We start from the raw sequence: 54,392 nt of genomic DNA, 5'->3' as shown, positions 1-54,392 counted from the left end.
GAGGCGGCGGGGGCGGGATCACCTGCGAGCGCAGATACCAGTTCTCGCCGGCGCCACCCGCGTCCGCGGCATACAGGCGGTATTCGAAAGCGCCCGCATCCACATGGCCGGCGCCGCCAAGTGCGAAGGCGTTCTTGGTGGTCTGGGCCGTGGTCGTCGCACCGTTCAGCGCGGTGATCACCTCGATGCCGTTGCCCGCGGTCTGGCCGCCAAGGCCGCCCAGGTTGGTGATCTGCACGGTGGTGTTGCCGCTGGCGATCGCCGTGGGGCCGTCGAGCACCAGGCGGTCCGAGGGGCCGCTCGTGCCGAGCACGGTGCCCAGCCGCAGCGTGCCGTTGTTGCCCACGTAGGGGCCGGTCACGGTCAAAGTTGTGCCGGCGGCAGCGCCGACCAGAGAGACGGTGCCGCTGTTGTTGAGCGAGGCCATGCTCTGGCTGAAACCGGCCAGGTCGAGGGTGGCGCCCGCGGCCACGCTGTGCGCCGAGGCGGCGCTCAGCGTGTTGGCCGCGCCCGCGCGCAAAGTGCCGCCGGCGACGGTGGTGCTGCCGGTATAGGTGTTGGCGCCGGACAGCGTGAGCGTGCCCGGACCGTCCTTGACCAGCGAACCGGCGCCGGGCGGAGGACCGGCCGAGAAGGAGCCATTCGACATCACGCCGCCGAAGCTGCCCGCCCCCACCGTCAATTGGCTGCCGTTGAGCCCGACGGTGCCATTGCCGTTCAACTGGCCGATGGATTGCGTTCCGTTGACCAGCTCCAGGCCGGACAGCACCTGCCCGGCCACGAGGTTGCCGGTGGAATTGACCGTGACGGTCGCCGTCGGCGAGAAACGGTTGCTGCCGTTCGCAAGCACGCTGCCGCTGCCGCTGACGACGAGGTCGGCCGGCACGTTGCCCGCACCGGCCAGAGTCAGGCTGGCATTGCCCTGCACCGTGGTCGTGCCGCCGTAGTTGTTGGCGGCGTTGTAGGTGTAGCCGCTCCAATTGCCGCCGACGCCGGTGAGCGTGATCCCGCCCGCACCGCCGATGCTGCCCGCAAAGACGATCGACCCCAGGGGCGCGACGTGCGTGAGCGTGGCGTTGGCATTGAGCGTGACCGGGCCGGTCCACGTGGACTGGCCCACAGGCGCGACACTGAAGCTGTTGTTCACGACAACCGGGTTGTTCAGCTGCGCCTGCGTGCCGAACGTGCCGCCGTTGATCGTGACCGGGCCGGCGCCGAGCGCGCCGACCGTCGTGACCGTGAGTCCGCCGGCATTGAGCGTGGTCCCGCCGGTGTAGGCGTTGACCGTGTTGATGGTTGTCGTGCCGGGACCGGCTTGCACCAGCGCGCCGTTGCCGCTGATCGGGTTGGTCAGCACGATGTTGTCCGAGCGGTTGACGATCAGCGAGGCGCCGCTGCCGACGGCGATGTTGCCCACCACGCTGCCCGTGGTGCCGCCGTTGCCCAGCTGCAGCGCGCCACCGCTGATCGTGGTGCCGTTGGTGTAGGTGTTGTCGCCGGTCAGGGTCAGGGTGCCCGCGCCGACCTTGATGACGGCGCCGTTGCCCAGCATCACCGGGTTGATGTAGAAGCCCCCGTTCTGGTCTGCCGAACCCGGCCCCGTGTTCGAGATCACGCCGCTGATGACGTCGTTCTTGCCGAGTGCGCCCACTTGCAGCGTGGCGTTGCCGAGCACGACGTTGCCCGAACCCGACAACGACCCGATCGCCGCCGCCGGCGCGGTGGTGTCGCTGACGTAGACCTCGCCACTGTTGATGACGGTGGCGCCGCTCAGGTCCGCCGTGTTCCCCATCTGGAGCGTGCCGCTGTTGTTGTTGATGGTGGCGGCGCCGCCGGTGCTGGTTTCCTGGAAGATCAGCCGCCCGCCATTGTTGTTGAGGGTCGCCTGCTGCGCACTCGCGCCTCCGCCGCCGAACAGCACGTAGGAACCCGCGCCGTTCGTGGTGATCGTCGCCGTGCCGGCATTCGCGCCGTTCTGGAACTGCAGGCCGCTGTTGCTGCCGTTGATGTTGGTGTTGACGCCGACCGGCACCGTGATGACCAGGTTGCCGGCGCTCGCCGTGGCGTCCTGGAAGCGCAGCTCGGCGTTCTCGAGAATGGTGACCGGGCCGCTGCCGAGTGAACCCGCCGTCGTCGTCCAGACGTTCAGTCGCCCGGCCACGCCGTTGCCCTGCAATACGGTGCCGCCGGTGTAGTTGTTGGCCGCGTTGTCGATGGTCAGGCGCCTCGTCTCGTCGCCCAGCGCATTGACGCCGGTGTTGCGCAGGGTGAGCGTGCCGCCTGTGATTTGACCGGTCAGCTGGTTGCCGGCGGTGCCGGCGACGTCCACCGTGCCGCCGGTCGCGCCCAGCGTGACGGCCCGGCCGCTGGCGAAGTTGTCGGCGCCGATGCGCAGCGTGCCGCCGTCCAGGACGATGCCCCCACCGTTGCCCAGGTTGGCGTCGGTGCTCACCTGCAGCGCGCCGGCATTGATCGCCGTGCTGCCCTGGTACGTGTTGGCGGCCCCCAGGACGATGACGCCCGCGCCGGTCTTGATGATGCCGTTGGGCCCGCTGATCACGCCGCTCTGCGTGGCGGTGCCGGCATCGTTGCTCTGCAGGGTGATGTTCGAAGGCGTCGTGTCGATCGCGCCCGCCAGGTTGTCACCGTTGTTGTAGGTGACCTGCGCGATGCCGGACGGCGCCAGCACGCTGAGGCCCGCCGCGACCACCAGCGTGCCCAGACCGCCCGAGCGCTTGCCGCGCGCCGCCGTGAGCTCCGACACGGCCACCCATGCCCCCGTCGCCTGGTTGAAGACGCTCCTGTAACTCTTGTTCATCTTGCGCTGTCCCTCTCATTGGTGATGCGGCATTGCAGCGCTGAGAATGATTCGCGGCAACGTCTACGAAAGTTTGCATTCTTACACATTGAGAACTTTGTGATTCACTCTCTTACAAAAATCGTTGCTTTTTGCACGCCGCCGGCGCACCGATGCGTCTGAGCCACAGGTCACGGTCGTGACCGCGAAGGCCGAGCGCCCTCGGCAGAATCCCGTCCATGGGAACTCTCTATCTCGTGCGTCACGGCCAGGCCAGCTTCGGCGCGGACGATTACGACCAGCTCAGCGAGCTGGGCCAACGGCAGTCACGTCGGCTGGGCGCGTACTGGCGCGAGCGCGGGATGCAGTTCGACGCGGTCATCACCGGCACGCTGAAGCGCCATCGCCAGACCTGGGAAGGGATCGCCGAGGGCCTGGGCCTCTCTGAGCAGGAGGTGCTGCCCTGGCCGGGGCTCAACGAGTACGACGCCGAGGCGGTGATCGCGACCATCCACCCCGAGAAGCTGCAGAAGCCCGATTCACCCGAGGCCTACCGCCACCATTTCCGGCTGCTGCGCGACGGGCTGGGCGCCTGGATGCAGGGGCGCACCGCGCCCGCGGGCATGCCGAGCTACGTCGACTTCCTGGCGGGAGTGACCACCGCGCTCGACCACGTGCGCGGCAGGCACCACGGGGCACGCGTGCTCGTGGTCTCCAGCGGCGGACCGATCAGCACGGCGGTGGGCCATGTGCTGGGCACCAGCGCCGAGACCACGATCGAGCTCAACCTGCGCATCCGCAACACGGCGGTCACCGAGTTCGCGTTCACGCCCAAGCGGCACATGCTGGTGACCTACAACACTCTGCCGCACCTGGACGGGCCGGCCTACGAAGGCTGGGTGACCTACTCCTGAGACGCTGCCGGCGCGCCGCTGCTGCCCTCGGCCAGCCAGCGCAGGTAGTCCGGCGAGCCGCCGCTGACGGGCACCTGCACGATCTCCGGCGTCTCGTAGCCGTGGCGCTCGCGGATGAATGCTTCCAGCGCCGCGTAGCGCGCAGACAGCGTCTTGATCAGCAGCAGCCATTCGGGCTCATGGTGCAGCGCTTCCTTCCAGACGTAGAAGCTGCGCACGCGCTGCACCTGCACGCAGGCTGCGAGCCGGGACTCGACGATCGCGGCGGCCAGCGCGTCGGCCTCATCCTCGGTGCTGGCGGTGGTCATGACGATGCAGGCGGACGAATCCATGGGTGTCTCCGGGTCAGGCTTGCCACACGCCGTAGCCGGCTTCGCGCAACGCGATGCCGAGCTCGACTTCCATCTCGCGCGCGGCTTCGTAGGGCATCGGGTTGTAGACCGCATAGAGCGCCGGCAGCAGCCGCAGCCCATAGTCCCGCACGAAGGCGTTGGCCTGAATGCCGGCCTTGTGCTTGTCGAAACGTACGTCGGGATCCAGACCCGTCATGCCCACGTAGACGAAGGGCTGGCCCAGCTGGTAATCGGGATTGGCACGGCGGAAGCGGGCGATGTTCCAGACCCGGTCGTCGAGCTCGACGACGTAGACATGGTGGTGCACTCTGGCGCGACGGCCCATCGCCGCCTCCCGTTCCCGCGCCCTACTTGCGCCGGATCAGGCCCCAGATGAAGAGCAGCACGATCGCGCCCACCACCGAGGCGATGAAGCCGGCCCCCTGGCCTGCCGTGTACCAGCCCATGGCCTGGCCCACGTAGGTCGCGATCAGCGAGCCGGCGATGCCGATCAGCGTGGTCACGATGAAACCAGCCGAGTCATCGCCAGGTTTGATGGCGCGCGCCACCAGGCCCGCGACGAAGCCGATCAGAATGGTCCAGACGATGCTCATGCGATTCCTTGAGTGGGTGTGTGACAGGGGACGGGCCGCTACCGCCGGCAGGGCCCGATTCATGATAGCGGAGCACTGTGCCGCTCTCGCGTCCTACACATCGCCCACGGGCCGCGCGCTATACCTGCGTCATGCTCGAAAAGCTTCCGGAAGCCATTGGCCAGGCTTTGCACGGCGTGCGCGCCGGCCTGGATGCGATCGCCTTCAACACCCTGGGCCTGCGCCAAGGCATGGCCTCGATCACGGTCGGCAGCCTGGCCTTCGCCGACCACGCGCCGCTGCCGCCGCGCTACACGGCGGACGGCGAGGGCCTGTCGCCGCCGCTGCAATGGACCGGCGTGCCGGCCGGCGCCGCTTCCTTGGTGTTGATCGTCGAGGATGCGGATTCGCCCACGCCGCATCCGCTGGTGCATGCGATCGCGGTCGGCCTTCCGGGCGAGGACGGCAGCCTGCCCGAGGCAGCCTTCCCCAGTGCCGACAACGAGGGTGCCGGGCTGCATGCCGGACGCAATTCCTATCTGCAGGCGGCCTGGCTGCCGCCGGACCCGCCGCCCGGGCACGGCGTGCATCGCTATGCCTTCCAGCTGTTCGCGCTCGACAGCGTGCCGGCGTTCTCGGACACGCCGGGCCGCGACGAGGTGATGGAACAGCTGCGCGCGCACGCGCTGGCCAGCGGCCTGCTGATCGGGACCTGCGAGCGACCCGACGGTTCGATCAAGATCGAGGACACCGCGCCCGGCGGCCCGGCGATCGCCGGCTGAGGCCTCAGGGCAGCGGGCCCGTGAAAGCGGTCGACAGCGGGAGGCGTGAGAGCTCGGCCAGCATCACGGCCAACTGCCCCGCCGCTTCGTCGACGACGGCCCGGCCCTTCTCGGCGCTGGCCGCAGCCGCATTGCCGGCGGCCCCTGCGGGGTTGTAGTCCTCCATCGCCCAGCCCAGCCTGGCGCTGCGGCCATTGCCCAGCAGCGGGTAGTCGGCCGCGCGCTGGCGGGAGGTCGAGCCGAAGTCGCGCGCGGCGCCCATCTCCACCTGCGACGGCGCCAGGGCCAGCATCATCGAGGTCTCGATCTCGCCCGCATGCACGCCGAAGCGGTGCTCCTCGGCGCTGAACTGCGCGCCGGCCTCGCCCAGCGGCAGGTTGAACCAGCTGGCGCTGTAGACGATGAGCCCGTGCGCCGCGCGCAGCTCGCGCGCCGCGATCTCCATCGCGCCGGTGTGGCCGCCATGGGCATTGAACAGCAGCAGCTTGCGCACGCCCGCCTGCGCCACGCCGGCGCCGATCTCGCGCCAGAGCCGGATCAAGGTCTCGGACGACAGCGTGAGCGTGCCGGGGAAGCGGGCGTGCTCGGGGCTCAGGCCGATCGCCTGGGTGGGCAGAAAAAGCACCGGCAGCTCGGCCGGCAAGAGGGGAAGGGCCGCGGCGACGATCCCGTCGACCAGCGTCGAGTCGACGCCGAGCGGGAGGTGCGGCCCATGCTGCTCGGTCGCGCCCAGCGGCAGCACCGCGACGGTGGCGGCCGGATCGAGGGCGGCGAAGTCGGGCGCCCGGAGCTGGGCCCAGAAGCGGCTGCGGACAGTGGACGGGGCGGTCATGCGGCGATCTTAGTGGCCGCGCCGCCCGCGAGCGGCAAGCACTGCGCAAACTTCGCGGCCAGGAAATCCACCAGCGCCCCCACGCGCGCCGGCACGAAACGGCCGCTCGGCAGCAGGGCATGCAGTGGATAGGACTCGGTGTCCCACTCCGGGAGCAAGCGCACCAGGGCGCCCGAGGCTTCGTCGCTGCGCACGTCGAGCATCGACTTCAGCGTGATGCCCCGTCCCTCGACGGCCCATTGGCGCGCCAGCGAAGCGTCGTCGGCGATGCGGTCGCCGTCCACCCGCACCTCCGTCCACTGGCCGTGCCGGGCGAAGCGCCACAGCCGCTGGCGCCGCCCGCTGCGGTGGAAGGTCAGGCAGTTGTGCTGCAGCAGGTCCTGCGGCACCTGCGGCGCCGGATGCCGCTGCAGGTAGGCCGGCGCAGCGCACAGCACCGGCCTGGAATCGGCGAGCTTGCGGGCCACCAGGCGCGAGTCGGCCAGGGCGCCGTAGCGCAGCGCGACGTCGACCTCGTCGCGCGTGACGTCCAGCGGCCGGTCGCCCACCGACAGCGCGAGCTGCAGGCCCGGATGGGCTTCCAGGAACTCGTCGAACCAGGGCAGCAGCGCGCCGCGCGTGAGGTCCGAGGGCGCAGCCACGCGCAGCATGCCGACCAGCGCACCGCGGTCGGCCGTCACGAGCGACTCGCCTTCCGCCAGCAGCTCGAAGGCCCGGCTCGCGTAGTCGAGCAGGGTTTGGCCCTGGGCGGTGAGGCGCATGGCCCGGGTCGAGCGCTCGAAGAGGCGGGCGCCCAGCTGCGTCTCCAGCCGCTTCAGCGCGGCGCTGGCGGCGGCCGGGGTCAAGCCCAGGCTGCGTGCCGCCGCGGTGAGCGTGCCACCGCGCGCGGTGTGCACCAGCACGAGCAGGTCGGAGATATTTTCAATCTTCATTTGAATGTGATGCAAATCCGGCCGGTATTATCAAATGAAGCACGAGCATCTACAGTGGCTGGCAATCATCGTTCTCCAAGGAACCCGCCCATGAAAGCCGTCGGCTACCGCCAATCTCTCCCCATCGACGATCCCGCTTCGCTCGAGGACCTCGCGCTGCCCGCGCCCACGCCGGCACCGCGCGACCTGCTGGTACGGGTGAAGGCGGTGTCGGTGAACCCGGTCGACACCAAGATCCGCAAGGGCGTCGCGCCGGAGGCCGGCCAGGCCAAGGTGCTGGGCTGGGACGCCGTCGGCACGGTCGAGGCGGTCGGCGCCTCGGTCACCGGCTTCCGGCCCGGCGACCGGGTGTACTACGCGGGCTCGATCATCCGCCCCGGCGCCAACAGCGAGCTCCACGTGGTGGACGAGCGCATCGCAGCCCACGCCCCGCACAGCCTCGACGACGCCCAGGCGGCCGCCCTGCCGCTGACCACCATCACCGCCTACGAGCTGCTGTTCGACCGGCTGCGGGTGCCGAAGAACGGCGGCGCCGGACAGACGCTCCTGATCATCGGCGGGGCCGGCGGGGTCGGCTCCATCCTGATCCAACTGGCGCGCCAGCTCACCCAGTTGCGCGTGATCGCCACCGCCTCGCGCGCCGAGACGCGCGCATGGTGCCTGTCCCTGGGTGCGCACGCGGTGATCGATCACGCAAAGCCGCTGGCCGCCGAGCTGCGCGCCGCGGGCCTTGGCGAAGTGGACATGGTGGCTGCACTGACGGAGACGCCGCGCCACTACGCCCAGATCATCGAAAGCCTGCGCCCGCAGGGCCAGCTGGCGGTGATCGACGACGCCCCGGCGCTCGACGCGATGCCGCTCAAGGGCAAGTCGATCTCGCTGCACTGGGAGATGATGTTCACCCGCTCGAAGTTCGAGACGCCCGACATGGCCCGCCAGGGCGAGCTGCTGGCCGAGGTCGCCGCGCTGGTGGACGCCGGACGCATCCGCACCACGGCCAACGCGAGCTTCGGGACGATCAACGCCGCCAACCTGCGCAAGGCCCATGCGCTGATCGAGAGCGGCAAGGCGCAGGGCAAGGTGGTGCTGGCGGGCTTCTAGGCCTCCAGGCGCGCGGAGCCCCTACTTCGCCCGCGCCACCCGCCAGACGGCATTGCCCACGTCGTCGGCCACCAGCAGGGCGCCGCCCTTGTCCAGCGCCACGCCGACCGGGCGGCCCTGCGCCTTCTCGTCGGCGCTCAGGAATCCGGTCAGGAAGTCCACCGGCGGCCCGCTGGGCCGGCCGCCGATGAAGGGCACGAAAACCACCTTGTAGCCCGCGAGCGGCTTGCGGTTCCACGAGCCATGCTCGCCAATGAAGGCCCCGTTGGCGAACTCCGCCGGCATGCCGCGCGGATGCGAGAACGCCAGGCCCAGCGAGGCGACGTGGGCGCCCAGGGCATAGTCGGGCGCCACCGCCTTGGCGACCATGTCGGGACGCTGCGGCTGCACCCGCACGTCCACGATGCCGCCGTAGTAGCTCCACGGCCAGCCGTAGAAGGCCCCGTCCTTCACCGAGCTGAGGTAGTCGGGCACGAGGTCGCTGCCGATCTCGTCGCGCTCGTTGACCACGGTCCACAGCACGTTGGTGTCGGGCTCCCAGGCCATGCCGTTGGGATTGCGCAGGCCGCCGGCGAAGAGGCGCTTCTCGCCGCTCCTGGCGTCGACCTCCCAGATCGCCGCGCGGCCTTCCTCGGCGGCGAGGCCGTTCTCGCCGACGTTGCTGTTGGAGCCCACCGTCACGTAGAGCTTGGTGCCCTCGCGGTTGGCGATCACGTTCTTGGTCCAGTGGTGGTTGAGGCCGGCGGGCAGGTCGGTCACCTTGACCGGTGCGGCATCGATGCGGGTCTGGCCCTCGGTGTACGGCACCTTCACCAGCGCATCGGCGTTGGCGATGAAGAGCTCGTTGCCCACCAACGCCACGCCGAAGGGCGACATCAGGTTCTGCAGGAACACCTGGCGCACCTCGGCCACGCCGTCCCCGTCGGCATCGCGCAGCAGCGTGATGCGGTTGGCGCTGGGCGCCATGGCACCGGCGCGCTTCTGGACCATGCCCATGATCTTCGAGCGGATCTTCTTGAGCATGCCGTCGTCCGACGATTCGGGCTTGGGCGGCTTGTTGCTCTCGACCACCAGCACGTCGCCGTTGGGCAGCGTATGGACCCAGCGCGGATGGTCCAGCCCGCGGGCCAGGGCCGTGACGGTGAAGCCGGGCGGCGCGGTCGGGCCGGCGGCGTCCGCCCAGCCCACGGCGGGCGCGATGTGAACGGTCGGCATCAGCGTCTTGTTGGGCGCCGGCAGCTGCGGCGTGGGGCCGACGCCCGCCTCGTGCGGCAGCTTGGCTGTCTCGCCGCAGCCGGCCTGGAGCAGCGCGGCGATGCACACGGCGGCGATGGTGAGCAGAGGGATGGATCGTTTCATGGCCATGAAATCCTTGGAAGGCAATCGCTGCCCGCGATGATCCGGGCCCCGGCCCCGAAAAATGTCGGCTGTGGGCGAATTCCGGCGTGGGCACACCCCGTCGCGGCGGCCCCGCTACCATTCAGGCGATGACCGACGACCTGTTCCGCTCCGATGCCTACCTGCGCGCCTGCGAAGCCCGCGTGCTGCGCATCGACGAGACGGGCATCGTGCTGGACCGCACGGTGTTCTACCCGCTGGGCGGCGGACAGGCCGGCGACAGCGGCCACCTGGTGCTGGCGGACGGGCGCGAGCTGGCGATCGCCGACACGCGCAAGGCCAAGGACGCCGAAGGCCGGCCGACGGACGAGATCGTCCACCTGCCGGCCCCCGGCCAGGCCGGCCTGCTGGAAGCGCTGAAGCCGGGCGACGCGGTCACGGCACGCATCGACTGGACGCGCCGCCACAAGCTGATGCGCTTCCACACCGCCACCCACCTGCTGTGCCACCTGGTGCCCCAGCCGGTGGACGGCTGCTCCATCACCCCCGAGTACGCGCGCCTGGACTTCCACATGACCGAGCCACTGGACAAGGAAGCCCTCAGCGCCGGCCTGGCCCGTTTGGTGGCCGCCGGCCATCCGCTGGCCGTCGGCGCCATCACCGACGCCGAGCTCGACGCCAACCCTGCCCTGGTCAAGAGCATGAGCGTGCAGCCGCCGCGCGGCACCGGCACCGTGCGCACCATCCGCATCGGCGAGCCCCAGGCGATCGATTTCCAGCCCTGTGGCGGCACCCACGTGGCGAACACGAGCGAGATCGGCGCGGTGGTCGTGACCAAGATCGAGAAAAAGAGCGCCAACACCCGACGGGTGGTGCTGGGCTGGGCCGCCTGAGCGGGACACCGGAACTTCGCTCCCCGCGCACGCTCCGACCGACCGGCATGGCTTTTCTTCGCTCCCTTCGTCTCGCGGCCTTCCTGGCCTCCACCCTCGCCGTCTGCCTGCCGGCGGCGGCCCAGCTGGCTTCCCGCGTCGGGTCGGTCGTCACCACCCCGCACGTGCGCGCGGAACTGGTCGCCCAGGCACCGCAGGGCGTCACCCCCGGTGCGCCGGTCTGGGTCGGCCTGCAGATCACGCACCAGCCCGAGTGGCACACCTATTGGAAGAACGCCGGCGATTCCGGCCTGCCCACCGAGCTGAACTGGTCGCTGCCGGCGGGCCTCTCGGCCGGCGAGATCGCCTGGCCGGTGCCGAAGAAAATCCCGATCGGCACCCTGGCCAACTACGGCTACGAGGGCACCGTGCTGCTGCCCGTGCCGCTCACGGTGGCGCCGGACTTCAAGCCCCACGCCGCCCTGACCGGCGGTGCCGACACGCTGGACATCAAGCTCAAGGCCTCCTGGCTGGTCTGCCGCAAGGAATGCATTCCGGAGGAGGGCGAGTTCCTGCTCAAGCTGCCGATGCAGGGCTCGACCGCGCTGCACCAGGCCTCCTTCGATGCCACGCAGGCCGCACAGCCCGCCACGCTGGCCAAGGCGGGATCGGTCGCCGTCGAAGGCCAGGCGCTCAAGATCCGGCTGGAGGGCCTGCCGGCTTCCGCGCAGGGCAAGACACTGGAGTTCTTCCCCGAGGTCGGCGAGCTGATCCGCACCGCCGCGGTCCAGGGCAAGGACTGGACGCAGGCCTGGGACGGCAACGCCTGGACCGCCACCGTCCCCCTGGCCGACCAGCGCAGCGCCAGCCCGGAGACGCTGCCGCTGGTGGTCGCCCTGGCCGAGACCGACCGCCAGCCCGGCCAACCGATGGCCTGGCGCGCCGAGGCGCCGGTCAGCGGCAACTGGCCGGCGGTGACGCCCCGTGCCCAGGTCTCACCCGCCCTGCAGGCGGCGCTGGAAGCCAACGCCGCGCCGTCGTCGCCCCGGCCCGCCGGCAGCTTCGCCGCCGCCTTGCTGATGGCCCTGCTCGGCGGGCTGCTGCTCAACCTGATGCCCTGCGTGTTCCCGGTGCTGGCGATCAAGGTGCTGGGCTTCACCCGGCGGGCCGACGACGACCGCGGCCACCGCATGGCGGCGCTGGCGTACACCGCCGGCGTGCTCCTCTCCTTCCTCGCGCTCGGCGGCGCCATGCTGGGCCTGCGCGCAGCCGGCGCCGAGCTGGGCTGGGGCTTCCAGCTCCAGTCGCCGGCAGTGGTGGCGGTGCTGGCGGCGCTGTTCACGCTGATCGGCCTGAACCTGGCCGGCCTGTTCGAGTTCCGCATGCTCGCCCCCTCCTCGGTGTGCAGCGCCGAGATGCAGCATCCGCTGGCCAACGATTTCCTGTCCGGCGTGCTGGCGGTGGTGATCGCCTCGCCCTGCACCGCGCCCTTCATGGGCGCCTCGATGGGCTTCGCGATCGGGCTGCCGGCCTCGCAGGCCCTGCTGACGTTCGCGATGCTCGGTTTCGGCCTGGCGCTGCCCTACCTGGCGGCCGGCTTCGTGCCGGCGGTGGCGCGCCTGCTGCCGCGGCCCGGCCCGTGGATGAACGTCCTGCGCCGCCTGCTGGCCTTCCCGATGTTCGCCACCGTGGCCTGGCTGGTCTGGGTGCTGGGCCAGCAAAGCGGCATCGACGGGGCCGGCGCGCTGCTGGGCCTGCTGGTGTGCCTGGCCGCGATCGTCTGGGCGCTGACGCTGCGCGGCCGCACGCGCCTGGTGCTGGCCAGCCTGCTGGTCGCGGCCACCGCGGTGCTGGCCGGCGCGATCGGCGGGAACGTGGTGCGCAGCGCGCCGCCGGCGGTGGCCGCCGCCACCGGCGATCGCTGGGAGCCCTGGTCGCCCGAACGGGTGAGCGCGCTGGCGGCCGAGGGGCGGCTGGTGTTCGTCGACTTCACCGCCGCCTGGTGCGTCACCTGCCAGTACAACAAGCGCAGCACCCTGTCCGATACCGAGGTGCTGGCCGAGTTCGATGCCAGGAAGGTGGCGATGCTGCGCGCCGACTGGACCCGCCGCGACCCCGAGATCACCGCCGCGCTGACCGCGCTGGGCCGCAGCGGCGTGCCGGCCTACGTGCTGATGGCGCCTGGCAAGCCCCCCCATGTGCTGACCGAGATCCTGAGCAAGGAAGAGCTGCGCGCGGCCTTGGCAAGACTTTGACCCTGCCCCTTCACGGGTTGTCACAAGGGGTTGAGGAAACCGTCCTAAGCTGTCGCGACAGTTGAATATTTGCAATCGGAGCTCAAGCTGACCATGACTTCATCGTCAACCCTCGACTCACGTTCCGTCCGTGCCGCCCGCCGCGCCCGCGCGGCGCTCAGCCGGGCCTCCCGGCGCGCCGTGATGGCCGCCGCCGTGGCCCTCGGCGCCACCTTCCTGGTGGGCGCCAACGCCGTGGCCGCACCCGCCGTGGGCCAGAAGGCCCCCGATTTCGTGGCGGTGGACACCAGCGGCAAGCAGCACCGCCTGTCCGATTTCGCCGGCAAGTTCGTGGTCCTCGAGTGGACCAATCCCGGCTGCCCCTTCGTGCGCAAGCACTACGGCAGCGGCAACATGCCCGCCACCCAGAAGGCCGCGACCGCCAAGGGCGTGGTCTGGCTGTCCGTCAATTCCACCGAGCGCGCCGCCAGCGACTACCTGAAGCCGGCCGCCCTCGACGCCTGGATGAAGGAGCAGTCGGCCGCGCCCACGGCGGTGCTGATGGACGAGGACGGGGTGATCGGCCAGGCCTATGCCGCGCGCACCACGCCGCACCTCTTCATCATCGATCCCAAGGGGACGCTGGTGTACGCCGGCGGCATCGACAGCATTCCCTCGAGCCGCGTGGACGACATCAAGACCGCGACCAACTACGTGAATCAGGCCTTGGGCGAGGCCTTCGGCGGCAAGCCCATCAGCGCCGCGACCACCCGCCCCTACGGCTGCTCCATCAAATACAAGTCAGCCTGAAATAGGCGCGCTCCCGGCTGCACCCAACTCGGGATGCGCCACCCGGGGAACACCGCGGAACCGGCTTTGGCGGGCCGCTGGTGTTGCCCCCACAACATGCACCCCTGCGACAATTCAGGGATGCCTTTCGCCCCCCTGAAGAACGACACCTTCCTGCGCGCCTGCTGGCGCCAGGCCACCGACCACACGCCCGTCTGGCTGATGCGCCAGGCCGGCCGCTACCTGCCCGAGTACGTGGCCACGCGCGCGAAGGCCGGCAGCTTCATGGGGCTGGCGACGAACGTGGACTACGCCACCGAGGTCACGCTGCAGCCGCTGGCGCGCTATCCGCTCGACGCGGCGATCCTGTTCTCCGACATCCTCACCGTGCCCGACGCGATGGGCCTGGGCCTGTCCTTCGAGGCCGGCGAGGGCCCTCGCTTCGCGCGGCCGGTGCGCGACGAGGCCGCCATCGGCGCGCTGCAGGTGCCCGACCTGGAGCGCCTGCGCTACGTGTTCGATGCGGTGGCGTCCATCCGCCGCGCGCTCGATGGCCGCGTGCCCCTGATCGGCTTCTCGGGCAGCCCCTGGACCCTGGCCTGTTACATGGTCGAGGGCGCCGGCTCCAGCGACTACCGGCTGGTCAAGACCCTGCTCTACAGCCGCCCCGACCTCATGCATCGCCTGCTCGCGGTGAATGCCGACGCCGTGGCCGCCTACCTCAACGCCCAGATCGACGCCGGCGCGCAGGCCGTGATGGTCTTCGACAGCTGGGGCGGCGTGCTGGCCGACGGCGTGTTCCAGGACTTCAGCCTGGCCTCCACCGCCCGCGTGCTGGCGCAGCTCAAGCGCCAGGGCGCGGACGGCCAGCCGGTGCCGCGCATCGTGTTCACCAAGGGCGGCGGACTCTGGCTCGACGACATGCGCGCGCTCGACTGCGAGGTGCTGGGCCTGGACTGGACCGTCAACCTGGGGCGCGCCCGCGCCCTGGTGGGCGAAGGCGCGGGCGCGAAGGCGCTGCAGGGGAACATCGACCCCAACGTGCTGTTCGCCGCGCCCGCGCAGATCGAGGCCGAGGTCGCGAAGGTATTGCAGGCCTTCGGCCGCCCTCACGCCGATCCGGCCTCGGCGGGCCCGACCCACATCTTCAATCTGGGCCACGGCATCAGCCAGTTCACGCCACCCGACCACGTCTCGGCGCTGGTGGCCGCCGTCCATGCCCAGTCGCGCGCGCTGCGCCGCGCCTGAGTCGGTTATGCCTTGTAAGCACTTGAGATAGCTTGTCACGCGTTTGTCAAGGGCGCAAATGGTGAGGACGGACTGACTTATGCACAAAACAGCTGTTGCATCGCGCCAAAACATCTGAGTTCTCGGCAGCCCCGCTCCTGTGCCATCGGCAACGCTAAGTTGTTGATTTACATAGGTTTTGAACTTTGCTCTTTTTACGGGCATTCCAGCGGAAGCCTTGATTCTCAAGGCTTGGCGGCCAGTCCGGCCCCGATATCAACAAAGTTATCCACAAGAAATCTGGACGGCCTCCAAAGCGCTGCCAAATCAACGACTTAGGCTACTTTGCTCCAACTTGCTTTAACCTCAGGTTCGAAGGAAAGCGCGCGTTGAACTGGCGTTTCGACGTTGCGGTGCAGACTCCCGCGCACAGCGCATTGGGGGATGTACTGAGCTATGCCAGCCCCCAGCCCGTGGCGCCCGGCACCCTGGTCCGGGTGCCGCTGGGCCGCCGCGAGGTGCTGGGCGTGGTGTGGTCGGTGCAGCCTTCCAGCCCGGACGAGGACGTCGCCGGACTGACGGCGCTCAAGCCCGTCGCCGGCGCGCTGGACGCCCTGGCCCCGCTCAGCGAGTCCTGGCGCGACCTGGTGGCCTTTGCCGCCCGGTATTACCAGCGCTCGCTCGGCGAGATCGCGCTGGCCGCCCTGCCGCCCCAACTGCGCGAGCTGAGCGCGGTGCAGCTCGCGCGGCGCCTCAAGCGCCAGGCGGCGCCCGGCACGGCCGCCACGGAGGCGCCGCGCGGCGGCCCGCCGCCGAGTGCCGAGCAGGCCCAGGCCCTGGCACGCTTCGAGGCCGAGGCGGGTCCCTTCCTGCTGTTCGGCAGCACCGGCAGCGGCAAGACCGAGGTCTATCTGCAGGCGGTGGCGGCGCTGCTCGAACGCGAGCCCGGCGCGCAGGCCCTGGTGATGGTCCCCGAGATCAACCTCACGCCCCAGCTGGAGGCGCGCTTCAAGGACCGTTTCGGCACCGCTGCCGTGGTCTCGCTGCACAGCGGCATGACCAACCCCCAGCGCCTGGCAAGCTGGCTGGCGGCCCACGGCGGCGCGGCGCGCATCGTGCTGGGGACGCGCATGGCGGTGTTCGCCTCGCTGCCCTCGCTGCGGCTGATCGTGGTCGACGAGGAGCACGACCCCAGCTACAAGCAGCAGGAAGGCGCCCGCTACTCGGCCCGCGACCTGGCCGTCTGGCGCGGCCGGCGCGAAGGTGCCAAGGTGCTGCTGGGCTCGGCCACGCCCTCGCTGGAGAGCTGGCACCAGAGCCGCCCGGCCGAGGGCAAGGATGCCGGTGGGCGCTACCTGCGCCTGGAAATGCCCACGCGCATCGGCACGGCGGCGCTGCCGGCGGTGCGGCTGGTCGACATGGGCCGGCAGCCGCCGCGCACCGTGCTGTCGGCCGCGCTGCTGGAGGCCATCGGCCAGCGGGTGGCGCGCGGCGAGCAGAGCATGATCTTCCTCAACCGGCGCGGCTACGCGCCGGTGCTGGCCTGCGGCGATTGCGACTGGAAGAGCGAATGCCCCCACTGCAGCGCCTACCGTGTCTTCCACAAGATCGACCGCACGCTGCGCTGCCACCACTGCGGCTTCACCGAACGCGTGCCGCGTGCCTGCCCCGCCTGCGGCAACCCCGACATCGCGCCGGTGGGCCGCGGCACCGAGCGGCTGGAAGAGCACCTGGGCGAGCTGTTCGCCGACGTGCAACGCCCGGACGGCAGCCCGGTCCGCATCGCCCGGATCGACGCCGACAGCACGCGCCGCCAGGGCGCGCTGGAATCGCAGCTGGCCGCGGTGCACGCCGGCGAGGTGGACGTGCTGGTGGGCACGCAGATGATCGCCAAGGGGCATGACTTCCGGCGCATCACCCTGGTGGCGGCGGCCAACCCGGACGGCGCGCTCTTTTCGAGCGACTTCCGCGCGCCCGAGCGGCTGTTCAGCCTGCTGATGCAGTCAGCCGGCCGGGCGGGACGGGACGCCGCCTATCTTTCGGCGCAGGGCAGCACCGCGGAGATGTGGATCCAGACGCACCACCCGCAGCACGCGCTCTTCGAGGCGCTGCGCCGGCATGACTACCCGGCCTTCGCACGGCGGGAACTGCAGGAGCGGGCGGCCGCCGGGATGCCGCCCTTCGCCTTTCAGGCGCTGCTGCGCGCCGACGCCCGTACGCAGGAGGCGGCGCAGGCCTTTCTCAACGCGGCCAGCGCGGCCGCGCAGGGACTGGAAGGGGCCGATCTCGTGACCCGCTACCCCGCCGTGCCGCACGCGATCCAGCGCGTGGCCAACGTGGAAAGGGCCCAGCTGTTGCTCGAAAGCGCCTCGCGGGCCGCACTCCAGCGCCTGCTGGCGGCCTGGCAGCCGGTACTGCATGGCTTGCGGCGCGAACCGGAAGGTAAAGGGGTGATCCGCTGGCTGGTCGACGTCGACCCCCACAGCATCTGAGGGAAGCCGGGCGCCCTCAGTGCAGCCCGATCGGCTGCTTGCCCATCTCGATGTACCGCAGGGCCGTGCGGCGCCTGCGATGGCCGGGCCAGACGAACAGGAGGAGGCTGCCCCCGCCCGTCGCGAGCGCCGCGCCGGTGCCCAGGGCACCTGCAAGCCAGAGCGAGGCCACGGTGGCCAGACAGACCACCCACAGCACCCAACGCAACCAAGTCATCATGGCGATTTCTCCCGGTTTTCACACCACTTTAACAGTAGCTTTGCAAACAGAAGAATTAGTCAAAAGAAATAGTTAGCACTATCAGCCAATGGTCACATGGGGTTGCAGCGCCTATCCTGGGGCCGGAGCCGACGCCGCCGTGAGCCGGGCGTCGGGCGTGAGGACAGGGCCCTCGGGGGGGCCGAATCCGGAAGGTCGTTGGCGTGAAAAGCTGGTTCTTGGCCCTGGCGGTGCTGGCTGCTGCCGGCGCGCAGGCGGCGGACATCGAGCTGGAAGGCAATCGCCTGGTGGTCAGCGGCATGCTGGACGGCAGTGCCGTCGACCAGTTCATGGAGCACCTGGGCAGCGGCAACGTGCGCACGGTGATGTTCGAGAACTCCCTGGGCGGCACGGCCGAGGTGGCCGGGGCCTATGCCCGCGCGATCCGGGCCAGTGGGGTCAACACGGAAGCCCGCGGCCAGTGCCACGCGGCCTGCGCCTATGCCTTCCTGGCCGGCAAGGAGCACCGCTTCGCGCGTGGCTTCCAGGTCAATGGCCTGCTGATCCCGCTGGCCGCGCGGCCCGATCCCCAGGATCTGGCCACCCGCTGGCGCGGCGACGAGGCGCAGAAGACCCTGGCCGAATTCACCGAGCCGGCCCCCGATTCCGGAGCGGGCGGCCTCAGGGAGCGCTGGCAGCCCACGCAGGGCGTGCTGTTCACCTCCACGCCCACGCTCTTCGGCCGCGTCTACAACACCTTCTACTGCGACGGCACCCAGGGGCGCGACATGTCGCGCTGCGAGGTGCTGTCCGACGCCGACCCCTACAAGCTGGGCGTGCTCACGCCTTAACGAACCCAACCGGCAGCCAGCGGGAAGCTGAAGAAGGCCGCCGCGGTCGTCCAGAGGATGATGCGCGCGATGCGCCCGTTGTCGGCGCCGAAGCGCTCGGCCAGCATGGCGACGTTGCTGGCACTCGGCAGCGCGGCCACCAGCACGATCGCGACCAGCGCCGCCGGCGCCAGCGGCACGCCCAGCGCGATCGCCGCGCGGCCGGCGCCGTACACCAGCAGCGGATGCACCAGCAGCTTGATCGCCGCGACCGACAGCAGGTCGGCCGGCCTGGCCTGCGAGGGCGCCGGTGCCCCGCTGCCCATGGCCGCGGCCACCAGCGCACTGGCGCGGTGCTCGCGCGCCAGCAGGGCCGAGCGGGCGAGCACCGCGCCGATGGTGAACAACGCCACGGGAGAAGCGGCATCGCCCAGCATCGCGATCGTGCGTTCGAGCGGCGCCCACAGCTCGAATCGCATGGCCGAGGCCAGCCCGCCCAGCAGGATGGCCCAGGGCATCGGGTTCTGCACGATGCCGCGCAGCGCCTGGCGCGCCGCCCGCGAGGGGCCGTGCGCATCGACGCCGTCCAGGCGCGACAGGGCGATGCACAGCGAGGACGTCAGCACCAGATCGAAGGCGATGGTGATGATCATCGGCGGGGCCGCCTGCGCGCCCAGGATCGCGATCAGCAGCGGCAGGCCCATGAAGCCGGTGTTGGGAAAGGCGGCCACCAGCGCGCCGAAGGCCGCGTCGTTCCAGCCGATGCCCTGCCGCCGCGCCAGCCCCACCGTGACGCCGACCACCGCCAGGGCGCAGCCCCCCCAGACGAGCGCCACGCCGGCATCCAGCAGTTGCCCGATCGGGGCGCCGGCGCCGAAACGGAACAGCATGCAGGGCAGCGCGAAATAAAGCACGAAGGCGTTCAGCCCTGGAATGGCCGCCAGCGGCAGCGCCCCGGTGCGCGCCGCCGCATAGCCGGCCGCGATTAGCGCGAAGAACGGGAGGGTGACCAGGAGAATCTGCAGCACGCGGGCGATTGTCGTCGCCGCACATGGCGACACAGCTTTCACACAGGCTTGCATCGGGCCACCCCCGTATCATTGCCCGCTTTGCGCCCGTCGCGCGCCCTCCCCGCCTTCCCTTCATGTCCGGTCTCAATCTCGCGCAGCAAGAAGCCGTCAATTACCTCCATGGCCCCTGCCTCGTGCTGGCGGGCGCCGGCTCGGGCAAGACGCGCGTCATCACGCACAAGATCGCGCGGCTGATCCAGTCGGGCCTGGCGCCGCAGCGCATCGCGGCCATCACCTTCACCAACAAGGCCGCCGCCGAGATGCGCGAGCGTGCGAAGGGCCTGATCGGGCGCGACGCGAACAAGGTGGTGGTGTGCACCTTCCACGCCCTGGGCGTGCGCATGATGCGCGAGGACGGCGGCGTGCTGGGCCTGAAGCCGGCCTTCAGCATCCTCGACAGCGACGACGTCACCAAGATCCTGAAGGATGCCGGCGGCACCACCGATGCGGCGACGGCGCGCATCTGGCAGTGGACCATCAGCAAGTGGAAGAACATGGGGCTCAACGCCGCGCAGGCCGAGGCCCAGGCGGCAGACGACAACGAGCGCATCACCGCGCGCATCATGGCGCGCTACGAAGAGCGGCTCACGGCCTACCAGAGCGTGGACTTCGACGACCTGATCGGCATGCCGCTGAAGCTGCTGCGCGAATACGAGGAAGTGCGCACCAAGTGGCAGGCCGCGCTCGGCCACGTGCTGGTGGACGAATACCAGGACACCAACGCCACCCAGTACGAGGTGCTGAAGGCGCTGGTCGGCACGCGCGGCCGCTTCACCGCGGTGGGCGACGACGACCAGTCGATCTACGGCTGGCGCGGCGCCACGCTGGACAACCTGCGCAAGCTGCCGGTGGACTTCCCCACGCTCAAGGTCATCAAGCTGGAGCAGAACTACCGCAGCACCAGCGCCATCCTGCGCGCGGCCAACAACGTGATCGGACCGAATCCCAAGCTCTTCCCCAAGACCCTGTTCAGCGAACTCGGCGAGGGCGAGCCGGTGCGCGTGGTCGATGCCGACCACGAGCAGCACGAGGCCGAGCGCGCGGTGGCGCGCATCGTGAGCCTGCGCAGCAGCGAGTCCGTCACGCAGGGGCCGCAGTTCAAGGAGTTCCGCGACTTCGCCATCCTCTACCGCGCCAACCACCAGGCGCGTGTGTTCGAGCAGGCCTTGCGCCGCGCGCAGATCCCCTACAAGGTCTCCGGCGGCCAGAGCTTCTTCGACCGCGCGGAGATCAAGGACCTGTGCGGCTGGTTCCGCCTCTGGGTCAACAACGACGACGACCCGGCCTTCCTGCGCGCGGTCACCACGCCCAAGCGCGGCATCGGCCACACCACGCTGGCCAGCCTGGGCACCTTCGCCAGCCAGTACAAGCTGAGCCTCTTCGAGGCGCTGTTCTCGCCCTCGCTGCCCAGCGTGATGGCCAAGCGCGCAATGGAGGGGCTGCACGAGTTCGGCCGCTACATCAACGACCTCGAATACCGCGCGCGCCGCACGCTCGGCGCCGAGGACGCGCGCGCCTTCCTGAACGACTGGCTCAAGGAGATCGAGTACGAGAAGCACCTCTACGACGGCGAGGACAGCGAGCAGGCCGCGGCCAGCCGCTGGACCAACGTGATGGAGTTCTGCGACTGGATGGCGCAGCGCTGCGGCGGGCAGGCGAGCGACCCCTCCGGCGCGACCATCGACAGCGAGGTCAAGAGCCTGCTGGAAGTCGCGCAGACCATCTCGCTCCTGTCCACCATCAGCGAGCGCGAGCAGGACCAGAACGTGGTCACGCTCTCCACCCTGCACGCATCGAAGGGCCTGGAATGGCCGCACGTGATGCTGATCGGCGTGAACGAGGGCCTCTTGCCCTTCAAGCTCGACGACGACGGCGGCCGCCAGCAGAAGGTCAGCGACGACACCCTGCAGCGCCTGCAGGAGGAGCGCCGCCTGATGTACGTGGGCATCACGCGCGCCCAGCGCAGCCTGGCCGTGAGCTGGACCAAGCGCCGCAAGCAGGGCCGCGAGATGGTGCCGGCCCAGCCCAGCCGCTTCATCGCCGAGATGGCGCTCGACCAGAAGACCGTCAAGGAAGACCCGCGCGAGAAGCTCAAGGCGCTGCGCGCCGAGTTCGCGCGCAAGGCCCAGGAAAGCGCGGCCGCCGCGGCGGCGGCGCAGCAGGCCGCGCCGGCCTCATGAAGCGGCTCGCCCTGCTGGCCGCGTGCCTCGCCGCTGTCGGCGCGTCGGCCCAGCCCGCCTGCCCCGCGAACGGCCGCGAGCTGCCGGTCGAGGCGCTCTACGGCGCATGGGAAGCGCGCATCGAGGGGCAGCCGGGCATCGCGCAGGTGCGGCTCCAGAAGCACCCCGACTACGCCGGCGTGCGCGGCACCATCAGCCGCACCGGCGGCACGAAAGCTGCATCGGTGGCGCAGCTGGCCGGCGACATCGACGACGAGGGCCTGCTCAACATCGACGAGTCCCTGGACGGCCGCGCCATCAGCGGCAGCTGGCTGGGCGAATTGCAGCCCGGCTCGTGCGGCAGGGAATTCAAGGGAACGTGGCGCAACGCGTCCGACGACAGCACGCATCCCTTCGTGCTGAACAAGACTGGCAGTTGGCAATGAACACACGCATCACCGCGCTCACAGCGCTCCTCGCCGGCCTCGGCTCCGTGCTGGCCCAGGCGCAGGCCCAGCCCGCGCAGACCCCGCCGAGTCCGCTCGCCGAGTCACAGCTGACCTGGCAGCAATGCCAGCGCCTGGCCGCCGACAAGGACGCGCGCCTGGCTTGCTACGACCGCTGGGCCCAACAGCAGACGCTGCCCGCGGCCGCCGTGCCCGCGGCGCCGCCGGTGCTCGCCAGCACCCAGCCGCCGGCGCCGGTGGATGCCGCCGTGCCGGCCACGCGCGTGGTTTCGGTCGGCGCGGAAGGCTGCCGCGACCGCCAGTACTCCGCGCTCTCGCGCTTCTGGGAGCTGGAGAACGGCAGCGACTGCGGCACCTTCGGCTTCCGCGGCTACCGTCCGCTCAACGTCTCCTTCTCGACCTCGAACCACAAGCCCGAGACACCCACCTCGCCCGCCGCCGGCCACACCGGCACCTACATCCCCTACCAGGCCAACGAGATGCGCATCGGGCTGTCGGTGCGCACCAAGCTTGCGCAGGGCATGCTGACGCAGGACGACCCGGCCAAGAAGGATTCGCTGTGGTTCGGCTACACGCAGCAGTCGACCTGGCAGCTCTTCAACGGCGACATCTCGCGGCCCTTCCGCACCACCGACCACGAGCCGGAACTGATGTACGTCTATCCCACAGACGTGCGGCTGCCCGGCGGCTGGCGCTGGCGCTACGCGGGCCTGGGCCTGGTGCACCAGTCGAACGGCCAGAGCCTGCCCTACTCCCGCAGCTGGAACCGGGTCTATCTGATGGGCGGCATGGAGCTGGACGACCGCTTCACCCTCACCGGGCGCATCTGGCAGCGCCTGCACGAGAGCGCGGCGGACGACGACAACCCCGACATCTCCAACTACATCGGCCGCGCCGAGATCTCGGGACGCTGGAACCTCAGCAGCGAGAACACGCTGGGCGTGACGCTGCGCCACAACCTGCGCGACAGTGGCAAGGGCTCCATCCGGCTCGAATGGCTCAAGGCCATCGGCGATTCGGCCAAGAGCAACCTGCGCTTCCACACGCAGCTGTTCCACGGCTACGGCGACACGCTGGTCGACTACAACCGCAAGCGCACGGTGCTGAGCATCGGGCTGAGCCTGGTCGATTTCTAGGGCCGCGCGGCCCCGTCGTCACTCGCGGGCCGCGAGGTGGTCGCGAACGGCCGTCACATGGTCGCCGACCTGGAAGATGGCCTCCCGCAGCGCCTCTTCCGAGCAACGGAGCTGCGCGCACCAGTAGCGCAGCTCCACGGGATCGTCGGCCAGGATGCGACCCGGGTCCAGTGGCTTGAAATGGCTCAGATCGTCGGTCATGCGGACTCCGCGGTGGGCAGGATCGGGTCTTTATAGGCCCCTGCGGACCGATCTGCAAGAAGGCGCCGCGGCCTCGCTCGCCCGCCGTCAGGGCGCGGGGCCGATGGCCCGTCCGTCCATCATCGGGCCGTGCACATACAGCACCTCCAGCGGCTCCGTGCGCCCGCGTACCGCGAGCAGCTCGGCGTCGCCGAACGCATCGGCCATGCCCGCCTGCCGCGCGGCGAACAGCGACAGCACCAGCCGCGCCGAGGCCTGCTTCGAATGGTCCTGCAGGCGGCTCGCCGTGTTCACCACTTCGCCAATGGCGGTGAAGCTGGTGGTCTGGAGGTAGCCCACCTCGCCGACGGCGGCGCGGCCCGCGTGCAGTCCCATGCCGAAATCCAGGCGCTGGCCGAACTGCGCCTCGAAGCCTTTGCTCCAGGCATCCATGCGCTCGCCGATGAGCCGGGCGGCGCGCAGCGCCTGGCGGCAGGCGGTGGCAAGGTCGGTCTCGAGGCCGAAGATCGCCATCACGCTGTCACCGACGAACTGGTTGGGGACGCCCCCGGCATCGCGCACCGCCGCGCCCACGGTCGCGAAATAGCGGTCGAGCACGTAGGCCAGGTCGAAGGGCCACTGCCGCTCCGACAGGCCCGACCAGCGCCGCAGGTCGACGAACAGGATTGCGACGTCGCGCTCGTGCCCGAAGCGGCCCACCGGCGCGGGCCGGCCAGGGTTCGGCGGGTGCGCGAACAGTGGCGTGACCTCGACATCGCCGCGCGGCCGCAACTGGCAGGCCAGGCGCACGTCCTGCGGCGCCCGCACGCGCTCGAGCGTGCGCTGCTCGTCCGTGCCGGGCGCCTCGACATGCGCCGCGGGCCCGATGACGCGCACCCGGCAGGTGGAGCAGCGCGCGCGTCCGCCGCAGGCCGACAGGTGCGCGATGCCGTGCGAGCGGCTCGCCTCCAGCACGCTCCAGCCGCGCGGCACGCGCACCGTACGATCGGGGTAGCGCAGCGCGATCGAGGGCCGGCCCGACCAGCGGTGGTACCAGCCGCGGCCCCAGCGCGCCGCGAGCAGCGCCGCCAGCGCGAGCAGGTAGAAGCGCTTGATGTTCTCCTCGGTCGCGACGAGCGCGCGCGCCTGTTCGGGCGTGGGCCGCTCGAAGGGAGGCAGCCCGGTCCATTCGAATTCGCGGCCCATCGAGAGGAAGCCCAGCGCCGCCAGAAGCGGCAGCACGACGGCCACGACCAGCAGCAGGTGGGAGAAGCGCCGGTACCACGGCTGCACGCGCAGCGCGAAATGCAGGCCCAGGCAGCCGTGCGCCCAGGCCGCGAGCATCAGCCCCAGCTGAGCGCTCGCACCCGGGAGGTCCCACAGCCCCCATACCACGCGCGCATAGGAACCCTCGATGCCATAGGCCAGGTAGGCGCCGCGCATCGCGGTCAGGTGCGAGGCCAGCAGCAGCGGCAGCGCCAGGCCCAGCAGCAGCCGCAGGCCCTCGAGCGGCGGCAAGCGCAGGGTGCGCCGCTCCCACAGCGCGATCACCGCCAGCGCGACGTGCACCGTGGCCGCTCCGTAGAGCAGCAGCGTGCCGGGCAGGCTGTGCCAGAAGACGTGCACGCCATCCAGGGCGGCCTGGGCCCGGGCGAAGGAGGCGATGCCCAGCGCATGGTTGAGCAGGTGCAGCGTGACGTAGGCCATCAGCACCACGCCGCTGGCCCAGCGCAGGTTGCGTCGCGAGGGCGTTCTCAGGGGCGGCGGGGAACGTCTGTCCATGCGGCGGGTCGGAAGGGCACCCGAGCATAATGCGCGCGCCCCTCCCATCCGGCATGGCCTCCACCACCCCTTCTTCCTCCTCCACCTTGTCTCCCCAGCCCGCCCAGGCCGGCACGCGCTCCAGCCTCGCGCTGCGGCGCATCGCGTTGCTGGAAGGGCTCCCGGACAGCCGCCTCGACCAGCTCGCCCAGCAGTGCCTCTGGCACAGCGTGGAGGCCGGCAAGCCCCTGATGCTGCGCGCCGAGTCCCAGGGCGAGGTCTTCCTGCTGGTCTCGGGCCGGGTGCGGGTGACCACCTACTCGGCCAATGGCCGCCAGGTGACCTTCCGCGACTCCGACGCGGGCGAGCATTTCGGCGACATCGCGGCCATCGACGGCGGCCCGCGTTCGGCCGACGTGATCACGCTCGAGCCCTGCGTGGTCGCGAGCCTGGACCGCGCCACCTTCCTCGCGCTGCTGCGCGAGGAGCCGCGGGTGGCCGAGCGGGTCATGCAGCGGCTTGCGGCCCTGGTGCGCCAGCTCAGCGAGCGCGTCATCGACCTCAGCACCCTCGGCGTGCAGAACCGGCTGCATGCCGAATTGCTGCGGCTGGCGCGCAGCGCCGGCTTCGACGGCAACGAGGCCCGGCTCGAGCCGGCGCCGCGCCACGCCGCGCTGGCCAGCCAGATCAGCACCAACCGCGAGCAGGTCACGCGCGAGCTCAACCTGCTGATGCGCAACGGCGTGCTGCGCAAGGACGGGCGTGCACTGGTGGTGGCCGATGCCGGCCGGCTGGAGCGCATGGTGGCGCAGGTGCGCGGCGACGCGAGCTAGGCGCCGCGCCCGCACCTGCCCTCAGTTCCAGCGGCCGCTCGCGCCGCCCACGCTGAAGCGACCGCCGCCCAACAGGCCCACGGCGATCGCACCGCCTAGATACAGGCCCTGCAATTCGAGCGCCCAGCCGCCCTGGCGGGTCATCGCGAACAGGTCGCCCATGTGTACCAGGCCGATGGCAACCAGCATGTTGACGACCACCACGGCGGCGGCGGCGCGCGTCCAGAGGCCGGCGATCAGCAGCAGCGGCGCGATCACCTCGCCGACGTAGACCAGGTACGCGAGGCCGCCCGGCAGGCCGGCCTTGGCGAGCATGCCGCCGATGAAGCCGACGCCAGCCGACAGCTTGAAGACGCCGTGCAGCAGGACGAGCACGCCGATGGCCAGGCGCAGCACGAGCTTTCCGGCGTCGTCGGCGTGGCCGGCCGGGGAGGCGGCGGAGAACGTGGCTGCAAGAGGCGCGGGCGAAGTGGAGACGGCAGGGGTCATGAAGGATCCTTGCTGGATAGGAAAGGGAGGGGAAAGGACTGCGCCTGCGCGCCGGATGCGTGCAGGTCCACATCGAGTTTGCAGGGACGGGCCAGGCCGGTATGTGCGTTTACGCACATTTTTCCGCGGCCCGCCTGATGGAGGCCGTGCGCAAACCCGGCGCCGGCCCGATCCCGTCCCACCCGCAACAATGCGCAGCGCCAGGCGATCCTCGACGCGGTGCGCTGCTCGCAGGCCGAGGGCCTCCTGGGCCGGCGAACGCGCTCAGCGGCCCGCGACGGCGGCCAGCGCCGCGTTGAGCGTAGCGCTCGGGCGCATCACCGCATCGGTCTTGCCCGCGTCCGGCAGGTAGTAGCCGCCGATGTCGGCCGGCTGGCCCTGCACGGCCGCGAGCTCGTCCACGATCTTCTGCTCGTTGCCGGCCAGGGCCTCGGCGAGCGGCTTGAAGCGGGCCGCCAGTTCCTTGTCCTCGGTCTGCTCGGCCAGGGCCTGGGCCCAATAGAGCGCCAGGTAGAAGTGGCTGCCGCGGTTGTCGAGCTGGCCGGTCTTGGGCGAAGGACCCTTGTTGTTGTCCAGCAGCTTGCCGGTGGCGGCGTCGAGCGCCTTGGCGAGCAACTTGGCCTTGGCGTTCCCGGTCTTGATGCCCAGTTCCTCCAGGCTCACGGCCAGCGCGAGGAACTCGCCCAGGGAATCCCAACGCAGGTGGTTTTCCTCCACCAGCTGCTGCACGTGCTTGGGGGCCGAGCCGCCGGCGCCCGTCTCGTACATGCCGCCGCCGGCCATCAGGGGAACGATGGACAGCATCTTGGCCGAGGTGCCCAGCTCCATGATGGGAAACAGGTCGGTCAGGTAGTCGCGCAGGATGTTGCCGGTGGCGCTGATGGTGTCCAGCCCGCGGATCACGCGCTCCAGCGAATAGCGCATGGCACGCACCTGGCTCATGATCTGGATGTCCAGCCCGTTGGTGTCGTGCTCGTGCAGGTACATCCTGACCTTGGTGATCAGCTGCGCTTCGTGCGGGCGGTAGGCGTCGAGCCAGAACACCACCGGCATGCCCGAGTTGCGGGCGCGCGTGACGGCGAGCTTGACCCAGTCGCGGACGGCGGCGTCCTTGGTCTGGCACATGCGCCAGATGTCGCCCTGCTCGACGTCCTGCGTCATCAGCACCTCGCCGGTGTTCAGGTCGGTGATGTTGGCCACGCCGTCCTCCGGGATCTCGAAGGTCTTGTCGTGCGAGCCGTACTCCTCGGCCTGCTGGGCCATCAGGCCGACGTTGGGCACGGTGCCCATGGTCCTGGGGTCGAAGGCGCCGTGCCACTTGCAGAAGTTGATGATCTCCTGATAGATGCGGGCGAAGGTCGACTCGGGCATCACGGCCTTGACGTCCTTCAGGCGGCCGTCGGCACCGTACATCTTGCCGCCGTTGCGGATCATCGCGGGCATCGAGGCATCGACGATGACGTCGTTGGGCGAGTGGAAGTTGGTGATGCCCTTGGCCGAGTCGACCATGGCCAGCTCGGGGCGGTGCTCGTGGCAGGCGTGCAGATCGCGCTTGATCTCGTCCTGCGTGCTCTGGGGCAGCGTCCCGATCTTGTTGTAGAGGTCGACCATGCCGTTGTTGACGTTCACGCCCAGCTCCTCGAAGAGCTTGCCGTGCTTCTCGAAGGCTTCGCGATAGAAGATCTTGACGCAGTGGCCGAACACGATGGGGTGCGAGACCTTCATCATGGTGGCCTTCACGTGCAGGGAGAACATCACGCCGGTCTTGCGCGCGTCCTCGATCTGGCCCTCGTAGAACTCCAGCAGCGCCTTCTTGCTCATGAACATCGAGTCGATCACCTCGCGGTCCAGCAGCGAGACCTTTGGCTTGAGGACGATGGTCTTGCCGCTCCTGGTGATGAGCTCCATCTTCACGTCGCGCGCGCGGTCCAGCGTCATCGACTTCTCACCGTGGTAGAAATCGCCGTGGTGCATGTGCGAGACGTGCGAACGCGAGGCCTGGCTCCACTCGGCCATGCTGTGCGGATTCTTGCGCGCGAATTCCTTCACCGCCTTGGGCGCGCGGCGGTCGGAGTTGCCCTCCCGCAGCACCGGGTTCACGGCGCTGCCGATGCATTTGTTGTAGCGCGCGCGGATGTCCTTCTCCTCGTCCGTCTTCGGGTTCTCGGGGAAGTCGGGAATCTTGTAGCCCTTGTCCTGCAGTTCCTTGATGGCGGCCTTGAGCTGGGCCACCGAGGCGCTGATGTTGGGCAGCTTGATGATGTTGGCTTCGGGCCGCAGCGTCAGCTTGCCCAGCTCCGCCAGGTTGTCCGGCACGCGCTGCGCTTCGGTCAGCGCCTCGGGAAACTGCCCCAGGATGCGGCTGGCGACCGAGATGTCGCTGGTGGCGACCTCGATGCCCGCCGGCGCTGCGAAAGCTTGAACGATGGGCAACAAGGAGGCCGTCGCCAGGCGCGGCGCCTCGTCGGTGAGGGTATAGATGATTCGGGAGTTTTCGGTGGTCATGGCGGCTTTCAGATGCACTGGACGCCAACGCCGGTCACAGGTGGACGGCGTGGTGAACGGGCGCAAACTTTAACAAGTCGAGGCGCGGTGCGCACGGCATTGTGGGGTATTTGGGGGTGACTCGCCGATACCGGGCGGCCGGGAGCAGCGCAAGCTTCATGCCATGCCTGCAGGAGCAGGCACGGATTTTCAGCGTTTCACCGAATGGCTACCATTCGGTGTGACCACTCTGACCCACCTCGCTGTCCTCGACGACGAAGTCGACATCACCGCCTTGCTCGCCCACTATCTGCAAGGACACGGCTTCCGGGTGAGCCAGCTGCACTCCGGTGCGGCCCTCTTCGAGCTCATGGCCAGAGACGCCCCCGCGCTCGTGCTGCTGGACCTGGGATTGCCCGGCGAGGACGGCTTTGCCATCGCGCGCCAGATGCGCGAGCACTGGCGATGCGGCCTCGTGATCGTCACCGGCCGGGGCGATGCCGTGGACAAGGTGGTCGGGCTGGAGGTCGGGGCTGACGACTACGTGACCAAGCCCTTCGACCTTCGCGAGCTGCTGGCGCGCATCAAGGCAGTGCTGCGCCGCCTTGCCCCGCCGGCGGAGGCACAGCCAGCCAAGCCCGACCCCCAGCCGCGCACCCGCATGCGATTCGCCGAATGGGAGCTGGACACGGCGGCGCGCCGCCTGCTGGATCCACGACGCAACGAGGTGCCACTGACCGCCGGCGAGTACGACCTGTTGAACACGCTGGTAGCACATCCGGGCCGCGTACTGTCGCGCGACTTCCTGCTCGAGAGCACGCGAGGGCGCGACGGCGGACCATTCGACCGCACCATCGATGTCCAGATCGGGCGCTTGCGCCGCAAGCTGGAAGATGACCCTGCCAATCCGCAGATCATCAAGTCGGTCCGGGGCGCAGGGTACATCCTGGTGCCCAGGGTCGAGGCAGGCTGAGATGGCCGGGACCCCGATTCCTGGAATCAGCGACGGCGCGGTTTTCCGCTCGCTCTTCACGGCGTATCCGGACTCCCTTCTGCTGGTCGACACCGAAGGCGTGATCCGCCTGGCGAACCCGGCAGCCGTCGAGCTGCTGGGCTATTCCGCCGAAGAGCTCGTCGGCCTTCCGGTCGACGCGCTGGTTCCCGATGCGATACGCCCGCGCCACGCGGCGTATCGCAAAGCCTATGCCGACCAGCCCCGTTCACGGCCGATGGGCACGCAGATGGACCTGGTTGCCAAGCGGCGCGACGGCAGCGAGGTCTTGGTGGAGATCGCGCTGAGTCCCCTGCAAGACCACGGCCTGCCCTACGTGGTCGCCGCCATCCGCAGTGTCAGCGACTACCCGCGCGTCAAGCAGGCATTGCAGCGGGCCCGGTACGCCGAGTGCCTCGCGCAATTCGGCCGCATTGCCGTGGATGCGCGCGAATCCCAGAGGCTGGTCGAACTCGTTCCCGCCATGGCCGCCGAGGCGCTGCAGGTCGATGCCGCAAAGATCCTGCTGCTCGAGCCGAGCGGCCTGGAGTTTCGCGTCGCAGGGGGCGTCGGCCTGCTGCCCGATGAAACGATTGGCGACCGCATCCCCAACGAGATCCAGTCGCCCTCCGGTGTCGTCGTCGCCGAGGGCAAGCCAGTCGTGGTCAGCGATTTCACCCAGGAGCGACGCTTCAACATCCCTTCGCGAGACCTCCTGGCCGGCCTGGCATGCGAGCTTTCCGTGCCGCTCGCAGACCGTGGCCGCATCATCGGCGTCCTGGCCGTGCGCTCGCTTGCGGCGCGTCCGTTCGGCGACGACGAGATCCAGTTCCTGGAATCCCTGTCCAGCATGCTTGCCACGGTGCTGCAGCGCACCAGCAGCGAGGAGGCACTGAACCACGCGCAGCGGCTCGAGACGGTCGGCCAACTGACGGGCGGCGTGGCGCACGACTTCAACAACCTCCTGACGGTGATCTCGGGCAACCTGCAGGTGCTGGAGGACACACCCGCCTATGCGGCCGACCCGTTCATCCAGCAGCTCGTCGGCGCCGCGTCGCGCGCCACGCGGCGCGGCGCGGAACTCACCAGCAAGCTGCTGGCGTTCTCGCGCAGGCAGGTGCTGGAGCCGACCGTCGTGGACACGGCCGCGTTGCTGCATTCCCTGACCGACATGCTGCGGCGCACGCTGGACCAGCGCATCGTGATCACCCTCGACGCCGAGGAAGTCTTCTGCCTGGCCGATCCGGTGCAGCTCGAATCCGCGCTGCTGAACGTGGCGATCAACGCGCGCGACGCCATGCCGCAGGGCGGCACGCTGGCCTTCAGCTGCCGCGCCGTGCCGGTACTGCCGACGGAGCTCGATCTCAAAGGCGACCAGCGCGCGGAGCACGGCTACGTCGCCATCGCCCTGGCTGATACCGGCATCGGAATGTCCGAATTGATCAAGGAGCGCGCCTTCGAACCCTTTTTCACCACAAAGGAAAGCGGCCGCGGGACCGGACTTGGACTTTCCACCGTCTATGGCTTCGCCAGGCAGTCGCAGGGCACGATCCACCTCGAGAGCGAGCCCGGCGTCGGCACCATGGTCACGCTGTACCTTCCACGGGTGGAAATCGATGCCGGCATCGAGGAATTCACCGATGCCGCAGCGCCGCAACGCATTCCTGCCGGGCTCCGCGTGCTGATCGTGGAAGACGACGCCGAGGTCCGGGCGGTGATGGAGAAGTTCCTCGCCGCGATGGGCTGCCAGGTCATTCCGTGCGGCCAAGCCGAGACGGCTCTGGACCTGCTGGCCTCCGAACCGGACGTCGGGCTGTTGCTCACGGACATCCTGCTCGGTGCCGGCATGCGGGGAACGGCACTGGCCGCCGTGGCACATGCCCAGCGCCCGGACCTGCCGATCCTCCTGATGTCGGGTTATTCCAGCGGCCTCCTCGACCAGCCGCAGCCGTGGGTCCTCCTGCGCAAGCCCTGCACGCGCGCCGAGTTGGAACAGGCCATGATCAAGGTGCTCGGCGCGGCTCAGTGAAGCGCCGCAGCCCGCTCCAACGGCGCTGCCGTGTGCTGGATGAAGCGCGTGAGCGCCTCCACCGTCGGTATCTGGATGTCGCGGCGGCCCTTCTCGATGAAGCGGATCACGTCGCCCCGCGCGAGTTTCGTCAGGGCCCGGCTCACCGACTCCAGCGTCATGCCCAGATAGTTTCCGATCTCGGCGCGCGTCATGAAGAGGGTGATCTGGTCATTGCGCAGGCCACGCTGCTCGAGTGCATCGGCCCAGTAACGCAGGAAGCCCGCCACCCGCGCATCGGCGGGCAAGGTGCACAGGGAGAGCAGCGAGTCGTGGTCGCGCACCAGCTCACGACTCATGGCCTCGTGCAGCGCCGTCAAAAGTGCCGGGGTCCGCAGCGCCGCCTGCATGAGGGCGTCGTAACGGACTGACCAGATCTCGCCCGTGTCGATCGCCACGGCGTCGCACCCATAGTGGCCGGCGGCGATGCCGTCCATGCCCAGCCAGTCGCCCTTGAATTGCAGGCCCACCACCTGCTCACGGCCCTCGTTGGAGAGGTTGACCATCTTGAAGAAGCCCGAGTTCACGACGTACAGGCTGCCGAACGACTGACCCACCTGGAAGACCGTATCACCGGCGCGCACGATGCGCCGCTGGATCGGCACCGTGGCCTCGAGCAGCTGCAGCATGTCCGCAATGCGCCGGGTACCGGCAACTTCAGGCTTGGCAGGGCTTGTCGATTTGTTCACTCTTCGTTCCTCTCAAATGGATGCCCAAGCGTAGAAGCACACTGCAACAGGACGGCCAATGCGGCTGCGGCCTGGGTAACAGAGGGTGAACGCACGATGTCCGTTCGGTGTCAACAGCCGGCGAGATGACGAATATTTGATCGAGGTCAAGCTCTCGGCGGCGGCAGGTCATACCTTTGCGGCTGTGAGCTCCGTCTTCTCCAAATCGTCTTCTTCCGCACCCACGCGCGACCCGCTGATCGCCGCAAGCCTTGGCGCAACCATCGCCGCCGCCAGGAGCCTTCGCGCCAACGCGCGTGTTGGCTCGGCCGGCCAGCCGCTGCGTGGGAAGAATCTGGCCGTGCTGCTCGGCGCCACGCCCAACGACGACGTTCAACGCCTGCACCTGGCTGCCCAGGCCCTCGGCGCCAGGGTGGCGGACCTGCGCTTTGCCGAAACCGGCGCGGGACGTGGAGGCATTCGGGCGCTCGGGCGCATGCTCGGGCGCATGTACGACGCGGTCGATTGCGAGGGCATCCCGGACTGCGTCGCGCGCCAGATCGAACAGGAAGCCGGCGTGCCGGTGTATCAGGGCCTGTGCCTGGATGAGCATGCGGCTCGCCTGGCCGCCGACCTCATGACGCTGCAGGAGCAGCACGCGCCATCGAGCGCGCCGCTTGTCTTCCTGGGCGACGGCACGACGGAGCGTGCCCGCCGCTTCGTCGCGGCGGCGCGCGAAGCCGGCTTCCAGGTGCTCCTGAACGAGAACAACCGGCCTGATGTGCATGGCGCCGTCCTGCTGGTCGACGCCACGCATACCGCGCGCTGGACGCTGATCGCGGGCCGGCCGATCGACGAGGCGCAGCGCTCCGAGAACCACCGTTGCGTCATCCAGGCCATGCTCCTGGATGTCCTCGTCAGGGGCTGAATCGTCGATGAGCCGCCCGAGTTCGCCGCCGTCAGCGACACCAAAGCTCGATCTGGCGGCCGAGATCCATCCACAAGGCCCGCGCGGCCATCGCAGCGAGCAACACGCCTGCAAGACGGCTTCCCCAATCCCTGCGAAGCGGGCCGCCATCGGCGCCGAGCCGCTCCAGCAGCCACGGCGCGAGCATCAGCGACAGGCCGCTGCCGGCGGCGAAAAGCGCCATGACCCCGGCCCCCTGGACGGGGCTGTTCGCCAGCCCGGCCAGCATCAGCGCCGAATAGAGCAAGCCGCAGGGCATGCACACCCACAAGGCGCCCGCGGCGAACAGCGTTCGCGCGGAACCTCCCGAGGGCCGCAGGCGCGCCGACAGCGCGCGCCCGGCACGGCGGGCCCAAACCGGCTGCCGCCCGAGCACCGCCAACATGATCCCCCAGCAAAGAATGAACACGTGCAGCAGCGCCCACAACGGGCGCAGGGCGGCAACCTGCACGCTCGCATCGGCCAGGTTCTGAACCGCGGCCGCAGCCAGCGCCCCGCCTGCCGCGTAGCCCGAGATCCGGCCCGCATGGAAGATCCACGATGCGGAGCCCCCCTGCAAGCCGTCCTGCAGTGCCGCACCGCCGCCGCTCGCGGGCGCCCGGACGATGCGAATCACCCCACCGCAGGCGGCTGCGCACATGACCGCACAATGCGGCCCGCTGGCGAGGCCCATCAGGAGCGCGGTGACCGCCAGCGCACCCTGCATGGTCAGACGACGCGCGAGAAGCGGGCGCGGGTGCGATCGGCCTGGAGATAGCGGTCGAACACCATGGCGATGGCACGCACGAAGAACCACCCCTCGGCAGTGACCTCGATGTCGTGGTCGCGAAGCCTCACCAGTCCCTGTGCCGCCAGCGGCGCCAGGGCCACCAGCTCATGCGCGAAATGACGCCGGAAGTCGATCAGGTGGGCTTGCGAGATGGCCTCGAAGTCCAGGCGTCCCTGGCACATCAGGGCCATGATCACCGCCCGCCGCAGCACGTCGTCGCGCGTCAGTGCCAGGCCGCGCACGACAGGCAGCCGGTCCTGGTCCAGGTGGTCGTAGTACTCCTCCAGGGTCTTCGCATTCTGGCTGTAGGTCGCACCCACCCTGCCGATCGCCGACACGCCGAGCGCCACCAGGTCGCAGTCCGGCTGGGTGCTGTAGCCCTGGAAATTGCGGTGCAGGCGGCCTTGCCGCTTGGCGATGGCGAGGGGGTCCTCCGGTAGCGCGAAATGGTCCATGCCGATGTAGACATAGCCGGCAGCGGTCAGTGCCGCGATCGAGCGCGACAGCATCTCGACGCGGGCTTTCGCGTCCGGCAACTCCATGGTGGAAAGGCGCCGCTGCGCCTTGAACCGTTCGGGTAGGTGCGCGTAGGCATACAGCGCGATCCGGTCGGGCCGCAGTTCGTTGACCTGCGCCAGCGTGCGATCGAAGGATTGGGTGGTCTGGCGCGGCAGCCCGTAGATCAGGTCGATGTTGATGGAGTCGAACCCGAGTCCGCGGGCACTGTTCATCAGATCGAAGACCTGCCTGGCGGGCTGGATGCGGTGGATCGCCTTCTGCACATCGGGGTCGAAGTCCTGAACGCCGAAGCTCAGGCGATCGAAGCCCATCTCCGCGAGCCGGGCCAGCCGATGGCCATCCACCGTACGCGGGTCGATCTCGATCGACTGCTCGCGCCCCGCCGCCAGCGTGAAAGCCCCGCTCAGCATCGACATCAGCTCGCGCAGCCCTGCGTCATGCAGGAATGTCGGCGTGCCGCCACCCAGGTGCAGCTGGCTGACCACGGCGCCCCGTCCCAGTTGCGCCGCCTGCAGTTCGATCTCACGGCCCAGGTAGTCGAGGTACTGCCTTCCACGGCTGTGATGGCGGGTGACGACCTTGTTGCAGGCGCAGTAATAGCAGAGCGATTCGCAGAACGGGATGTGGACGTAGACCGACAGCGTCCGGCCGTGCGCGCCGAGTTCGCTGCGCTGGCGAAGCGCGGTCACGTAGTCGTCGGCCGTGAAGGCGTCGACGAAGCGATCCGCGGTCGGATACGAGGTGTAGCGCGGGCCCGGGACATCGAAGCGCCGCAGGATACCTGGCGATGGCGCGGGCTGTGACGGATGGGCGGGGGCGAAGGCCAGACGGGGATTCATCGCGGCAAGGGTGAAGTCGTGGGCTCACTATGCCGGCTTGCCGGCCCGTGGCAGTTGATATGCATCAAGCCTGCGGTGTGTGCCGCCGCCCAGAATGGCCGCAGAACCGCAACACGCCCCATGAAACACGCAAACATCAAAGTCGCCTGTTCCAGCTGTTCCCTGCGCGAACTCTGCATGCCCGCGGCACTGGACGCCGACGATCTCCGCCGCATCGACGAGATCGTCGCGACGCGCAGACGCGTCCGACGGCGCGAGACCCTGTTTCGGACGGGCGATCGCTTCACCTCGCTCTTCGCGATCCGCTCCGGCTTCTTCAAGACCCGCGTGGCCAGCGAGGACGGCCGCGACCAGGTCACCGGCTTCCAGATGGCGGGCGAGATCATCGGCCTCGACGGCATCGTCAACGATGAACACAGCTGCGACGCGGTGGCGCTCGAGGATGCCGAGGTGTGCGTGATGCCATTCCAGCGCATCGAGGCCTTGTCGCGCGAGGTGAAGGCATTGCAGCGCCACATTCACCAGATCATGAGCCGCGAGATCGTGCGCGACCACGGCGTGATGCTTCTCCTGGGCAGCATGCGGGCCGAGGAGCGCTTGGCCGCATTCCTGCTCAACCTGGTTCAGCGCCTGCGCGCACGCGGCTTTTCCCAGTCGGAGTTCATCCTGCGGATGACGCGGGAGGAGATCGGCAGCTATATGGGTCTCACGCTCGAGACGATCAGCCGCACCATGTCGAAGTTCGTGGCGGACGGCATCCTCGAAATCGATCAGCGCAAGGTTCGCATCGTCGATCCGGAAGCTCTGCAGCGCATCCTCAATCCTCCCGGATGTTGATCCTGGCGGAAGGCGTGTTCAGCAGCAGCGTCAGTGCGGCTGCCCCTGCGGCCGTCAGCCAGAATACGAAGAAGGCAGCGGTGTAGACGGCCTGTCGGGACAGGCCGATCGATTCACCGCGCCAGTGCAGGTCTGCGGGGTCGACGAGCGCGAACACCAGCAGCTCCATCACGCAGGCCAGCAGGAAGGCCGGCCACAGCATCGACATCCAGCTCTGTTTCGTCATGGCCTCAACGCCTCGGTGCGCGCAGGTCGTCGGCCGGCGTTGCGGCATGGTTGCGCCCTGCCATCGCAGGCATCAGCTTCTTGCCGCCGGGGTCCCTGGCCAATTCCAATCCCTGGCGGTAGTAGTCGGTCGTCACCACCGGGTCCGGTGAACGCAGCGCAAGCCACAGTGTCGTGAAGCCCGCGACCACCACCGCGGCCGGCAAGGCCACTACCAGCCACACCAGCGGAAAGCACCACCAGGGCTCGCCCTCCGGCGCCGGAGCAGACAGTGCGCGATCATCGTTCATGACGGGGTCTCCTTCTCGTCGTTCAACGGGGCACCATGAAGGTGGCCTTTTCCGATACGTGGGCGCTGCCGTCTTCCGTTCCGACATCGAAGTGCACGGCATGCGAGCCGGCGCTTGAGGTGCCATAGGGAAGCTGCAGTGCAACCACCACCCATTTCGATTGCGCGGACCCGACTTCCACCGATGCGTTGGAGGCAACGCGCAGTCCAGGCAGTCCGTCCGCCTGGATGCGATAGCGCTGCGGCCGCTCGGTCGCGTTCATGATCTGCAGCCGGTAGACGTTCTCGAGCTGGCCACCTTCCACGATGCGGGCCATCGAGGCCCTGTCGCGTACCACGTCGACCTTCAGCGGCGTGCGCACGACAAGGCTGACGAGCAGCCCAAGCGTCAGCGCCGACAGCAGGGCGACGTAGATCAGCACGCGCGGACGCAACACCCGCCGCAGCACCTGGGCGCGCGTCCAGCGCCCGGCCATGCTGTTCTGGGTGGCATAGCGAATGAGTCCGCGCGGCAAGGCCATCTTGTCCATCACCGTGTTGCAGGCATCCACACAGAGACCGCACCCGATGCACTGGTACTGCAGCCCTTGCCGGATGTCGATCCCGGTCGGGCAGACCTGCACGCACAGGCCGCAGTCGATGCAGTCGCCCAGGCCGTGGGCGCGCGCATCGCTGCCCCTGGGGCGCACGCCGCGCGGGTCGCCGCGGGCGCCGTCGTAGCTCACGATCAGCGTGTCGCGGTCGAACATCGCACTCTGGAAGCGCGCGTAGGGGCACATGTAGGTGCAGACCTGTTCACGCATGAAGCCCGCGTTGCCGTACGTCGCGAAGCCGTAGAACAGGACCCAGAAGATCTCCCAGGCGCTCATGCGCGTCTGCAGGAACGCCAGCCCCAGCTCACGCACCGGTGTGAAGTAGCCGACGAAGGTGAAGCCCGTCCACAGTGCGAGCCCGAGCCATACCACGTGCTTGAACCACTTCTTGACCAGCTTCTCGAGCGAGAAGGCTTCGCCGTCCAGGCGCATGCGCGCAGTCCGGTTGCCCTCGATCCGGTGCTCGATCCACATGAACATCTCGGTGTAGACGGTCTGCGGGCAGGCGTAGCCGCACCATAGCCGCCCCGCCACCGCCGTGAACAGGAACAGCGAAAGCGCCGAGACCACCAGCAGGCCGGTCAGGTAGATCAAGTCCTGCGGATACAGCACCAGCCCGAGGACGTAGAAGCGCCGCGCCCCCAGGTCGAACAGCACCGCCTGGCGCTGCCCCCACTCCAGCCAAGGCAGGCCGTAGAACACCAACTGCGTGAGGAAGACCATGGCCCAGCGCCACCGCGCGAAGGCACCCTGCACCGTGCGCGGATAGATCTTCCGGTGCGCGGCGAAGAGGCGCCCGTCATCCTGCGCCTGCGCGATCGGGATCACCCGGCGCGCGGTCTGAACGGAGGTGGACGTCTTTGACATGGTGTTGGACCCGGCACCGGGGCTCAGGGCGCGGGGTTCGGCTTGTTCGACAGGCCCCACACGTACGATGCAAGCACATGGATCTGCGCCTCGGTCAGCCGGCCTTGCTGCGCCGGCATCTGGTTGGTCTTGCCGGTGTTGATGATCGCGATGATGGCCTCCTGCCCATAGCCGTGCAGCCAGACCTTGTCGGCCAGGTTGGGGGCGCCCATGGCCGGGTTGCCGGTGCCGGCAGCGCCATGGCAGGCCGCGCACGCGCTGAACTTGCTCTTGCCCAGGCCGGCGCGCACGGAGTCGTGCGGGGCACCGGAAAGGCTCAGGACGTAGTTGGCGACGTTCTTGACGTCGTCGGCACTGCCTACCGCCGCGGCCATCGGCGGCATGACGCCGGTGCGGCCCTGCGCGATCGACTCCGCGATCTTCTCCGGCGTGCCGCCATGCAGCCAGTCGCGGTCGGCCAGGTTCGGGAAGCCCTTGCTGCCGCGCGCATCCGAGCCGTGGCATTGCGCACAGTTGTTCAGGAACAGCTTCTCGCCGATCGCCATGGCCTCGGGTGCGCCGGCCACGCGTTCGACCGGCATGGACGCATAGGCGGCATAGACCGGCTCGAGCTGGCGCCTGGCGTTCGCAACGTCCTTGCCGTATTCGTCGCGCGTGCTCCATGCCAGCTCGCCCGGGTAGCTGCCGAGGCCGGGGTAGGCCACCAGGTAGGCCAGGCCGACGATGATGGTGATCACGAACAGGCCCATCCACCAGCGTGGCATCGGGTTGTTCGCTTCGCGCAGGTCCTCGTCCCAGAGATGGCCGGTGGTGCCGTCGGCATCCCCCGGCGTGCGCGCCCGGGCCACCAGCCAGAGCAGCACGGCACACAGCAGGATGCTGACCAGGGTGGCGATCGCCACGTAGTTCGACCAGAAGTCGCTGAAGAAGTCGCTCATGGGTGTCTTTCAGTCATGCTCGAAGGGCAGCCGGCCGGCATCCTCGAAGGCAGGTGCGCGCCTCCTGGAGAAGGCCCAGGCCAGGATGCCGAGGAAGACGGCAAACGACAGCAGCGTGGCGACGATGCGCAGGGTGGTCACGTCCATGGCCCGCTCCTACCTGACGGCGAGGCCAAGCGATTGCAGGTAGGACACCAGTGCGTCCAGTTCAGTCCTGCCCTTGAGTTCGGCGGGCGCCTTGGCGATCTGCTCGTCCGTGAAAGGGACGCCGACCCGGCGCAGGGCCCGCATGTGATCGGCAGCGACCGCACCATCCACTGGCGCCTTCTCGAGCCACGGATAGGCCGGCATGTTCGATTCGGGCACCAGGTCGCGCGGATTGGCCAGGTGGATGCGATGCCACTCGTCGCTGTACCTGCCGCCCACGCGCGCCAGGTCGGGACCGGTGCGCTTGCTGCCCCACTGGAAGGGGTGGTCGTAGACGAACTCGCCCGCCACCGAATAATGGCCATAGCGCAGCGTCTCGGCCCTGAACGGCCGGATCATCTGCGAGTGGCAGTTGTAGCACCCCTCGCGCACGTAGATGTCGCGGCCCACGACCTGGAGCGCGCTGGGCGGCTGCATGCCAGCCACCGCCTCGGTCGTGGAGCGCTGGAAGAACAGCGGCACGATCTCCACCAGGCCGCCGACCGCCACCACCAGCAGGATCAGCACCACCATCAGGAAATTGCTGGTCTCGACCTTCTCGTGCGAGAAGCCGGATCCGGAAGAACTGGAGCTCATTGGGTCTTTCTCAGGTAAGTGCCGCGGCGGGCTGCGGGATGGCGACGCGCTCCGAGCGGCCGGAGCTGACCGTCATCAAGACGTTCCAGGCCATCAGCAGCATGCCGCCCAGGTAGAGCAGGCCGCCGAGCATGCGCACCACGTAATAGGGATAGGTGGCCTTGACGCTCTCGACGAAGGTGTAGGTGAGCGTGCCGTCAAGGTCCACCGAGCGCCACATCAGGCCCTGCATCACCCCGGCGATCCACATGGCCGCGATGTAGAGCACGATGCCGATGGTCGACATCCAGAAGTGCGTCTCGATTGCCTTCACGCTGTACATCTCGGTGCGGCCATACATCCGCGGGATCAGGTAATAGAGCGATCCCATCGAGATCAGGCCGACCCAGCCGAGCGCACCGCTGTGCACGTGTCCCACCGTCCAGTCCGTGTAGTGGGACAGCGCATTCACGGTCTTGATCGACATCATCGGCCCCTCGAAGGTCGACATGCCGTAGAAGGAGAGCGACACAATCAGGAAGCGCAGGATCGGATCGGTGCGCAGCTTGTGCCAGGCGCCCGAGAGGGTCATGATCCCGTTGATCATCCCGCCCCAGCTCGGCGCCAGCAGGATCAGCGAGAACACCATGCCGATCGACTGCGTCCAGTCCGGGAGTGCCGTGTAGTGCAGGTGGTGCGGGCCCGCCCACATATAGGTGAAGATCAGCGCCCAGAAGTGCACGATGGACAGCCGGTACGAATACACCGGACGTCCCACCTGCTTGGGGATGTAGTAATACATCATCCCCAGGAAGCCCGCCGTGAGGAAGAAGCCCACCGCGTTGTGGCCATACCACCACTGCACCATGGCGTCCTGCACGCCGGCATAGGCCGAATAGCTCTTCATCAGGCCGGCAGGCATGGCCGCGCTGTTGACGATGTGCAGCAACGCGACCGCGATGATGAAGGCACCGTAGAACCAGTTGGCCACGTAGATGTGGCGCACCTTGCGCGTGCCGACGGTTCCGAAGAAGACGATGGCATAGGCCACCCACACCAACGCGATGAGAATGTCGATCGGCCATTCGAGCTCGGCGTATTCCTTGCCGCTGGTGTAGCCCAGCGGCAGGCTGATGGCGGCGGCCACGATGACCGCCTGCCACCCCCAGAAGACGAAGGACGCCAGCGCAGGCGCGAACAGCCGTGTCTGGCAGGTGCGCTGCACCACGTGGAAGCTGGTCGCCATCAGCGCGCAGCCGCCGAAGGCGAAGATGACGGCGTTGGTGTGCAGCGGCCGCAGCCGCCCGTAGCTCAGCCACGGAATGCCGAAGTTGAGCTGCGGCCAGGCCAGCTGCGAGGCGATGACCACGCCCACCAGCATTCCGACCACGCCCCACACCACCGCCATGAGCGCGAACTGCCGCACGACGGTGTCGCTGTAGACGGCCTGGGAGGAATTCGATGAATGCATTTCTGAAAGCCTTGTCGTGGATGCAGGCAGTGTCCCGTGTGAAGCGACGCTGCGTTTTGATGCAGATCAATCCCCGCGCAGGATGCGCTCCCCTTCCCGATCGATGTCCTCGAACTGACCGCGATCCACGGCCCACCAGAGCCCGCCGAGCACGGCCAGCACCAGCACCACGGAAAGGGGGACGAGCAGGAACAGGATGTCCATCAGCGCCGCGCCTCCACCGGCGCGACCAGGCGCGCCGCGTTCAGCACCACCGCCAGCGAGCTGGCGGCCATCCCGAGCCCGGCGAGCCAGGCGGGCAGCCAGCCGGCGAGCGCCAATGGCACGCACAGGGCGTTGTAGCCCGCGGCCCACCAGAGGTTCTGGCGCACCACCCGCAGGGTGCGGCGAGCCTGCGCGACGGCCAGCGGAATGGCCAGGAGGGAATCCCCGAGCACGACGAAGTCGGCGCGCGCCTGCGCCAGCGGCACTGCCGCGCCGACCGCGAATGAAGCATGGGCGTGGGCGAGCACCGGCCCATCGTTGAGTCCATCGCCCACCATCGCGACACGCCGTCCTTGCGCCTGGCGTTCGCGGAGGGCTTGCAGCTTCGCCTCCGGCGTGCAGTCGCCTTGTGCATCCCGGATGCCAGCCCGCCGGGCGATCGCGTGCACCGCCGCCGAGCGGTCGCCGGACAGCAGGTGCAGCGACAACCCTTGAGCCTCGAGCGCCGTCACGGCATCGCCCGCATCGGGACGCAACTCCTCGGCCAGCACGAAGCTCGCGATCCAGCCCTGCGGCTCGCCCAGATGAACCTGGACTGCATCCACCTGCAGCGCCGGGACGCCGCAGAAAGCCGCTGAGCCGAGGCGCAGGCGGCGCGCCGCGCCGCGCGAGTCGCCCAGGCGCCGCATGCGGCCCTCCAGCCCCATGCCGCCGTGCTCCGTCAGCTGGAGCAGTTCCCATGCCGGGGCAGACCGGAACTGCGCGCGCCAGGCATTGACGAGCGCCCGCGCGGCCGGATGCAGGGATTGCGCGCCGAGGGCGGCAGCAAGCTCGACGGCGTCGCCGGGCCGCAACCCTTTTCTACAGTAGACGCGGTCCAGCCGAGGAGTGTCGCGGGTCAGCGTGCCGGTCTTGTCGAACATCACGGTGTCTACCGTCGCCAGTGCCTCGAGTGCCTGCAGGTTGCGCACCATCACGCCGCGGCGCGCCAGCGCGCCGGCGCTCGCGAGCATCGCTGCCGGCGCGGCGAGCGACAGGGCGCAGGGGCAGGTCACGATCAGCACCGCAACCGCCACCATCAGCGCCTTGCCGGGATCGATCTGCCACCACAACAGCGCCGCCAGGGCCGCGGCGGCCAGCACCGCCGCCAGGAAGGGCCGCGCGGCACGATCGGCCACCCGGGCAAGCCGCGGCTTCTGCGTCGACGCGGCCTCCATGAGTGCAACGATCTGCGAAAAACGCGTGCCCTGGCCGAGCGTCTCGACACGGACCTGGACAGCCGATGAAAGGTTATGGCTGCCGGCAAGCACCCGAGCGCCGAGGGGCCGCGGCACGGGGCGCGACTCGCCGGTCAGCAGGGCCTCGTCGGCCGTCGTGTCGCCGGCAACGACCAGGCCATCCGCCGGAAAGGCCTCGCCAGGCAGCACACGCACCACGTCGCCGACGGCGAGGCGCCGGACGGCAACGCGCGTGAAGGCGCCGTCGGCGCCCAGCCGCTCCACGCTGTCAGGCAGGCGATTCATCAGCGACTCGAGCGCTCCGGCCGTGCGGTCGCGCAGGCGCGCCTCGAGCCACCGGCCCGTCAGGAGGAAGAAGACGAACATCGTCAGCGAGTCGAAATACACCTGCGCACCCAGCGGTCCCGCCGGGTCGAAGGTGGCGACGGTGCTCACCAGGAAGGTGATCGAAATGCCCAGAGCGACCGGCAGGTCCATGCCGATGCGCCGGAAGCGCAGGTCGGCGAAGGCGCTGCGAAAGAAGGGGCTGCAGGAAAACAGCATGACCGGCAGCGTGAGCACCCAGGCCGCCCAGTGCATCAGCTGCACGGCGTCGGCCGTCATGTCGCCGGGCCCGGCCACGTACGCCGGATAGGCATACATCATGACCTGCATCATGCAGAAGCCGGCCACCAGCCAGCGCCACAACGCCATCCTGGATTCCCGCGTGCGCCGGGCGCGCGCCGACATGTCCGTGGCGGGCAGGAGCGGGTAGCCGGCGTCGGCGCACGCTGCGAACCACAGCGAGGGCTTTGCCGAGGAGCCCGTCCAGACCACCCTGGCACGCCGGGTCGCCGCGTTGACGTCGACCTTCTGCACACCCGGCACCCGTGCCAGCGCCGCCTCGACCGTGAAGGCACAGGCCGCGCAGTGCATGCCCTGGATCACCACCTGGGATTCCCACCGACCGCCGGCGGCGTCGCCATCCAGGGGCCGGCTGAATGCCGCCCATTCGTCCGGATCGTCGAGCAGCGCCCAACCCGCTTCCCGCGCTGTGTCGGGGCAGGGGGTGGAACGATGAGGCGCCGGAACCGGCTGGGTTGCAGCTTGCATGCCGCGAGGCTATGGCCCTGCCCGGGTCGCAACCTTGATCTGGATCAAGCCCGATTGGCGTCGCACCCCTACGCTTGCGGCACTTTGACTCGACCAGGCGACATCATGTTCAAACGCATCCTCGTGGCTACCGACGGGTCCACGCTCTCGAAAAAGGCCGTGTCCGGTGCCATTGCGATGGCAGCGCAGCACGACGCCGACCTCGTCGCGCTCACCGTCGTTCCACGCTATCCCAAGAACTATTTCGATGGGGCCATGACCTTCTCGCACGAGGATGTCGCTCGCATCGAGCAGCAATGGGCCGAGAAGGCGCAGCGCACGCTGGACGCAGTCAGCGAGAAAGCAAAAGCTGCCGGGGTGCGGGTCAAGACCGCCGCCGTCAACTCCGATCTCGTGGCCGATGCGGTCATCGCGGCGGCAAAGAAGCACAAGAGCGACCTGATCGTCATGGCGTCGCACGGCCGCAAGGGCCTCAAGCGCCTGCTGCTGGGCAGCGAGACCCAGCATGTGCTGACCCACTCGACGCTGCCGGTACTGGTGCTTCGCTAGCTGGCTCTCCTTTTCGTTCACAGGACGCCAAACGATGAAGACACGATCCACCACCGGGCTGCAGGCAGCCGCATTCATCTTCGCCACGCTGGCGGCGACCTGCCTGCTGGTTGCCGCGGGCCTCGGCGAAGAGCCCCAACCGGCCGGCGCAACCGCTTCCGCGGTGATCGCGCATCACGAGTCCCCTTGAGCCACGCCCTGGAAGGAACAACCATGAACGAAGATCTGGTCAGGCGCATCGCCGGTCACCCCCAGTACCAGGAACTCAAGGCCAGGCGAACGCGCTTCGGCTGGATGCTGACCCTGCTGATGCTCGTCGTCTACTACGGCTTCGTGCTGCTGGTGGCCTTCAACAAGCCTTTTCTCGCCCAACGCCTGGGCACGGGCGTGACGACGCTGGGCATTCCCATCGGGCTGGGCGTCATCGTCTTCACCATTGCCATCACGGCCTACTACGTCAGGCGCGCAAACGCCGAGTTCGACGCGTTGACGGAGGCCATCGCCAAGGGAACCCTCCAATGAAAGACCGAATTCTTCGTGGCGCCCGCCGGGCGCTGTGCCTCTCCGCGCTGCTGGCCGCGGGTGCTGCGTGCTGGGCAGCCGGGGCCGATCTGGGCCAGGCACAGAAACAGGCCACCAACTGGACCGCCATCGGCATGTTCGGCGTCTTCGTCCTGGGCACGCTCTTCATCACGAAGTGGGCCGCTGCCAAGACCCGGTCGGCCGCCGACTTCTACACCGCCGGAGGCGGCATCACCGGCTTCCAGAACGGGCTCGCAATTGCCGGCGACTACATGTCGGCGGCCTCGTTCCTGGGCATCTCTGCCGCGGTGATGGCGGCCGGCTACGACGGGTTGATCTATTCCATCGGCTTCCTCGTCGGCTGGCCCGTCATCACCTTCCTGATGGCCGAGCGCCTGCGCAACCTGGGCAAGTTCACCTTCGCCGACGTCGCGGCGTTCCGCTTCAAGCAGACGCCGGTGCGCGTGTTCGCGGCCTCCGGGACGCTGGTGGTCGTGGCCTTCTACCTGATCGCCCAGATGGTCGGCGCCGGGCAGCTCATCAAGCTGCTGTTCGGGCTCGAATACTGGATCGCCGTGGTGATCGTCGGCTCCCTGATGATGGTCTACGTGCTGTTCGGCGGCATGACGGCGACCACCTGGGTCCAGATCATCAAGGCCTGCCTGCTGCTGGGCGGGGCCAGCTTCATGGCGCTGTCGGTGCTCTGGCACTTCGGCTTCAGCCCCGAGGCGATGTTTGCCGAAGCGGTGAAGATCAAGACCGACCTGGCATTGAAGGACGGCAAGACGGCGGCCACCGCCGCGACCATCGGCCAGTCGATCATGGGCCCCGGCAACTTCGTCAAGGACCCGATCTCGGCCATCTCCTTCGGCATGGCACTGATGTTCGGCACCGCCGGCCTGCCGCACATCCTGATGCGCTTCTTCACCGTGCCCAGCGCCAAGGAGGCGCGCAAGTCGGTGATGTGGGCAACCGGGTGGATCGGCTACTTCTATCTGCTGACCTTCATCATCGGCTTCGGCGCCATCACCTTCGTGCTCACGAACTCGCAGTTCGTCGATGCGAAAGGCGCACTCGTCGGCGGCGGCAACATGGCGGCGATCCACCTGGCCAACGCGGTGGGCGGCAACGTGTTCCTCGGCTTCATCTCTGCCGTGGCCTTCGCCACCATCCTGGCGGTGGTCGCGGGGCTGACGCTCTCCGGCGCATCGGCCGTCTCGCATGACCTCTACGCCACCGTCGTCAAGGCCGGCCAGGCGGACAGCGCCTCGGAGCTGCGCGTGTCGCGCATCACCACCGTGGCGCTGGGCATGCTGGCAGTCCTGCTCGGGATCGTGTTCGAGAAGCAGAACATCGCGTTCATGGTGTCGCTGGCCTTCGCCATCGCCGCCTCGGCGAACTTCCCGGTGCTGTTCATGTCGGTGTTGTGGAAGGGCTGCACCACGCGCGGCGCCGTGATCGGTGGCTTCCTCGGCCTTGTCACCTCGGTCGTGCTCACGGTGCTGTCGCCGTCGGTGTGGGAGGCGACGCTGGGCCATCCCGCGGGCTCGGCACCGTTCCCCTACGCCTCGCCCTGCCTGTTCTCCATGACCATTGCCTTCCTCGGCATCTGGGTGTTCTCGCTGCTGGACGGAAGCCAGCGCGCAGAGGTCGACAAGAACGGATTCCTGGCGCAGCAGGTGCGTTCCGAGACAGGGATCGGCGCCGCGGGCGCGAGCGGTCACTGAGGATCCGGGGAGATGCTTCGCGCCGCCGACGAAGCCGCGCCCGGGCCCTTTCCAGGCGCCTATCTCGAAGCGCTGTACGGCATCGACCTTCGAGACCTCGCGCGCCGGATCGACGAAGCCACCACCGTCGACGCGCTGGCGGTCTGCGGCGCCGGCGTCGACGACATCGTGACCGCGCTGCACGATGCAGGCGCGAGGGTCGAGCGCATCGCCCAGCTTGCCGGCGACTTCAACATGCGCCTGTTCGCGCGGCTGTGGTCGATCCATGCGCCGCCGGAGCTGGTGGCCAACAGCTGCCTGTTCGTCATGGGCAGCGAGGGGCGCGGCGAGCAGATCCTCAAGACCGACCAGGACAACGCCCTGCTGCTGCGCGACAACTTCGCTTGCGTGGGGCTCACGGGCATCGTCGAGCGGTTCAGCCTGGCGCTTGGCGAACTCGGCTATCCGCCGTGTCCGGGCCGGATCATGGTGGTCAATCCGCTCTGGTGCCAGCCGCTGGGCGCATTCGAGACCACCTTGCGCAGCTGGGTCCGCGATGGCGCGGCCGTCGGGCTGATGAACCTCGCGATCTTCCTGGACAGCCGTGCCGTCGCCGGCGATCCGGCGTTGCTCACCCGGGCACGCGATCACCTCGACGACATCCTGGACCCGGACGACGCGTTCCTCGCGCACTTTGCGAATGCGATCGAACTCTTCGACACGCATGCGCATTGGTGGAGTCGCCTGCTGGGTCATCTCGGCGACGAAGCCCTGGACCTGAAGAAGCTCGGAATCTTCCCGATCGTGCACGGCGTGCGCGCCCTCGCCCTGCAGCAGCATCTGCGTCCAACCGGTACGGCAGGGCGGCTGCGCCAACTGGTGGAGAAAGGGCAGATCGACGCGCCGCTCGCGCGGGACGTGCTGGACGCGCTGCATTTCCTCATGGCGCTCAGGCTCGGCCACCAACTGGTCCGCGGGCATGCAGGCCTGGCGCCGGACAACCTCGTGCATCCTTCCGAGCTGGGCACCCTCGAGCGCGACACATTGCGAAGCGCACTGGGCATCGTGCGCCACTTCCGCGCCGTGCTGGAGCACCGCTTCCAGCTGAACCTCCTGTAGTTGCCGACGCCGTCACGTGCGCGGCCCGCCGGCCAGTTCGCCATGAAGATCGACACCCACGAACTCGCCGCCACGCTGATGCCGGGGGCCATGCTGGGAATCGCGGGCCTGGGCCTGGGCGTCGTGCTGGCCGGCACACTGAGCATGGCCGAACGCGAGGCGCTGGCCGCGATGCTGGCCCCGCGCGTTGCCTTGCTGCTGCTGGGCGGTGCCGTTCTGGCGATCGCGCTGGGGGCGCTCGCACGCCATGCGTACGCGACATGCGTGAAGCACCCGGCCCGCCTCGCGGAGGCGGCGCAGGCGCTACTGCTGCATGGCACCACGCGCACGCCGCTGCTGCCGCTGGCGGTCACCTGCGGCAGCGGCGCCCGCGGGTTGGCAGGTATCGCAGAGCGGCTGGCGGACGAGCGCGACGCCTTGCGATCCGACGTCGATATCAGGGTCCGCGAGGCGGCGCGAAACATCGAACAGGAGCGCAACCGCCTCGCGGCGCTGATGTCCGAGCTGACGCAGAGCGTCGTCGTCTGCAACCTCGACGGCCGCATCCTGCTCTACAACCAGAGCGCGCAGCAGCTGTTCCGCGAGCTCTCGGGCAACGCCAACCCCTTGCTGATCGGGCTGGGCCGCTCGATCTACGCCGCGTTCGACCGGGAGCTTGTCACGCATGCGCTGGATCGCCTCCAGCAGGGGCTGCAGCAGGCCGCGCCTCAACCGACCGCGCACTTCGTCACCAGCTCTCATGCAGGACGGCTGCTTCGCGTGCAGATGGCGCCGGTCCGCGATGCGCCGGCCTCCCGACACCCTGCGGCGTCCCTGACCGGCTTCGTGCTGATGCTGCAGGACGTCACGCGCGAGTTCCAGGAGGATGCCGAACGTGATCGCCTGCTGCATTCCCTGATCGAAGGCACCTCCGCTTCTCTGCACAGGTTGCAGTCGGCCATGGACATGCTGGAACGGCCCGGACTCGATGCGGCCGCACGAGTGCGTTTCACGGGAACGGTGAAGGCGGAGTTGCAGGCACTCGCGGATCGCTTCCGCGCTCCCGGGGCAGGTGGCACGGGCAGGCGGTGGCCCCTGGAGGACATGCTCGGCAACGACCTGCTGCATGCAGCTGTCGCCCATATCGAGAGTCGAACGCCGGTGCGTGCCAGCGCGTCCTCGGGCGATGGCGCCATGTGGCTGATGGTGGACAGCTATTCACTGTTGCAGGCGTTGGCTGCGCTGGCCGCCAGGCTGGCGGATGAAATCGGCGTGGAACGCGTGCAGCTGCGCCTGCACGACGCCGGCGACCGCATCCATCTCGACATCGCCTGGCGCGGGACTGCGCTCAGCACCGAGACGGCCATGGGCTGGGAGTCGAGTCCGATGAGCGCGGCAGGGCAAGCCGGGCCTCTCGCCGTACGTGACGTGGTCGAGCGCCACGGCGGCGCGCTCTGGTTCGCGCGCGAGCGTGCGCGCGACGAGGCCTTCTTCCGCTTCGCCCTGCCGAAGGCATCACCTCGCGAACCGCGCCGGGCCTCCTTTTCCCTCTCCCATGCCGACAGCCGCCCGGAGTTCTACGACTTCGACCTGTTCCACGCCCGCCCCGCAACGCGAGAACTTCAGCACCGCAGGCTCGTGGACCTGGCCTACACCGCCTTCGACACCGAAACCACCGGCCTGGAGCCCGCGCGCGGCGACGAGATCCTGCAGATCGGTGCGGCACGCATCGTCAATGGCAAGGTGCTGCGCCACGAGTGCTTCGAGCAGTTGGTCGATCCAGGCCGCAGCATCCCGGCGGCAGGTCTTTCGATCCATGGCATCACGCCGGCAATGGTCGCCGGCCAGCCCCGCATTGCGACCGTGCTCGCCGCCTTCCATGCCTTCGCCGCGGACACGGTGCTGGTTGCCCACAACGCGGCTTTCGACATGCGCTTCCTGCAGATGAAGGAACTCGCCAGCGGCGTGCACTTCGACCATGCGGTTCTGGACACGCTCCTCCTGTCGGCCGTCGTCAGCCCGCAGCAGGAATCGCATGGACTGGAGGCGATCGCGGAACGTTTCGGCATCCCGGTGGCCGGCCGGCACACCGCCCTGGGTGATGCGCTACTGACGGCGGACGTCTTCCTGAAATTGATCCCGCTGCTCGCCGACAGGGGCATCCACACGCTCGAACAGGCCCGCGAGGCTGCCCGGCAGACCTGGTATGCCCGTCTGGACTATTGAGCGACGGCCCACGCCAAGCTTGATCCAGATCAGGCGTGAGGCCCGACCGCACACCTAGACTGTTCCGCTTGGAAAGCGTCCTGGACCCTGGACAAGCGTGCCCCATGCTGACCGCCTACATCACCCACCCTGACTGCGAACGACACGACATGGGACCGGCGCATCCGGAGTGTGCCGAGCGGCTGGCCGTCATTCACGACCAGCTCATGGCGCAGGGCTTGCTGGACTATCTCATTCCCTACGACGCGCCCCTGGCTTCCGACGAACAGCTGGCCCGGGCGCATTCGATGGCTTATGTGCGGGAGCTGGTCGCCGCCTCGCCCGAGGAAGGGCTTCGCTTCGTCGACCCGGACACGAGCATGAATCGCCACACCATCGCCGCGGCACGGCGCGCGGCCGGCGCGCTCGTGCTCGCGACCGACCTGGTCCTTGCCCGCAAGGCCAGCGCGGCGTTCTGCTGCGTCCGGCCGCCAGGGCACCATGCGCAGCGCACCGCCGCCATGGGCTTCTGCTTCTTCAACAACGTCGCGGTCGGCATCCGGCATGCGCTGGACGTCCACGGCCTGCAGCGGGTCGCGCTCGTCGACTTCGACGTCCACCATGGCAACGGGAGCGTGGACATCCTCCGCGGCGACGAGCGCGTGCTGATGTGCTCCGTGTTCGAGCAGGGCATCTATCCGTTCTCGGGTGAGCAGGACACGGGCCCCTGCATGATCAACGTGGCCCTGCCCTCGCGCTCCGGCAGCGAGCGCTTTCGAGACGCGGTGACGACCCATTGGCTGCCGGCGCTGAATGCCTTCGAGCCCCAGCTCATCTACGTGAGCGCCGGCTTCGACGGACACCGCGACGACGACATGGGCAACCTCGGATTGCTGGAGGCCGACTATGCCTGGGTCACGACGCAGATCATGGGCATGGCGCGGCGCCACTGCGCGGGGCGCGTCATCTCGGCGCTGGAGGGCGGCTATGCGGCGGGCCCCCTGGCGCGCAGTGCCGCGGCACACATCAGGGTGCTGATGGGTGCAGACTAGGGCGTATGGACAAGCACTACCTGGCACCGCTGCTGGCGCCGCAGTCGATCGTCGTCTTCGCAGGCCACCCCGGAGAGACCGTACCGGGCACCCCATCCCAGTCCGTGCGCGAAGCGCTGACGGCCACGCGCTTTTCCGGCACGCTGCAATTCCTCGACATCGGGACATCCGGCACGCTGGCCGACCTGGCACAGGCGCGCGCCGACCTCGCGATCATTGCGCTGCCACCTGCCGAGATCGAGGCCGCCCTCGAAGTCGCCGGCCGCATTCGCTGCCGCGCGGCGCTGGTCATCTCCACGGGCGTGGGCGCGGACAAGGCCGCCTCGCTGCGCCGGATCGCGCGACGCGATGGCGTCCAGCTGCTCGGACCCAATTCGCTGGGCTTCCAGCGGCCTTCGCTGCAACTCAATGCCAGCGTCGCCGGCCCCCTCGCCAAGCGCGGACCGCTGGCGCTGGCTGCACAGTCGGGTGCCCTGACCGCATCGATGCTCGACTGGGCGCGGCAGAACGAGGTCGGATTCTCCAGCGTCGTCTCGCTGGGGCCGCACACCTGCGTGGACATCGCCCAGGTGCTGGACTTCTTCGCGAGCGATGCCGCCAGCCACAGCATCATCGTTCACCTTGAAGGCATCTCGAATGCGCGGCATTTCATGAGTGCACTTCGTTCGGCCTCCCACGCGAAGCCGGTGATCGTGCTGAAGGCCGGCCGCAAGCCAGCCGGCAACGAGGCGGCCCATACGCACAGCGCATCGATCGTCGGCAGCGACGACGTGTTCGATGCCGCGCTGCGGCGGGCCGGCGCCGTCCGGGTGCGCTCCTTCGTCGAACTCTTCTCCGCAGCCAAGTGCCTGGCATCCCGCTACCGGCCGGTCGGCAGGCGGTTGGCGATCGTCTCCAACGGGGGCGGCCCCGGCGTACTCGCAGCGGACTGGGTCAACGAGATCGGCCTGCAGCTGGGCAAGCTGTCCGCGGCTTCCCGGCTTGGGCTTCAGCCCCAGGTCCCCGCGCATGCCTCCCTCTCCGACGTGATCGACCTCTCGGAAGAGGCCCAGCCGGCGCACTTCCGCGCGGCCATCGATGCGGCCTTGGGGGACCCGGACATCGCCGGGGTGCTGGCCATCTTCTCGCCGAAGATGGGCCGCGACCCGGTGGCGATCGCCGAGGCGCTGGCGGCGATTCCCCAGCCGATGAGCAAGCCGCTGCTGGCGTGCTGGATGGGCGACGCGTCCGTGTCGACGGCCAGGACGGTGCTGGCGCAGGCGGGCATCCCGAGCTTCCGCACGCCGGAAGCGGCCGTCGGCGCATTCGGCAACATCGCCACCTTCTACCTGAACCAGCAGCTGCTGCAGCAGACGCCGCCGCCGCTGTCGCCCCTGGCCAAACCCGACGTCGAAGGCGCGAGGCTGGTGATCGAGAGCGTGCTGGCGGAGCGTCGCCAGGTCCTGACCGAGATGGAGTCGAAGGCGCTGCTGTCCTCCTTTCACATTCCGATCACCCGCACGCTGCTCGCCCGCAGCGCCAACGAGGCGATGATGATCGCGGCACAGCTCGGGTTTCCCGTCGCCCTCAAGATCGATTCGCCCGACATCGCCCACAAGTCCGACGTCGACGGCGTGGCGCTCAATGTGATGAACGCCGCCGGTGCGCGCGACACCTACCTGAGCATCGTGGAACGGGTTTCGCAGCTCGCCCCCGGCGCACGCATCAACGGGGTGACCGTCCAGCCGATGGTGCGCACCAGGCGCGGCCGCGAGGTCCATGTCGGGGTGGTGACGGACGATCCCTTCGGCCCCGTCATCGTGTTCGGCGCAGGCGGCACCATGATCGAGCTGGTGGACGACCGGTCCATGGAACTGCCGCCTCTGAACCAGTTCCTTGCACGCAGCCTGATCGAGCGCTCCCGCGTCGCCGAGACGCTGGACGAATGGCGGGGCGCGGGTGCGGCGGACAGGGAGGCCCTCGAACATGTGCTGCTGCGCGTCTCCGAGATGGTCTGCGAGCTGCCCGAGCTGCGCGAGATGGACATCAATCCCGTCATCGTGGACGACTCGGGCTGCGTCGCCGTGGATGCCCGGATCGTGATCGGCCGCGCGCCGTCGCCCATCGGTGGAGCGGGTACCGACTACCAGCACCTGGCCATCCTGCCCTACCCGTCGCGCTACAGCCGGGAATGGCCGCTGCGCAACGGCACGAACTGCACGGTGCGGCCCGTGCACCCCGACGATGCGCAGATGCTCCAGGCCATGGTGCAGCAGCTGACGCCGGAGAGCCGCTGGTTCCGCTTCGTCTCGCGCTTCCAGGAGCTGCCGCCCGCGATGCTCGCGCGCTTCACGCTCATCGACTACGACAGGGAGATGGCGCTGGTCGCGGTCGTGCGGGAACGCGCTGCGTCACCGGAGGGCGTCGCCGCCGACAAGGAGCGGATCGTCGCCGTGTCGCGCTACTTCACCAATCCCGACCAATCCACCTGCGAGTTCTCGCTGGTGGTGGCCGACGACCACAAGGGCCAGGGGCTCGGTTCCCGCCTGCTGGAGAGCATCATCGAGGTGGCGCGCGACAAGGGGCTGGCGGAGATCCAGGGCCTGGTTCTGTCGGACAACGCCGAGATGCTCAAGCTCGTGCGCCGGCTGGGTTTCGCAGTCAAGCCCTTCCCCGAGGACCCGGAATTCAAGCTGGTCACCCACGCTCTGTGAGCGGCCCCGGGGTGACTCAGTGCGCAAGGCCAACAGCCGGTGCCACCGGCACATACGAAGTGATCGCGCCACGCCGCACGAGGAGCGCCACGGTCTCACCGTCTGCGACGGATGCAAGGGCCGCGTCGAGGTCGGTGAGTCCGTCGACACGCACGTCGTTGACGGCCAGTATCAAGTCGCCGAAGCGCAGGCCGGCTCGATGCGCTGCACCGGATGCCGACCTCACGTAGAGCCCGGGCTCGAGGAGGCCACCCGCACCCTTCCCGGTGCGCTCGAACAGTTCCAGGCCAAGTCTCACTTCATGGGAGGCCGAAGCGACGGCGCGCTTCGGAAGGTCGGGCGCACTTTCTGCAACGACCACCTTCACCGCCATCGCCGCCTTGCGGC

Annotated in this window: 51 protein-coding genes (1 of these 51 cut by a window edge); 25 read left to right on the top strand and 26 right to left on the bottom strand. The window is 69.0% G+C overall.

Annotated elements, in window-relative coordinates:
- Window positions 1–2,818 (bottom strand): beta strand repeat-containing protein (locus A8M77_RS19200; protein ID WP_192871638.1); only part of this gene is annotated, 2,818 nt, incomplete at its 3' end.
- Window positions 2,819–3,036: 218 nt separating this feature from the next.
- On the opposite strand from A8M77_RS19200, the gene A8M77_RS19195 reads away from it, so the two are divergent.
- Window positions 3,037–3,711 carry a histidine phosphatase family protein gene (locus tag A8M77_RS19195; protein ID WP_086923097.1) on the top strand — a complete coding sequence of 225 codons (675 nt, stop codon included), beginning with the start codon at window positions 3,037–3,039 and terminating at the stop codon, window positions 3,709–3,711.
- Here A8M77_RS19195 and cutA read toward each other — a convergent pair.
- From cutA to A8M77_RS19180, 3 genes are read right to left on the bottom strand one after another with little or no spacing between them, the layout of a single operon-like run.
- On the bottom strand, window positions 3,702–4,043 hold the full coding sequence (gene cutA, locus A8M77_RS19190) for a divalent-cation tolerance protein CutA (protein ID WP_086923096.1): 342 nt from the start codon (window positions 4,041–4,043) through the stop codon (window positions 3,702–3,704). The two genes, A8M77_RS19195 and cutA, sit on opposite strands and share 10 nt — an antisense overlap.
- Before the next feature lie 13 nt (window positions 4,044–4,056).
- Window positions 4,057–4,389, bottom strand: a complete 333-nt coding sequence (locus A8M77_RS19185; protein ID WP_086923095.1) for a hypothetical protein — start codon at window positions 4,387–4,389, stop codon at window positions 4,057–4,059.
- A gap of 22 nt (window positions 4,390–4,411) precedes the next feature.
- The gene (locus A8M77_RS19180) at window positions 4,412–4,657 is read right to left on the bottom strand and encodes a GlsB/YeaQ/YmgE family stress response membrane protein (protein ID WP_086923094.1); all 246 of its coding nucleotides are present in this window, start codon (window positions 4,655–4,657) and stop codon (window positions 4,412–4,414) included.
- Window positions 4,658–4,788: 131 nt separating this feature from the next.
- Between A8M77_RS19180 and A8M77_RS19175 the strand changes: the two genes are divergently transcribed.
- Complete coding sequence (locus A8M77_RS19175; protein ID WP_086923093.1) at window positions 4,789–5,418, top strand: YbhB/YbcL family Raf kinase inhibitor-like protein; 630 nt, start codon at window positions 4,789–4,791, stop codon at window positions 5,416–5,418.
- Window positions 5,419–5,422: 4 nt separating this feature from the next.
- Here A8M77_RS19175 and A8M77_RS19170 read toward each other — a convergent pair whose 3' ends face one another.
- Both A8M77_RS19170 and A8M77_RS19165 read right to left on the bottom strand, forming a co-directional pair.
- A complete protein-coding gene (locus A8M77_RS19170) occupies window positions 5,423–6,250 on the bottom strand; it encodes a creatininase family protein (RefSeq protein ID WP_086923092.1) in 828 nt (275 codons plus the stop codon).
- Window positions 6,247–7,182, bottom strand: a complete 936-nt coding sequence (locus tag A8M77_RS19165) for a LysR family transcriptional regulator (RefSeq protein ID WP_086923091.1) — start codon at window positions 7,180–7,182, stop codon at window positions 6,247–6,249. The genes A8M77_RS19170 and A8M77_RS19165 overlap by 4 nt, the downstream gene beginning before the upstream one ends.
- A gap of 90 nt (window positions 7,183–7,272) precedes the next feature.
- Here A8M77_RS19165 and A8M77_RS19160 point away from each other — a divergent pair, with 90 nt between their 5' ends.
- A complete protein-coding gene (locus A8M77_RS19160) occupies window positions 7,273–8,283 on the top strand; it encodes a zinc-binding alcohol dehydrogenase family protein (protein ID WP_086923090.1) in 1,011 nt (336 codons plus the stop codon).
- 21 nt (window positions 8,284–8,304) lie between these two features.
- Here A8M77_RS19160 and A8M77_RS19155 read toward each other — a convergent pair whose 3' ends face one another.
- Window positions 8,305–9,648 carry a PQQ-dependent sugar dehydrogenase gene (locus A8M77_RS19155; RefSeq protein WP_086923089.1) on the bottom strand — a complete coding sequence of 448 codons (1,344 nt, stop codon included), beginning with the start codon at window positions 9,646–9,648 and terminating at the stop codon, window positions 8,305–8,307.
- A gap of 122 nt (window positions 9,649–9,770) precedes the next feature.
- Here A8M77_RS19155 and A8M77_RS19150 point away from each other — a divergent pair, with 122 nt between their 5' ends.
- The 5 genes from A8M77_RS19150 to priA all read left to right on the top strand — a co-directional run bounded on the left by A8M77_RS19150 (window position 9,771) and on the right by priA (window position 17,235).
- The gene (locus tag A8M77_RS19150) at window positions 9,771–10,514 is read left to right on the top strand and encodes an alanyl-tRNA editing protein (protein ID WP_086923088.1); all 744 of its coding nucleotides are present in this window, start codon (window positions 9,771–9,773) and stop codon (window positions 10,512–10,514) included.
- Between the two features lie 47 nt (window positions 10,515–10,561).
- Entirely contained in the window at window positions 10,562–12,748 is a 2,187-nt protein-coding gene (locus A8M77_RS19145; protein WP_192871637.1) for a protein-disulfide reductase DsbD family protein, read from the top strand.
- Window positions 12,749–12,841: 93 nt separating this feature from the next.
- Window positions 12,842–13,537: a thioredoxin family protein gene (locus A8M77_RS19140; RefSeq protein WP_086923107.1), complete on the top strand. Its 696-nt coding sequence runs from the start codon at window positions 12,842–12,844 to the stop codon at window positions 13,535–13,537.
- A gap of 120 nt (window positions 13,538–13,657) precedes the next feature.
- On the top strand, window positions 13,658–14,764 hold the full coding sequence (gene hemE / locus A8M77_RS19135) for a uroporphyrinogen decarboxylase (RefSeq protein WP_086923087.1): 1,107 nt from the start codon (window positions 13,658–13,660) through the stop codon (window positions 14,762–14,764).
- Between the two features lie 368 nt (window positions 14,765–15,132).
- Window positions 15,133–17,235: a replication restart helicase PriA gene (gene priA / locus A8M77_RS19130; protein ID WP_238136884.1), complete on the top strand. Its 2,103-nt coding sequence runs from the start codon at window positions 15,133–15,135 to the stop codon at window positions 17,233–17,235.
- 16 nt (window positions 17,236–17,251) lie between these two features.
- On the opposite strand, the gene A8M77_RS19125 is transcribed toward priA, so the two are convergent.
- Entirely contained in the window at window positions 17,252–17,455 is a 204-nt protein-coding gene (locus A8M77_RS19125; RefSeq protein ID WP_086923086.1) for a hypothetical protein, read from the bottom strand.
- Window positions 17,456–17,754: 299 nt separating this feature from the next.
- On the opposite strand from A8M77_RS19125, the gene A8M77_RS19120 reads away from it, so the two are divergent.
- The gene (locus A8M77_RS19120; protein ID WP_443271775.1) at window positions 17,755–18,285 is read left to right on the top strand and encodes a hypothetical protein; all 531 of its coding nucleotides are present in this window, start codon (window positions 17,755–17,757) and stop codon (window positions 18,283–18,285) included.
- On the opposite strand, the gene A8M77_RS19115 is transcribed toward A8M77_RS19120, so the two are convergent.
- Window positions 18,282–19,292 carry an AEC family transporter gene (locus tag A8M77_RS19115; RefSeq protein WP_086923084.1) on the bottom strand — a complete coding sequence of 337 codons (1,011 nt, stop codon included), beginning with the start codon at window positions 19,290–19,292 and terminating at the stop codon, window positions 18,282–18,284. The two genes, A8M77_RS19120 and A8M77_RS19115, sit on opposite strands and share 4 nt — an antisense overlap.
- A 116-nt stretch (window positions 19,293–19,408) precedes the next feature.
- Here A8M77_RS19115 and A8M77_RS19110 point away from each other — a divergent pair, with 116 nt between their 5' ends.
- The 3 genes from A8M77_RS19110 to A8M77_RS19100 are packed head-to-tail and all read left to right on the top strand — an operon-like array spanning window position 19,409 to window position 23,096.
- Window positions 19,409–21,514, top strand: a complete 2,106-nt coding sequence (locus A8M77_RS19110) for an ATP-dependent helicase (protein WP_086923083.1) — start codon at window positions 19,409–19,411, stop codon at window positions 21,512–21,514.
- Window positions 21,511–21,939, top strand: coding sequence for a hypothetical protein (locus A8M77_RS19105; protein ID WP_086923082.1), 429 nt, complete (start codon window positions 21,511–21,513; stop codon window positions 21,937–21,939). Before A8M77_RS19110 ends, A8M77_RS19105 begins: the two co-directional genes overlap by 4 nt.
- On the top strand, window positions 21,936–23,096 hold the full coding sequence (locus tag A8M77_RS19100; RefSeq protein ID WP_086923081.1) for a phospholipase A: 1,161 nt from the start codon (window positions 21,936–21,938) through the stop codon (window positions 23,094–23,096). Before A8M77_RS19105 ends, A8M77_RS19100 begins: the two co-directional genes overlap by 4 nt.
- Window positions 23,097–23,114: 18 nt before the next feature.
- On the opposite strand, the gene A8M77_RS19095 is transcribed toward A8M77_RS19100, so the two are convergent.
- On the bottom strand, window positions 23,115–23,297 hold the full coding sequence (locus A8M77_RS19095; RefSeq protein WP_086923080.1) for a DUF3606 domain-containing protein: 183 nt from the start codon (window positions 23,295–23,297) through the stop codon (window positions 23,115–23,117).
- An 87-nt stretch (window positions 23,298–23,384) separates the two neighbouring features.
- Entirely contained in the window at window positions 23,385–25,058 is a 1,674-nt protein-coding gene (locus A8M77_RS19090; RefSeq protein WP_086923079.1) for an adenylate/guanylate cyclase domain-containing protein, read from the bottom strand.
- 29 nt (window positions 25,059–25,087) lie between these two features.
- On the opposite strand from A8M77_RS19090, the gene A8M77_RS19085 reads away from it, so the two are divergent.
- Window positions 25,088–25,870, top strand: a complete 783-nt coding sequence (locus A8M77_RS19085; protein WP_086923078.1) for a Crp/Fnr family transcriptional regulator — start codon at window positions 25,088–25,090, stop codon at window positions 25,868–25,870.
- A 21-nt stretch (window positions 25,871–25,891) separates the two neighbouring features.
- Here A8M77_RS19085 and A8M77_RS19080 read toward each other — a convergent pair whose 3' ends face one another.
- Together A8M77_RS19080 and A8M77_RS19075 are read right to left on the bottom strand one after the other, a co-directional pair.
- Window positions 25,892–26,359, bottom strand: a complete 468-nt coding sequence (locus A8M77_RS19080; RefSeq protein ID WP_086923077.1) for a DoxX family protein — start codon at window positions 26,357–26,359, stop codon at window positions 25,892–25,894.
- A gap of 264 nt (window positions 26,360–26,623) precedes the next feature.
- Window positions 26,624–28,864 carry an NADP-dependent isocitrate dehydrogenase gene (locus A8M77_RS19075; protein ID WP_086923076.1) on the bottom strand — a complete coding sequence of 747 codons (2,241 nt, stop codon included), beginning with the start codon at window positions 28,862–28,864 and terminating at the stop codon, window positions 26,624–26,626.
- Window positions 28,865–29,084: 220 nt separating this feature from the next.
- Here A8M77_RS19075 and A8M77_RS19070 point away from each other — a divergent pair, with 220 nt between their 5' ends.
- Together A8M77_RS19070 and A8M77_RS19065 are read left to right on the top strand one after the other, a co-directional pair.
- The gene (locus tag A8M77_RS19070) at window positions 29,085–29,816 is read left to right on the top strand and encodes a winged helix-turn-helix domain-containing protein (RefSeq protein ID WP_086923075.1); all 732 of its coding nucleotides are present in this window, start codon (window positions 29,085–29,087) and stop codon (window positions 29,814–29,816) included.
- Window position 29,817: 1 nt separating this feature from the next.
- Complete coding sequence (locus A8M77_RS19065) at window positions 29,818–31,863, top strand: PAS domain S-box protein (protein WP_086923074.1); 2,046 nt, start codon at window positions 29,818–29,820, stop codon at window positions 31,861–31,863.
- Here A8M77_RS19065 and A8M77_RS19060 read toward each other — a convergent pair.
- On the bottom strand, window positions 31,857–32,591 hold the full coding sequence (locus A8M77_RS19060; RefSeq protein WP_238136882.1) for a Crp/Fnr family transcriptional regulator: 735 nt from the start codon (window positions 32,589–32,591) through the stop codon (window positions 31,857–31,859). The genes A8M77_RS19065 and A8M77_RS19060 overlap by 7 nt on opposite strands.
- A gap of 184 nt (window positions 32,592–32,775) precedes the next feature.
- Between A8M77_RS19060 and A8M77_RS19055 the strand changes: the two genes are divergently transcribed.
- The gene (locus tag A8M77_RS19055) at window positions 32,776–33,498 is read left to right on the top strand and encodes a hypothetical protein (protein ID WP_143694657.1); all 723 of its coding nucleotides are present in this window, start codon (window positions 32,776–32,778) and stop codon (window positions 33,496–33,498) included.
- 31 nt (window positions 33,499–33,529) lie between these two features.
- Here the strand turns inward: A8M77_RS19055 and A8M77_RS19050 are convergent, their stop codons facing one another.
- Together A8M77_RS19050 and hemN are read right to left on the bottom strand one after the other, a co-directional pair.
- The gene (locus A8M77_RS19050) at window positions 33,530–34,243 is read right to left on the bottom strand and encodes a sulfite exporter TauE/SafE family protein (RefSeq protein ID WP_086923071.1); all 714 of its coding nucleotides are present in this window, start codon (window positions 34,241–34,243) and stop codon (window positions 33,530–33,532) included.
- A 2-nt stretch (window positions 34,244–34,245) separates the two neighbouring features.
- Window positions 34,246–35,664 carry an oxygen-independent coproporphyrinogen III oxidase gene (gene hemN / locus A8M77_RS19045; protein WP_086923070.1) on the bottom strand — a complete coding sequence of 473 codons (1,419 nt, stop codon included), beginning with the start codon at window positions 35,662–35,664 and terminating at the stop codon, window positions 34,246–34,248.
- Window positions 35,665–35,784: 120 nt separating this feature from the next.
- Between hemN and fnr the strand changes: the two genes are divergently transcribed.
- Window positions 35,785–36,501, top strand: a complete 717-nt coding sequence (gene fnr, locus A8M77_RS19040) for a fumarate/nitrate reduction transcriptional regulator Fnr (protein ID WP_086923069.1) — start codon at window positions 35,785–35,787, stop codon at window positions 36,499–36,501.
- Here the strand turns inward: fnr and A8M77_RS19035 are convergent.
- The 9 genes from A8M77_RS19035 to A8M77_RS18995 all read right to left on the bottom strand — a co-directional run bounded on the left by A8M77_RS19035 (window position 36,482) and on the right by A8M77_RS18995 (window position 44,180).
- Window positions 36,482–36,727 carry a hypothetical protein gene (locus A8M77_RS19035; RefSeq protein WP_086923068.1) on the bottom strand — a complete coding sequence of 82 codons (246 nt, stop codon included), beginning with the start codon at window positions 36,725–36,727 and terminating at the stop codon, window positions 36,482–36,484. The two genes, fnr and A8M77_RS19035, sit on opposite strands and share 20 nt — an antisense overlap.
- A gap of 4 nt (window positions 36,728–36,731) precedes the next feature.
- Window positions 36,732–37,016 (bottom strand): FixH family protein, encoded by a 285-nt coding sequence (locus A8M77_RS19030; RefSeq protein ID WP_086923067.1) that lies wholly within the window; start codon window positions 37,014–37,016, stop codon window positions 36,732–36,734.
- A gap of 22 nt (window positions 37,017–37,038) precedes the next feature.
- Complete coding sequence (gene ccoG, locus A8M77_RS19025; protein ID WP_086923066.1) at window positions 37,039–38,475, bottom strand: cytochrome c oxidase accessory protein CcoG; 1,437 nt, start codon at window positions 38,473–38,475, stop codon at window positions 37,039–37,041.
- A gap of 23 nt (window positions 38,476–38,498) precedes the next feature.
- Entirely contained in the window at window positions 38,499–39,413 is a 915-nt protein-coding gene (gene ccoP, locus A8M77_RS19020; protein ID WP_086923065.1) for a cytochrome-c oxidase, cbb3-type subunit III, read from the bottom strand.
- Window positions 39,414–39,422: 9 nt separating this feature from the next.
- Complete coding sequence (locus A8M77_RS19015) at window positions 39,423–39,560, bottom strand: cbb3-type cytochrome oxidase subunit 3 (RefSeq protein ID WP_086923064.1); 138 nt, start codon at window positions 39,558–39,560, stop codon at window positions 39,423–39,425.
- A 9-nt stretch (window positions 39,561–39,569) separates the two neighbouring features.
- Window positions 39,570–40,196 carry a cytochrome-c oxidase, cbb3-type subunit II gene (gene ccoO / locus A8M77_RS19010; protein ID WP_086923063.1) on the bottom strand — a complete coding sequence of 209 codons (627 nt, stop codon included), beginning with the start codon at window positions 40,194–40,196 and terminating at the stop codon, window positions 39,570–39,572.
- Window positions 40,197–40,206: 10 nt separating this feature from the next.
- On the bottom strand, window positions 40,207–41,646 hold the full coding sequence (gene ccoN, locus A8M77_RS19005) for a cytochrome-c oxidase, cbb3-type subunit I (protein ID WP_086923062.1): 1,440 nt from the start codon (window positions 41,644–41,646) through the stop codon (window positions 40,207–40,209).
- Between the two features lie 66 nt (window positions 41,647–41,712).
- The gene (ccoS, locus tag A8M77_RS19000; protein ID WP_086923061.1) at window positions 41,713–41,850 is read right to left on the bottom strand and encodes a cbb3-type cytochrome oxidase assembly protein CcoS; all 138 of its coding nucleotides are present in this window, start codon (window positions 41,848–41,850) and stop codon (window positions 41,713–41,715) included.
- Window positions 41,850–44,180, bottom strand: a complete 2,331-nt coding sequence (locus A8M77_RS18995) for a heavy metal translocating P-type ATPase (protein WP_086923060.1) — start codon at window positions 44,178–44,180, stop codon at window positions 41,850–41,852. The genes ccoS and A8M77_RS18995 overlap by 1 nt, the downstream gene beginning before the upstream one ends.
- Window positions 44,181–44,285: 105 nt before the next feature.
- On the opposite strand from A8M77_RS18995, the gene A8M77_RS18990 reads away from it, so the two are divergent.
- The 8 genes from A8M77_RS18990 to A8M77_RS18960 all read left to right on the top strand — a co-directional run bounded on the left by A8M77_RS18990 (window position 44,286) and on the right by A8M77_RS18960 (window position 54,005).
- On the top strand, window positions 44,286–44,729 hold the full coding sequence (locus A8M77_RS18990; protein WP_086923059.1) for a universal stress protein: 444 nt from the start codon (window positions 44,286–44,288) through the stop codon (window positions 44,727–44,729).
- A 34-nt stretch (window positions 44,730–44,763) separates the two neighbouring features.
- Window positions 44,764–44,919 carry a hypothetical protein gene (locus A8M77_RS36110; RefSeq protein ID WP_158100952.1) on the top strand — a complete coding sequence of 52 codons (156 nt, stop codon included), beginning with the start codon at window positions 44,764–44,766 and terminating at the stop codon, window positions 44,917–44,919.
- A gap of 23 nt (window positions 44,920–44,942) precedes the next feature.
- The gene (locus tag A8M77_RS18985) at window positions 44,943–45,251 is read left to right on the top strand and encodes a DUF485 domain-containing protein (RefSeq protein WP_086923058.1); all 309 of its coding nucleotides are present in this window, start codon (window positions 44,943–44,945) and stop codon (window positions 45,249–45,251) included.
- Window positions 45,248–46,978 carry a cation acetate symporter gene (locus A8M77_RS18980; protein WP_086923057.1) on the top strand — a complete coding sequence of 577 codons (1,731 nt, stop codon included), beginning with the start codon at window positions 45,248–45,250 and terminating at the stop codon, window positions 46,976–46,978. Before A8M77_RS18985 ends, A8M77_RS18980 begins: the two co-directional genes overlap by 4 nt.
- A gap of 12 nt (window positions 46,979–46,990) precedes the next feature.
- Window positions 46,991–48,076 carry a putative nucleotidyltransferase substrate binding domain-containing protein gene (locus tag A8M77_RS18975; protein ID WP_086923056.1) on the top strand — a complete coding sequence of 362 codons (1,086 nt, stop codon included), beginning with the start codon at window positions 46,991–46,993 and terminating at the stop codon, window positions 48,074–48,076.
- A gap of 42 nt (window positions 48,077–48,118) precedes the next feature.
- Window positions 48,119–50,281 (top strand): 3'-5' exonuclease, encoded by a 2,163-nt coding sequence (locus A8M77_RS18970; protein WP_086923105.1) that lies wholly within the window; start codon window positions 48,119–48,121, stop codon window positions 50,279–50,281.
- Window positions 50,282–50,385: 104 nt separating this feature from the next.
- Complete coding sequence (locus A8M77_RS18965; RefSeq protein WP_086923055.1) at window positions 50,386–51,312, top strand: histone deacetylase family protein; 927 nt, start codon at window positions 50,386–50,388, stop codon at window positions 51,310–51,312.
- A gap of 5 nt (window positions 51,313–51,317) precedes the next feature.
- The gene (locus A8M77_RS18960) at window positions 51,318–54,005 is read left to right on the top strand and encodes a bifunctional acetate--CoA ligase family protein/GNAT family N-acetyltransferase (RefSeq protein ID WP_086923054.1); all 2,688 of its coding nucleotides are present in this window, start codon (window positions 51,318–51,320) and stop codon (window positions 54,003–54,005) included.
- Between the two features lie 16 nt (window positions 54,006–54,021).
- Here A8M77_RS18960 and A8M77_RS18955 read toward each other — a convergent pair whose 3' ends face one another.
- Window positions 54,022–54,392, bottom strand: the 3' portion of a protein-coding gene (locus tag A8M77_RS18955) for a trypsin-like peptidase domain-containing protein (protein WP_086923053.1). The gene runs 1,015 nt beyond the window's last position; 371 of the gene's 1,386 nt are visible here — the last part of the coding sequence; its start codon lies off the right edge, out of view — the gene reads right to left on this strand; it ends in the stop codon at window positions 54,022–54,024.

The organism is Variovorax sp. JS1663, assembly GCF_002157355.1.
In the GTDB taxonomy this organism is placed as follows: domain Bacteria; phylum Pseudomonadota; class Gammaproteobacteria; order Burkholderiales; family Burkholderiaceae_C; genus Variovorax.
Note: the sequence above shows the minus strand (reverse complement) of the source record. Positions and strands in the feature narration are given on the sequence as shown.

Excerpts from the sequence above, each read along its gene's own strand:
- A8M77_RS18960 (WP_086923054.1), top strand. The coding sequence starts at position 51,318 with ATGGACAAGCACTACCTGGCACCGCTGCTGGCGCCGCAGTCGATCGTC.
- cutA (WP_086923096.1), bottom strand. The coding sequence starts at position 4,043 with ATGGATTCGTCCGCCTGCATCGTCATGACCACCGCCAGCACCGAGGAT.
- ccoO (WP_086923063.1), bottom strand. The coding sequence starts at position 40,196 with ATGAGCTCCAGTTCTTCCGGATCCGGCTTCTCGCACGAGAAGGTCGAG.
- ccoP (WP_086923065.1), bottom strand. The coding sequence starts at position 39,413 with ATGAGCGACTTCTTCAGCGACTTCTGGTCGAACTACGTGGCGATCGCC.
- A8M77_RS18990 (WP_086923059.1), top strand. The coding sequence starts at position 44,286 with ATGTTCAAACGCATCCTCGTGGCTACCGACGGGTCCACGCTCTCGAAA.
- A8M77_RS19100 (WP_086923081.1), top strand. The coding sequence starts at position 21,936 with ATGAACACACGCATCACCGCGCTCACAGCGCTCCTCGCCGGCCTCGGC.
- A8M77_RS19105 (WP_086923082.1), top strand. The coding sequence starts at position 21,511 with ATGAAGCGGCTCGCCCTGCTGGCCGCGTGCCTCGCCGCTGTCGGCGCG.
- A8M77_RS18970 (WP_086923105.1), top strand. The coding sequence starts at position 48,119 with ATGAAGATCGACACCCACGAACTCGCCGCCACGCTGATGCCGGGGGCC.
- A8M77_RS19175 (WP_086923093.1), top strand. The coding sequence starts at position 4,789 with ATGCTCGAAAAGCTTCCGGAAGCCATTGGCCAGGCTTTGCACGGCGTG.
- A8M77_RS19195 (WP_086923097.1), top strand. The coding sequence starts at position 3,037 with ATGGGAACTCTCTATCTCGTGCGTCACGGCCAGGCCAGCTTCGGCGCG.
- ccoG (WP_086923066.1), bottom strand. The coding sequence starts at position 38,475 with ATGTCAAAGACGTCCACCTCCGTTCAGACCGCGCGCCGGGTGATCCCG.
- A8M77_RS19145 (WP_192871637.1), top strand. The coding sequence starts at position 10,562 with ATGGCTTTTCTTCGCTCCCTTCGTCTCGCGGCCTTCCTGGCCTCCACC.
- A8M77_RS19035 (WP_086923068.1), bottom strand. The coding sequence starts at position 36,727 with ATGACGAAACAGAGCTGGATGTCGATGCTGTGGCCGGCCTTCCTGCTG.
- A8M77_RS18965 (WP_086923055.1), top strand. The coding sequence starts at position 50,386 with ATGCTGACCGCCTACATCACCCACCCTGACTGCGAACGACACGACATG.
- A8M77_RS19155 (WP_086923089.1), bottom strand. The coding sequence starts at position 9,648 with ATGGCCATGAAACGATCCATCCCTCTGCTCACCATCGCCGCCGTGTGC.
- ccoS (WP_086923061.1), bottom strand. The coding sequence starts at position 41,850 with ATGGACATCCTGTTCCTGCTCGTCCCCCTTTCCGTGGTGCTGGTGCTG.
- A8M77_RS18985 (WP_086923058.1), top strand. The coding sequence starts at position 44,943 with ATGAACGAAGATCTGGTCAGGCGCATCGCCGGTCACCCCCAGTACCAG.
- ccoN (WP_086923062.1), bottom strand. The coding sequence starts at position 41,646 with ATGCATTCATCGAATTCCTCCCAGGCCGTCTACAGCGACACCGTCGTG.
- A8M77_RS19080 (WP_086923077.1), bottom strand. The coding sequence starts at position 26,359 with ATGACCCCTGCCGTCTCCACTTCGCCCGCGCCTCTTGCAGCCACGTTC.
- A8M77_RS19075 (WP_086923076.1), bottom strand. The coding sequence starts at position 28,864 with ATGACCACCGAAAACTCCCGAATCATCTATACCCTCACCGACGAGGCG.
- A8M77_RS19180 (WP_086923094.1), bottom strand. The coding sequence starts at position 4,657 with ATGAGCATCGTCTGGACCATTCTGATCGGCTTCGTCGCGGGCCTGGTG.
- A8M77_RS19165 (WP_086923091.1), bottom strand. The coding sequence starts at position 7,182 with ATGAAGATTGAAAATATCTCCGACCTGCTCGTGCTGGTGCACACCGCG.
- fnr (WP_086923069.1), top strand. The coding sequence starts at position 35,785 with ATGAAACACGCAAACATCAAAGTCGCCTGTTCCAGCTGTTCCCTGCGC.
- A8M77_RS19110 (WP_086923083.1), top strand. The coding sequence starts at position 19,409 with ATGTCCGGTCTCAATCTCGCGCAGCAAGAAGCCGTCAATTACCTCCAT.
- A8M77_RS19085 (WP_086923078.1), top strand. The coding sequence starts at position 25,088 with ATGCGCGCGCCCCTCCCATCCGGCATGGCCTCCACCACCCCTTCTTCC.
- A8M77_RS19030 (WP_086923067.1), bottom strand. The coding sequence starts at position 37,016 with ATGAACGATGATCGCGCACTGTCTGCTCCGGCGCCGGAGGGCGAGCCC.
- A8M77_RS19090 (WP_086923079.1), bottom strand. The coding sequence starts at position 25,058 with ATGGACAGACGTTCCCCGCCGCCCCTGAGAACGCCCTCGCGACGCAAC.
- A8M77_RS19140 (WP_086923107.1), top strand. The coding sequence starts at position 12,842 with ATGACTTCATCGTCAACCCTCGACTCACGTTCCGTCCGTGCCGCCCGC.
- A8M77_RS19150 (WP_086923088.1), top strand. The coding sequence starts at position 9,771 with ATGACCGACGACCTGTTCCGCTCCGATGCCTACCTGCGCGCCTGCGAA.
- A8M77_RS19125 (WP_086923086.1), bottom strand. The coding sequence starts at position 17,455 with ATGATGACTTGGTTGCGTTGGGTGCTGTGGGTGGTCTGTCTGGCCACC.
- A8M77_RS18995 (WP_086923060.1), bottom strand. The coding sequence starts at position 44,180 with ATGCAAGCTGCAACCCAGCCGGTTCCGGCGCCTCATCGTTCCACCCCC.
- A8M77_RS19170 (WP_086923092.1), bottom strand. The coding sequence starts at position 6,250 with ATGACCGCCCCGTCCACTGTCCGCAGCCGCTTCTGGGCCCAGCTCCGG.
- hemN (WP_086923070.1), bottom strand. The coding sequence starts at position 35,664 with ATGAATCCCCGTCTGGCCTTCGCCCCCGCCCATCCGTCACAGCCCGCG.
- A8M77_RS19050 (WP_086923071.1), bottom strand. The coding sequence starts at position 34,243 with ATGCAGGGTGCGCTGGCGGTCACCGCGCTCCTGATGGGCCTCGCCAGC.
- A8M77_RS18980 (WP_086923057.1), top strand. The coding sequence starts at position 45,248 with ATGAAAGACCGAATTCTTCGTGGCGCCCGCCGGGCGCTGTGCCTCTCC.
- hemE (WP_086923087.1), top strand. The coding sequence starts at position 13,658 with ATGCCTTTCGCCCCCCTGAAGAACGACACCTTCCTGCGCGCCTGCTGG.
- A8M77_RS36110 (WP_158100952.1), top strand. The coding sequence starts at position 44,764 with ATGAAGACACGATCCACCACCGGGCTGCAGGCAGCCGCATTCATCTTC.
- A8M77_RS19015 (WP_086923064.1), bottom strand. The coding sequence starts at position 39,560 with ATGGACGTGACCACCCTGCGCATCGTCGCCACGCTGCTGTCGTTTGCC.
- A8M77_RS18975 (WP_086923056.1), top strand. The coding sequence starts at position 46,991 with ATGCTTCGCGCCGCCGACGAAGCCGCGCCCGGGCCCTTTCCAGGCGCC.
- A8M77_RS19120 (WP_443271775.1), top strand. The coding sequence starts at position 17,755 with ATGCTGGACGGCAGTGCCGTCGACCAGTTCATGGAGCACCTGGGCAGC.
- A8M77_RS19160 (WP_086923090.1), top strand. The coding sequence starts at position 7,273 with ATGAAAGCCGTCGGCTACCGCCAATCTCTCCCCATCGACGATCCCGCT.
- A8M77_RS19095 (WP_086923080.1), bottom strand. The coding sequence starts at position 23,297 with ATGACCGACGATCTGAGCCATTTCAAGCCACTGGACCCGGGTCGCATC.
- A8M77_RS19065 (WP_086923074.1), top strand. The coding sequence starts at position 29,818 with ATGGCCGGGACCCCGATTCCTGGAATCAGCGACGGCGCGGTTTTCCGC.
- A8M77_RS19185 (WP_086923095.1), bottom strand. The coding sequence starts at position 4,389 with ATGGGCCGTCGCGCCAGAGTGCACCACCATGTCTACGTCGTCGAGCTC.